The 57,479-nt window shown below is 58.1% G+C and carries 44 protein-coding genes, 3 tRNA genes, 3 rRNA genes and 4 pseudogenes (1 of these 54 running past the window's edge); 31 read left to right on the forward strand and 23 right to left on the reverse strand.

Annotated features, from left to right (window positions below; all coding sequences use genetic code 11):
- Positions 1–68, reverse strand: partial view of a ferredoxin gene (locus tag ACLGGT_RS10270; protein WP_437195962.1) — the 5' portion only. It extends 577 nt beyond the left edge of the window; 68 of the gene's 645 nt are visible here — the first part of the coding sequence; it begins with the start codon at positions 66–68; the stop codon falls past the left edge of the window.
- Positions 69–77: 9 nt separating this feature from the next.
- The gene (gene argB / locus ACLGGT_RS10275; RefSeq protein ID WP_008281692.1) at positions 78–983 is read right to left on the reverse strand and encodes an acetylglutamate kinase; all 906 of its coding nucleotides are present in this window, start codon (positions 981–983) and stop codon (positions 78–80) included.
- A 128-nt stretch (positions 984–1,111) separates the two neighbouring features.
- Here argB and ACLGGT_RS10280 point away from each other — a divergent pair, with 128 nt between their 5' ends.
- Positions 1,112–1,843 carry an SDR family NAD(P)-dependent oxidoreductase gene (locus ACLGGT_RS10280; RefSeq protein ID WP_151978207.1) on the forward strand — a complete coding sequence of 244 codons (732 nt, stop codon included), beginning with the start codon at positions 1,112–1,114 and terminating at the stop codon, positions 1,841–1,843.
- 54 nt (positions 1,844–1,897) lie between these two features.
- Here the strand turns inward: ACLGGT_RS10280 and ACLGGT_RS10285 are convergent, their stop codons facing one another.
- Positions 1,898–2,377 (reverse strand): fasciclin domain-containing protein, encoded by a 480-nt coding sequence (locus tag ACLGGT_RS10285; protein ID WP_437195965.1) that lies wholly within the window; start codon positions 2,375–2,377, stop codon positions 1,898–1,900.
- Positions 2,378–2,759: 382 nt separating this feature from the next.
- Here ACLGGT_RS10285 and ACLGGT_RS10290 point away from each other — a divergent pair, with 382 nt between their 5' ends.
- From ACLGGT_RS10290 to ACLGGT_RS10330, 9 genes are all read left to right on the forward strand, one after another.
- Entirely contained in the window at positions 2,760–4,253 is a 1,494-nt protein-coding gene (locus tag ACLGGT_RS10290) for an FMN-binding glutamate synthase family protein (RefSeq protein ID WP_081508569.1), read from the forward strand.
- A 75-nt stretch (positions 4,254–4,328) separates the two neighbouring features.
- Positions 4,329–5,243, forward strand: coding sequence for a protein-methionine-sulfoxide reductase catalytic subunit MsrP (gene msrP, locus ACLGGT_RS10295; protein ID WP_437195966.1), 915 nt, complete (start codon positions 4,329–4,331; stop codon positions 5,241–5,243).
- Complete coding sequence (gene msrQ, locus ACLGGT_RS10300; protein WP_219436342.1) at positions 5,243–5,845, forward strand: protein-methionine-sulfoxide reductase heme-binding subunit MsrQ; 603 nt, start codon at positions 5,243–5,245, stop codon at positions 5,843–5,845. The genes msrP and msrQ overlap by 1 nt, the downstream gene beginning before the upstream one ends.
- 691 nt (positions 5,846–6,536) lie before the next feature.
- Positions 6,537–8,004 (forward strand): 16S ribosomal RNA (locus tag ACLGGT_RS10305).
- Positions 8,005–8,144: 140 nt separating this feature from the next.
- A tRNA-Ile gene (locus ACLGGT_RS10310) sits at positions 8,145–8,221 on the forward strand.
- Between the two features lie 212 nt (positions 8,222–8,433).
- Positions 8,434–8,509 (forward strand) — tRNA-Ala (locus ACLGGT_RS10315).
- Positions 8,510–8,945: 436 nt separating this feature from the next.
- Positions 8,946–11,775, forward strand: a 23S ribosomal RNA gene (locus ACLGGT_RS10320).
- Between the two features lie 199 nt (positions 11,776–11,974).
- A 5S ribosomal RNA gene (gene rrf, locus ACLGGT_RS10325) occupies positions 11,975–12,089 on the forward strand.
- The 16S, 23S and 5S rRNA genes sit together here with 3 tRNA genes alongside, the layout of an rRNA operon.
- 140 nt (positions 12,090–12,229) lie before the next feature.
- A tRNA-Met gene (locus ACLGGT_RS10330) sits at positions 12,230–12,306 on the forward strand.
- On the opposite strand, the gene ACLGGT_RS10335 is transcribed toward ACLGGT_RS10330, so the two are convergent.
- The 7 genes from ACLGGT_RS10335 to ACLGGT_RS10365 all read right to left on the reverse strand — a co-directional run bounded on the left by ACLGGT_RS10335 (position 12,263) and on the right by ACLGGT_RS10365 (position 20,424).
- Complete coding sequence (locus tag ACLGGT_RS10335; protein WP_437197411.1) at positions 12,263–13,939, reverse strand: recombinase family protein; 1,677 nt, start codon at positions 13,937–13,939, stop codon at positions 12,263–12,265. The two genes, ACLGGT_RS10330 and ACLGGT_RS10335, sit on opposite strands and share 44 nt — an antisense overlap.
- A gap of 831 nt (positions 13,940–14,770) precedes the next feature.
- Positions 14,771–15,592, reverse strand: coding sequence for a metallophosphoesterase (locus ACLGGT_RS10340; RefSeq protein ID WP_437195967.1), 822 nt, complete (start codon positions 15,590–15,592; stop codon positions 14,771–14,773).
- Complete coding sequence (locus ACLGGT_RS10345; RefSeq protein WP_437195968.1) at positions 15,589–15,975, reverse strand: hypothetical protein; 387 nt, start codon at positions 15,973–15,975, stop codon at positions 15,589–15,591. Before ACLGGT_RS10345 ends, ACLGGT_RS10340 begins: the two co-directional genes overlap by 4 nt.
- 152 nt (positions 15,976–16,127) lie before the next feature.
- Positions 16,128–18,269, reverse strand: a complete 2,142-nt coding sequence (locus tag ACLGGT_RS10350) for an AAA family ATPase (RefSeq protein WP_437195969.1) — start codon at positions 18,267–18,269, stop codon at positions 16,128–16,130.
- A 95-nt stretch (positions 18,270–18,364) separates the two neighbouring features.
- The gene (locus ACLGGT_RS10355; RefSeq protein ID WP_437195970.1) at positions 18,365–19,309 is read right to left on the reverse strand and encodes a GIY-YIG nuclease family protein; all 945 of its coding nucleotides are present in this window, start codon (positions 19,307–19,309) and stop codon (positions 18,365–18,367) included.
- Between the two features lie 87 nt (positions 19,310–19,396).
- A complete protein-coding gene (locus ACLGGT_RS10360; RefSeq protein ID WP_437195971.1) occupies positions 19,397–19,939 on the reverse strand; it encodes a hypothetical protein in 543 nt (180 codons plus the stop codon).
- Complete coding sequence (locus tag ACLGGT_RS10365) at positions 19,936–20,424, reverse strand: hypothetical protein (RefSeq protein WP_437195973.1); 489 nt, start codon at positions 20,422–20,424, stop codon at positions 19,936–19,938. The genes ACLGGT_RS10360 and ACLGGT_RS10365 overlap by 4 nt, the downstream gene beginning before the upstream one ends.
- Before the next feature lie 128 nt (positions 20,425–20,552).
- On the opposite strand from ACLGGT_RS10365, the gene ACLGGT_RS10370 reads away from it, so the two are divergent.
- Positions 20,553–20,723: a ribbon-helix-helix protein, CopG family gene (locus tag ACLGGT_RS10370; RefSeq protein ID WP_437195974.1), complete on the forward strand. Its 171-nt coding sequence runs from the start codon at positions 20,553–20,555 to the stop codon at positions 20,721–20,723.
- Positions 20,724–20,876: 153 nt separating this feature from the next.
- On the opposite strand, the pseudogene ACLGGT_RS10375 reads toward ACLGGT_RS10370, so the two are convergent.
- A pseudogene (locus ACLGGT_RS10375) lies at positions 20,877–25,895 on the reverse strand (RecQ family ATP-dependent DNA helicase).
- A gap of 566 nt (positions 25,896–26,461) precedes the next feature.
- Positions 26,462–26,689, reverse strand: coding sequence for a helix-turn-helix domain-containing protein (locus tag ACLGGT_RS10380; protein ID WP_437195975.1), 228 nt, complete (start codon positions 26,687–26,689; stop codon positions 26,462–26,464).
- Between the two features lie 144 nt (positions 26,690–26,833).
- Between ACLGGT_RS10380 and ACLGGT_RS10385 the strand changes: the two genes are divergently transcribed.
- The 3 genes from ACLGGT_RS10385 (at position 26,834) to ACLGGT_RS10395 (ending at position 28,792) form a co-directional block, all read left to right on the forward strand.
- Positions 26,834–27,184 carry a hypothetical protein gene (locus ACLGGT_RS10385; protein ID WP_437195976.1) on the forward strand — a complete coding sequence of 117 codons (351 nt, stop codon included), beginning with the start codon at positions 26,834–26,836 and terminating at the stop codon, positions 27,182–27,184.
- A 119-nt stretch (positions 27,185–27,303) separates the two neighbouring features.
- Complete coding sequence (locus ACLGGT_RS10390) at positions 27,304–27,876, forward strand: hypothetical protein (RefSeq protein WP_437195978.1); 573 nt, start codon at positions 27,304–27,306, stop codon at positions 27,874–27,876.
- Positions 27,877–27,976: 100 nt separating this feature from the next.
- Complete coding sequence (locus ACLGGT_RS10395) at positions 27,977–28,792, forward strand: hypothetical protein (RefSeq protein ID WP_437195980.1); 816 nt, start codon at positions 27,977–27,979, stop codon at positions 28,790–28,792.
- An 890-nt stretch (positions 28,793–29,682) separates the two neighbouring features.
- On the opposite strand, the gene ACLGGT_RS10400 is transcribed toward ACLGGT_RS10395, so the two are convergent.
- Genes ACLGGT_RS10400 through ACLGGT_RS10410 form a run of 3 tightly spaced genes read right to left on the reverse strand, consistent with a single transcriptional unit; the run spans position 29,683 to position 31,920 of the window.
- The gene (locus ACLGGT_RS10400) at positions 29,683–30,411 is read right to left on the reverse strand and encodes a hypothetical protein (RefSeq protein WP_437195981.1); all 729 of its coding nucleotides are present in this window, start codon (positions 30,409–30,411) and stop codon (positions 29,683–29,685) included.
- Positions 30,408–31,040 carry a hypothetical protein gene (locus ACLGGT_RS10405; RefSeq protein WP_437195982.1) on the reverse strand — a complete coding sequence of 211 codons (633 nt, stop codon included), beginning with the start codon at positions 31,038–31,040 and terminating at the stop codon, positions 30,408–30,410. Before ACLGGT_RS10405 ends, ACLGGT_RS10400 begins: the two co-directional genes overlap by 4 nt.
- On the reverse strand, positions 31,033–31,920 hold the full coding sequence (locus tag ACLGGT_RS10410; RefSeq protein WP_437195983.1) for an exonuclease domain-containing protein: 888 nt from the start codon (positions 31,918–31,920) through the stop codon (positions 31,033–31,035). The genes ACLGGT_RS10405 and ACLGGT_RS10410 overlap by 8 nt, the downstream gene beginning before the upstream one ends.
- Before the next feature lie 232 nt (positions 31,921–32,152).
- Between ACLGGT_RS10410 and ACLGGT_RS10415 the strand changes: the two genes are divergently transcribed.
- The 4 genes and pseudogenes from ACLGGT_RS10415 to ACLGGT_RS10430 all read left to right on the forward strand — a co-directional run.
- Positions 32,153–34,585 (forward strand): TerB N-terminal domain-containing protein, encoded by a 2,433-nt coding sequence (locus tag ACLGGT_RS10415; protein WP_437195984.1) that lies wholly within the window; start codon positions 32,153–32,155, stop codon positions 34,583–34,585.
- A 1-nt stretch (position 34,586) separates the two neighbouring features.
- Positions 34,587–35,894, forward strand: a complete 1,308-nt coding sequence (locus tag ACLGGT_RS10420; protein ID WP_437195985.1) for an ATP-binding protein — start codon at positions 34,587–34,589, stop codon at positions 35,892–35,894.
- A 9-nt stretch (positions 35,895–35,903) separates the two neighbouring features.
- A complete protein-coding gene (locus ACLGGT_RS10425; protein WP_437195986.1) occupies positions 35,904–38,087 on the forward strand; it encodes a DEAD/DEAH box helicase in 2,184 nt (727 codons plus the stop codon).
- 202 nt (positions 38,088–38,289) lie between these two features.
- Positions 38,290–38,553: pseudogene (locus ACLGGT_RS10430) on the forward strand (transposase); the annotation flags it as partial.
- A gap of 234 nt (positions 38,554–38,787) precedes the next feature.
- Here ACLGGT_RS10430 and ACLGGT_RS10435 read toward each other — a convergent pair.
- Complete coding sequence (locus tag ACLGGT_RS10435) at positions 38,788–39,837, reverse strand: IS110 family transposase (protein ID WP_437195987.1); 1,050 nt, start codon at positions 39,835–39,837, stop codon at positions 38,788–38,790.
- Positions 39,838–39,911: 74 nt separating this feature from the next.
- Here ACLGGT_RS10435 and ACLGGT_RS10440 point away from each other — a divergent pair.
- Both ACLGGT_RS10440 and ACLGGT_RS10445 read left to right on the forward strand, forming a co-directional pair.
- A pseudogene (locus ACLGGT_RS10440) lies at positions 39,912–40,733 on the forward strand (IS3 family transposase); the annotation flags it as partial.
- A gap of 523 nt (positions 40,734–41,256) precedes the next feature.
- The gene (locus tag ACLGGT_RS10445) at positions 41,257–41,631 is read left to right on the forward strand and encodes an N-6 DNA methylase (protein ID WP_437195988.1); all 375 of its coding nucleotides are present in this window, start codon (positions 41,257–41,259) and stop codon (positions 41,629–41,631) included.
- 12 nt (positions 41,632–41,643) lie between these two features.
- Here the strand turns inward: ACLGGT_RS10445 and ACLGGT_RS10450 are convergent, their stop codons facing one another.
- On the reverse strand, positions 41,644–44,637 hold the full coding sequence (locus ACLGGT_RS10450) for a DUF3427 domain-containing protein (RefSeq protein ID WP_437195989.1): 2,994 nt from the start codon (positions 44,635–44,637) through the stop codon (positions 41,644–41,646).
- A gap of 325 nt (positions 44,638–44,962) precedes the next feature.
- Here ACLGGT_RS10450 and ACLGGT_RS10455 point away from each other — a divergent pair, with 325 nt between their 5' ends.
- From ACLGGT_RS10455 to ACLGGT_RS10470, 4 genes are all read left to right on the forward strand, one after another.
- Positions 44,963–46,207 (forward strand): DNA cytosine methyltransferase, encoded by a 1,245-nt coding sequence (locus ACLGGT_RS10455; RefSeq protein WP_437195990.1) that lies wholly within the window; start codon positions 44,963–44,965, stop codon positions 46,205–46,207.
- Entirely contained in the window at positions 46,204–46,974 is a 771-nt protein-coding gene (locus ACLGGT_RS10460; RefSeq protein ID WP_437195991.1) for a GIY-YIG nuclease family protein, read from the forward strand. The genes ACLGGT_RS10455 and ACLGGT_RS10460 overlap by 4 nt, the downstream gene beginning before the upstream one ends.
- A gap of 133 nt (positions 46,975–47,107) precedes the next feature.
- Complete coding sequence (gene dgt, locus ACLGGT_RS10465) at positions 47,108–48,472, forward strand: dGTP triphosphohydrolase (protein ID WP_437195992.1); 1,365 nt, start codon at positions 47,108–47,110, stop codon at positions 48,470–48,472.
- Between the two features lie 95 nt (positions 48,473–48,567).
- Positions 48,568–48,711 carry a hypothetical protein gene (locus ACLGGT_RS10470; RefSeq protein WP_437195993.1) on the forward strand — a complete coding sequence of 48 codons (144 nt, stop codon included), beginning with the start codon at positions 48,568–48,570 and terminating at the stop codon, positions 48,709–48,711.
- On the opposite strand, the pseudogene ACLGGT_RS10475 reads toward ACLGGT_RS10470, so the two are convergent.
- Positions 48,699–49,637: pseudogene (locus ACLGGT_RS10475) on the reverse strand (IS3 family transposase); the annotation flags it as partial. The gene ACLGGT_RS10470 and the pseudogene ACLGGT_RS10475 sit on opposite strands and share 13 nt — an antisense overlap.
- On the reverse strand, positions 49,622–49,888 hold the full coding sequence (locus tag ACLGGT_RS10480; RefSeq protein WP_437195341.1) for a transposase: 267 nt from the start codon (positions 49,886–49,888) through the stop codon (positions 49,622–49,624). The pseudogene ACLGGT_RS10475 and the gene ACLGGT_RS10480, both read right to left, overlap by 16 nt.
- A gap of 15 nt (positions 49,889–49,903) precedes the next feature.
- Between ACLGGT_RS10480 and ACLGGT_RS10485 the strand changes: the two genes are divergently transcribed.
- Both ACLGGT_RS10485 and ACLGGT_RS10490 read left to right on the forward strand, forming a co-directional pair.
- Complete coding sequence (locus ACLGGT_RS10485) at positions 49,904–50,497, forward strand: hypothetical protein (RefSeq protein WP_437195994.1); 594 nt, start codon at positions 49,904–49,906, stop codon at positions 50,495–50,497.
- A gap of 8 nt (positions 50,498–50,505) precedes the next feature.
- Complete coding sequence (locus ACLGGT_RS10490; protein ID WP_437195995.1) at positions 50,506–51,576, forward strand: helix-turn-helix domain-containing protein; 1,071 nt, start codon at positions 50,506–50,508, stop codon at positions 51,574–51,576.
- Between the two features lie 326 nt (positions 51,577–51,902).
- On the opposite strand, the gene ACLGGT_RS10495 is transcribed toward ACLGGT_RS10490, so the two are convergent.
- From ACLGGT_RS10495 to ACLGGT_RS10510, 4 genes are read right to left on the reverse strand one after another with little or no spacing between them, the layout of a single operon-like run.
- Positions 51,903–52,262 (reverse strand): DUF6527 family protein, encoded by a 360-nt coding sequence (locus tag ACLGGT_RS10495; RefSeq protein WP_437195996.1) that lies wholly within the window; start codon positions 52,260–52,262, stop codon positions 51,903–51,905.
- Positions 52,263–52,267: 5 nt separating this feature from the next.
- Positions 52,268–53,677, reverse strand: coding sequence for a ThiF family adenylyltransferase (locus ACLGGT_RS10500; RefSeq protein ID WP_437195997.1), 1,410 nt, complete (start codon positions 53,675–53,677; stop codon positions 52,268–52,270).
- Positions 53,674–54,054 (reverse strand): E2/UBC family protein, encoded by a 381-nt coding sequence (locus ACLGGT_RS10505; RefSeq protein ID WP_437195999.1) that lies wholly within the window; start codon positions 54,052–54,054, stop codon positions 53,674–53,676. The genes ACLGGT_RS10500 and ACLGGT_RS10505 overlap by 4 nt, the downstream gene beginning before the upstream one ends.
- Complete coding sequence (locus ACLGGT_RS10510; RefSeq protein WP_437196000.1) at positions 54,051–54,590, reverse strand: multiubiquitin domain-containing protein; 540 nt, start codon at positions 54,588–54,590, stop codon at positions 54,051–54,053. Before ACLGGT_RS10510 ends, ACLGGT_RS10505 begins: the two co-directional genes overlap by 4 nt.
- Positions 54,591–54,763: 173 nt before the next feature.
- Here ACLGGT_RS10510 and ACLGGT_RS10515 point away from each other — a divergent pair, with 173 nt between their 5' ends.
- The 5 genes from ACLGGT_RS10515 to tnpB all read left to right on the forward strand — a co-directional run bounded on the left by ACLGGT_RS10515 (position 54,764) and on the right by tnpB (position 57,412).
- Positions 54,764–55,342 (forward strand): hypothetical protein, encoded by a 579-nt coding sequence (locus ACLGGT_RS10515; RefSeq protein WP_437196002.1) that lies wholly within the window; start codon positions 54,764–54,766, stop codon positions 55,340–55,342.
- Complete coding sequence (locus ACLGGT_RS10520; protein WP_437196004.1) at positions 55,329–55,742, forward strand: hypothetical protein; 414 nt, start codon at positions 55,329–55,331, stop codon at positions 55,740–55,742. Before ACLGGT_RS10515 ends, ACLGGT_RS10520 begins: the two co-directional genes overlap by 14 nt.
- The gene (locus tag ACLGGT_RS10525) at positions 55,739–56,527 is read left to right on the forward strand and encodes an ImmA/IrrE family metallo-endopeptidase (protein WP_437196006.1); all 789 of its coding nucleotides are present in this window, start codon (positions 55,739–55,741) and stop codon (positions 56,525–56,527) included. The genes ACLGGT_RS10520 and ACLGGT_RS10525 overlap by 4 nt, the downstream gene beginning before the upstream one ends.
- Positions 56,528–56,687: 160 nt before the next feature.
- Positions 56,688–57,062: a transposase gene (locus ACLGGT_RS10530; protein WP_375553145.1), complete on the forward strand. Its 375-nt coding sequence runs from the start codon at positions 56,688–56,690 to the stop codon at positions 57,060–57,062.
- Positions 57,059–57,412: an IS66 family insertion sequence element accessory protein TnpB gene (tnpB, locus tag ACLGGT_RS10535; protein WP_375553144.1), complete on the forward strand. Its 354-nt coding sequence runs from the start codon at positions 57,059–57,061 to the stop codon at positions 57,410–57,412. Before ACLGGT_RS10530 ends, tnpB begins: the two co-directional genes overlap by 4 nt.
- Positions 57,413–57,479 lie beyond the last annotated feature (67 nt).

Below are 57,479 nucleotides of genomic sequence, written 5' to 3' on the forward strand. Positions count from 1 at the left end.
AGCGCGCCGGACAGGGTTAGGTGATGCGCGGCGGCAAGGTCATAGAGCGCCGGGGGCAGGGGGGACACGCGCCGCGCTCAGGACTGGCCCGGATAGCTTGAGCGTGGCACGCGGGGTGTATTTGTGCCACGGATCAGCGACCCCGCGCCATGTTCGGTGAAAAGCTCGAGCAGCGTCGCGTTCGGCGCGCGACCGTCGAGGATGACCACCGCGCGCACGCCGCCGTCGATGGCGGCAAGGGCGGTTTCGGTCTTGGGGATCATGCCGCCCGCGATGATGCCGTCGCGCGTCATCTGTCGGATCTGCTCGGCGCTGAGTTCGGTCACGACCTGTCCTGAGGCATCACGCACGCCGTCGATATCTGTCAGCAGGAGCAGGCGGTCGGCCTTGAGGGCGGCGGCCACGGCACCAGCGGCGGTATCGCCGTTGATATTATAGGTCTCGCCCGCCTCGCCTGCGCCCAAGGGGGCGATAACGGGGATCATCCCGGCGGCAAAAAGCGTGTGCAGGATGGTGGGATCAATTTCGGAGGGGTCGCCCACAAGGCCCAGATCGGGATGCGAGGGCGTGCAGGTGATGAGCCTTGCATCCTTGCCCGAGAGGCCGACGGCGCGCCCGCCTTGACCGTTGATCGCGGCCACGATGCGTTTGTTGACCTGACCGGAGAGCACCATTTCCACCACGTCCATGGTGGCGGCATCGGTCACGCGCTTGCCATTCACGAAGTCGGATTTGATCGCCAGCTTTTCCAGCATCTGATTGATCATCGGGCCGCCGCCATGGACGATGACCGGATTGACGCCGACCTGTCGCATCAGCACCACGTCGCGGGCGAACGTGTCCATCGCCTCATCGCTGCCCATGGCGTGGCCACCAAGTTTGATCACCACGATGGCGCCGGTGTAGCGTTGCAGATAGGGCAGGGCCTCGGAGAGGGTGCGGGCGGTGGCGATCCAGTCGCGATTCATGTCTCTGGCCTTCATGCTGGTCTCCGACGCGGGGTTGCGTCTCTCATTACAATCTGCGCGGGGTGGTGCCAAGGGCCGTTGCGGGTGAGCCGCAAAGCGCTAGGGTTGGGCCCAAGGAAATCCGCGACCGAAAGAGGTGTAGCATGTCCGAGACCAAGACGCTTTTGTTGACGGGGGCGAGCCGGGGAATCGGGCATGCCACGGTGCGGCGGTTCAATGCGGCGGGCTGGCGGGTGATCACCTGTTCGCGCCAGCCGTTTCCGGCGGAATGCCCCTGGGGCGGGGGCGCGGAGAACCATATTCAGATGGATTTGTCGGACCCGAATGATGTGATTGCCAAGGTCGAGGTGCTGCGCGAGCGGCTGGGTGGACGGCTGGATGCCTTGGTTAATAATGCGGGGATTTCGCCCAAAGGGCCGGAGGGTGAACGCTTGGATACGTTCAGCACGGATCTGCGGACCTGGGGGCAGGTGTTTCACGTCAATTTCTTTGCATCGGTCGTGCTGGCGCGCAGTTTGCGGGATGAATTGGCGGCGGCGCGCGGCGCGGTGGTCAATGTCACCTCGATTGCTGGAAGCCGGGTGCATCCCTTTGCGGGCGCGGCCTATGCCACATCCAAGGCGGCGCTGGTGGCGCTGACGCGCGAGATGGCGCATGATTTCGGACCGCTTGGGGTGCGCGTGAATTCGATTGCGCCGGGCGAGATACGCACCGCCATTCTGTCGCCCGGAACGGATAAGCTGGTCGAAAGCATCCCGATGCGGCGGCTGGGTGAGCCTGACGAGGTGGCCAACACAATCTTTTTCCTGTGTTCCGAAGGGTCGTCCTATATTTCCGGCACCGAGATCGAGATCAACGGCGCGCAGCACGTCTAACGGGTACGGGGCGGCCATTTAGCCGCCCCGCTTTTGCCATCCGTGAGGGGGGGATTATTCCGGCAGGATCACGGTGTCGATCACGTGGATCACGCCGTTGCTGGCCTCGATATCGGCCTGCACGACCTTGGCCCCGGCGACGGTGACACCGTCCGTGGTGCCGATGGTCACATCCGTGCCTTGCACGGTGGTGGCGGTCATCCCGTCCGAGAGATCGCCCGACATCACCTTACCCGGTACCACGTGATAGGTGAGGATCGCAGTCAGTTGATCCTTGTTCTCGGGCTTGAGCAAGTCTTCGACCGTGCCTGCAGGCAGGGCGGCAAAAGCTTCATTGGTTGGGGCAAAGACGGTGAAGGGGCCTTCGCCTTTGAGCGTATCAACAAGGCCTGCGGCCTGAACGGCGGCGACAAGGGTCGAGAAGCTCTCGTTGCCGGCGGCGATGTCGACGATGTCTTTGCCTTTGGTCTCGGCAAAGGCAGGACCGGCCATCAGCACGGCGGCGGTCAGAGCGAGATAGGTTCTGCGAAACATGGTGTGCGTCTCCGTTTAAGTGTCGGTTTCCATGACCCCGTTGTCGGGATCATGCGAGGCTTACGGGGCGCTGCGCGTTTTGGTTCATAGGGGTTTTCCGCCGACGCGGTTTGACCTTTTTGGCGCGTCCGCTAAGCCGGAGCGTGCTGAAATTTCCAGTCACGTTTTTGTGAATTGGCGGCAATTATCCCGCCTGGCGTGGGTGTTTCAGCCGGGTTTCCCGTGGCAATGGCGGGGGGCAGGCAAATGGCCTGATGTTGGCCCTGACAGGATGAAACATTGGGCAAAACTGCCCTTTGTCAGCTTGTTTGACGCGCTGGAATGGCGCAGGTTGCGCGCGAGGCGCGTCGGCTGGGCGCGGGCGGGGTATTGGAGTTTTGAGATGGGTATTCTGACGCAGTTCCTAGAGTTTCTGGCGTTGCTGTTTGTTTTTGCCATTGGGGCGGTCGTGTTGGCGATAGGGGTCTTCTACGTGCTGGATCGCACGCAGCCCGGCGACGCGATCCGGCGCAACTATCCAGTGATTGGCCGGTTCCGAGGATTGTTCACCAAACTGGGCGAGTTTTTCCGGCAGTATTTCTTTGCCATGGACCGCGAAGAGATGCCGTTCAACCGTGCGCAGCGCGATTGGGTGAGCCATGCGACCAAGGGCGCGGGCAACACGATTGCCTTTGGCTCGACCCGGAATTTGGGGGTGCCGGGCACGCCTATCTTTGTGCCTGCGGTGTTTCCGCCGCTGGACGATCAATTCGCCATCACCGCGCCGATGCAGATCGGGCCGACGGCGGCGATACCTTATATGGCCAAGTCAATTTTCAACATTTCGGGCATGAGCTATGGCGCGATTTCGCGCCCGGCGGTTGAGGCGCTGAGCCGGGGGGCGGCCAAGGCGGGTATCTGGCTGAACACCGGTGAGGGCGGGCTCAGCCCGTTTCATTTGGTGGGCAATTGCGATCTGGTCTATCAGATTGGCACGGCGAAATACGGCGTGCGGGATGTTTTGGGTAACCTCAGCGATGCGCGGTTGCGCGAGGTGTCGGACAATCCTTGCATCAAGATGTTTGAGCTGAAGCTGGCGCAGGGGGCCAAGCCCGGCAAGGGCGGCATCCTGCCCGGCGAAAAGGTCAACAAAGAGATTGCCGCCATTCGCGGCATCGAACTGGGCAAGGACAGCATTTCGCCCAACCGTCACGCTGACATCAATGACTATGGCGAGTTGCTGGATGTGATCGGCCATATCCGGCAGGTCACGGGGCGCCCTGTCGGTTTCAAGACAGTGATCGGCTCGTCCGAGGCCTGGGAGCCGCTGTTTGAAATGATCATCGCGCGTGGGCCGGATTGCGCGCCGGATTTCATTGCCATTGACGGTGGAGAGGGCGGCACCGGGGCCGCGCCCATGCCTTTGATGGATCTGGTGGGCATGCCCATTCGCGATGCCTTGCCGCGGATGGTCGATCTGCGGGATCGCTATGGTCTCAAGGATCGTATCCGGATGATTGCGGCGGGCAAGCTGATCAATCCCGGCGATGTGGCCTGGGCGATTTGCGCAGGCGCAGATTTTGTTGCCTCGGCGCGTGGCTTTATGTTCAGCCTTGGCTGCATTCAGGCGCTCAAGTGCAATCGCAATACCTGTCCGACCGGCATTACCACCCATGATCCCCATTTGCAGCGCGGTCTGGTGGTCGAGGACAAATACCTGAAGGTCGCCAATTATGCCAAATCGGTGATCAAAGAGGTTGAGACCATCGCCCATTCGGTCGGTGTGGCCGAACCGCGCCTGATGCGGCGGCGGCATGTACGACTGGTGCAGGCGGATGGCACGTCGATTGCGTTCAACAAGATCCGGCCAAGTTACAATCCGGACGCGGTATTGTGACCGGATGTTGAAACCCTTCGGTGGCGGGAACCGTGTCTGTCTCTATATACTTGGGGAACCCATAGGAGAACTGACATGGCCCATCGCTGGACAAACACGCTGAGTGACACGGATGTGACGCCCGAGGCGGCGTTTCTCAATCGCCGCCAGATGATCGCCGGGGTGGCGGCCGGGGTGGGTCTGAGCCTGACGGCCCGGAGCGCGCAGGCCGAGACAGAAGCCGAGGCTTTGACGCCCAATAGCTGGGACGACATCACCACTTATAACAACTATTATGAGTTCGGCACCGACAAGGGCGATCCGGCACGCAATGCCCGGACGCTGACCGTCAGCCCTTGGAGCGTGACCATTGACGGGCTGGTGGGCCGCCCGGGTGATTATGCCTTTGACGAGATAATGGCCAAGATGACCATTGAAGAGCGGCTTTACCGGTTCCGCTGTGTCGAGGCCTGGTCGATGGTGGTTCCCTGGAATGGATTTGAACTGGCGGATCTCTTGGATCTGGCTGGGGTGCAGAGCGAGGCCAAATACGTCGCCTTCGAGACGGTGCTGCGCCCCGATGAAATGCCGGGTGTCCGCTTTCCGGTGCTGGATTGGCCCTATGTCGAGGGGCTGCGGCTGGACGAGGCGCTGCATCCGCTGACGATCATGGCGACGGGTATCTATGGCCGCGACATTCCCAATCAGAACGGCGCGCCGCTGCGCCTTGTGGTGCCATGGAAATATGGGTTCAAGTCGATCAAATCGGTGGTGCGCATTACCCTGACCGACAAAGAGCCGCCGACAAGCTGGAACAAGGCCAATGCGCGCGAATACGGGTTCTATAGTAATGTGAACCCCGAGGTGGATCACCCGCGCTGGTCGCAGGCCACGGAACGGCAGATCGGCGGCGGGCTGTTTTCGCCGCGCGTGCCCACGCTCATGTTCAACGGCTATGCCGATGAGGTGGCGGGGCTCTATGCCGGGATGGATCTGAAAAAGAACTTTTGATGCTACGGGACCAGATCAACGGTCTGGCCCGGCGGGTGCCGGTCTGGGCGGTGTGGCTGATCGGCCTGATGCCGGGGGTATGGACGTTTTATCTGGGGCTCACCGGCGGGCTGGGGGCGGAGCCGATCAAGGCGTTGGAGCGCGAGCTGGGCGAGGTCGCGTTGCAGCTCTTGATCTTGGGGCTGTGTATCACGCCGTTGCGTAGACATGTCGGAGTGAACCTGATCCGGTTTCGTCGCGCGGTGGGATTGCTGACCTTTTCTTATGTGGCGTGGCATCTTCTGGTCTGGCTGGTGCTTGATGTGCAGATCCTGGCGCAGATCTGGGCGGATATTGTCAAACGGCCCTATGTGACAATTGGATTTGCCGCGTTCCTTTTGATGATCCCGCTCGCGCTAACGTCGAATGACTGGTCGGTGCGGCGGTTGGGGCCGAAATGGCGGGCCCTGCATCGGCTGACCTATGGGGTGGCGGTGCTGGGGGCGGTGCATTTCCTCTGGCTGAGCAAAGGCTTTCAAATCGAACCCTTGGTGTATCTGGCCGTGATTCTGGGGCTGTTGGCGCTGAGATGGCGCCCCATTGGACAGAGTCGCCGGGTTTGAGTCGGGCTGGACGCGCTGATTTTACCCTCTCTTGGGGGTAACTCTGTGGATAACCCAAGATGTAGGAGAGGGGCGTATTAGGGGCGGGCAATATTGTTGCGCGCGGGGCGGTAAATCTTGGCATAATTTCCCCTAACCCTTTAATATTCCGTAAAAATACGGGTTTTTGAAAAAAAGATGACAAAAGCCAAAAAAAGGGGTTGCGGGTCTGAGCCTCTAACCGTAAATACCCCTTCACCGGCGCTGCTGAGGCGGTTGCTGGGACGCGGAACGGACTGGGGCGGATGTCTTGGGAAGGGAAGCGGCTAGAAATTCTGAGGTAGGATTGGCGGGTTGCGCTAGGTAGTTTGGCGCTCTCGGTTGATTTTGTCTCGACGCTCTTTGAAAATTTAGTAACTGAAGAGATATGTGGGCGGTTTGGTTCATTTCGATGGATCAACGTCTGTATATCAACGCTACTAGGGTTTTGGCCCGATGATGTAGTGTCAGCTTCACTGTCTTGTATGGACTTCGGTTTCTTTGGAAACTGATGTGCATCAGACAGATGACTTTCAATGCGGTCGTTTCCTTAGCCGGGTCGACCATGCTGCTGAGTGATTGTGTGTGGATTTATTCGCACTCAAGTAGCGCAGCGGTAGTGCATTGAAGATGTGCAGAGGTTCGAACGTCAAGGATAAGCAGCGATGCTTTTCAACTTGAGAGTTTGATCCTGGCTCAGAACGAACGCTGGCGGCAGGCCTAACACATGCAAGTCGAGCGAACCTTCGGGTTAGCGGCGGACGGGTGAGTAACGCGTGGGAACGTACCCTCTTCTGCGGGATAGCCACTGGAAACGGTGAGTAATACCGCATACGCCCTTTGGGGGAAAGATTTATCGGAGGAGGATCGGCCCGCGTTGGATTAGGTAGTTGGTGGGGTAATGGCCTACCAAGCCTACGATCCATAGCTGGTTTTAGAGGATGATCAGCCACACTGGGACTGAGACACGGCCCAGACTCCTACGGGAGGCAGCAGTGGGGAATCTTAGACAATGGGCGCAAGCCTGATCTAGCCATGCCGCGTGAGTGACGAAGGCCTTAGGGTCGTAAAGCTCTTTCGCCAGAGATGATAATGACAGTATCTGGTAAAGAAACCCCGGCTAACTCCGTGCCAGCAGCCGCGGTAATACGGAGGGGGTTAGCGTTGTTCGGAATTACTGGGCGTAAAGCGCACGTAGGCGGATTGGAAAGTTGGGGGTGAAATCCCAGGGCTCAACCCTGGAACGGCCTCCAAAACTCCCAGTCTAGAGTTCGAGAGAGGTGAGTGGAATTCCGAGTGTAGAGGTGAAATTCGTAGATATTCGGAGGAACACCAGTGGCGAAGGCGGCTCACTGGCTCGATACTGACGCTGAGGTGCGAAAGTGTGGGGAGCAAACAGGATTAGATACCCTGGTAGTCCACACCGTAAACGATGAATGCCAGTCGTCGGCAAGCATGCTTGTCGGTGACACACCTAACGGATTAAGCATTCCGCCTGGGGAGTACGGTCGCAAGATTAAAACTCAAAGGAATTGACGGGGGCCCGCACAAGCGGTGGAGCATGTGGTTTAATTCGAAGCAACGCGCAGAACCTTACCAACCCTTGACATGGATATCGTAGTTACCAGAGATGGTTTCGTCAGTTCGGCTGGATATCACACAGGTGCTGCATGGCTGTCGTCAGCTCGTGTCGTGAGATGTTCGGTTAAGTCCGGCAACGAGCGCAACCCACATCCCTAGTTGCCAGCAGGTTAAGCTGGGCACTCTATGGAAACTGCCCGTGATAAGCGGGAGGAAGGTGTGGATGACGTCAAGTCCTCATGGCCCTTACGGGTTGGGCTACACACGTGCTACAATGGTGGTGACAATGGGTTAATCCCAAAAAGCCATCTCAGTTCGGATTGGGGTCTGCAACTCGACCCCATGAAGTCGGAATCGCTAGTAATCGCGTAACAGCATGACGCGGTGAATACGTTCCCGGGCCTTGTACACACCGCCCGTCACACCATGGGAGTTGGGTCTACCCGACGACGGTGCGCTAACCTCGCAAGAGGAGGCAGCCGGCCACGGTAGGCTCAGCGACTGGGGTGAAGTCGTAACAAGGTAGCCGTAGGGGAACCTGCGGCTGGATCACCTCCTTTCTAAGGATGTTTCTAGTCAGATCAGCGTGCTGATCTCGTGAAACACTTAGCATGATCGGCAAACAAAGCCGGTCAACATACGAACCGGACCGTCCTCATATCTCTTCAGGAACGTAATCACAGACCTACCGGTCTGTCTTGGGTCGGTAGCTCAGGTGGTTAGAGCGCACGCCTGATAAGCGTGAGGTCGGAGGTTCAAGTCCTCCTCGACCCACCACTCCCTTTGGTCGTGTTGGGGCTCGTCGGGAATTTGATTTGTGCGTCCTCGGGTCTTGCGACCCTGCGGGCGACACGGGCCTCGACCCACCATCGCACTTGGCCTCAAGTAGCCGAAAGGCGGTAGGCCGAACATCTGGCCTCAAGTAGCCGAAAGGCGGTAGGCCGAACATCTGGCCTCAAGTAGCCGAAAGGCGGTAGGCCGAACATCATGGGGCCTTAGCTCAGCTGGGAGAGCGCCTGATTTGCATTCAGGAGGTCAGGAGTTCGATCCTCCTAGGCTCCACCATGTGCCAGCCCTTTTGATTAGATCGCTAAGCGCTTTCGAGCGTTTAGCCGTCCAATCGGACGTTTGCCCCCCTGCGGGGCATGACATTGACATCGTATAGAGAGATACATATCAACACTGTTTGGTGTTCGCGCGTAAGCGATACACCTCAGTTTGGTGCTTGAGGCCCTCGGGCCGAGAGCGAGCATATGACGCGATTGCTTCCTCGATCGCCCCTATGTCTGCCAGCTGAAACGAACAGAGTTGTCCAAGTCAAGTACACTAACCCGAACAACGTGGTCTGCCTCCCGCACGGATGGCAGATCGGTTGCGTTGTTCATTGTCTGGTTCCAAGAACCAGGCGGGAAAAGTATGCTTTTGATACCGGAATTATGGCAACAGTTTCTTACCAGCTTCTGTTGTCGCGCAAGGCGCAAGTCTTGCTAGTTCTGGATCAAATCAAGCGCGAGAAGGGCGTTTGGTGGATGCCTTGGCAGTAAGAGGCGATGAAGGACGTGATACTCTGCGATAAGCCATGAGGAGCTGAGAATAAGCTGTGATCCATGGATTTCCGAATGGGGCAACCCACCTGACAGTTTGTTATAATTGCCTTTTGGCAGTTTATAACGGGCTGAAACAGGTACTTTTTGACTGAATACATAGGTCTTAAAGAGCAAACCCGGAGAACTGAAACATCTAAGTACCCGGAGGAAAGGACAGCAATAGCGACTCCCCTAGTAGCGGCGAGCGAACGGGGACCAGCCGAGCCCAATAAGTGACCAGAATGCGTTGGGAAGCGCAGCCATAGCGGGTGACAGCCCCGTATGGGAAGCTTTGAGGGACGTATCAAGTAGGGCGGAACACGTGAAATTCTGTCTGAAGATCGGAGGACCACCTTCGAAGGCTAAGTACTCCTTACTGACCGATAGCGAACCAGTACCGTGAGGGAAAGGTGAAAAGCACCCCGACGAGGGGAGTGAAACAGTACCTGAAACCGAACGCCTACAATCAGTCGGAGGGGCATAAGCCCTGACGGCGTACCTTTTGTATAATGGGTCATCGACTTGGTCTATCTAGCAAGCTTAAGCCGTTAGGTGTAGGCGCAGCGAAAGCGAGTCTTAATAGGGCGTTGAGTTAGATGGATCAGACCCGAAACCGAGTGATCTAGGCATGACCAGGATGAAGGTTGGGTAACACCAACTGGAGGTCCGAACCCACACCTGTTGAAAAAGGTCGGGATGAGTTGTGCCTAGGGGTGAAAGGCCAATCAAACTCGGAGATAGCTGGTTCTCTGCGAAATCTATTTAGGTAGAGCGTCATCCGAATACCCTCGGGGGTAGAGCACTGGATGGGTAATGGGGCCCCACAGGCTTACTGATCCTAACCAAACTCCGAATACCGAGGAGTACTAGATGGCAGACAGACGGCGGATGCTAACGTCCGTCGTCGAGAGGGAAACAACCCTGACCTCCGGCTAAGGCCCCCAATTCATGGCTAAGTGGGAAAGCAGGTGGGACGACCAAAACAACCAGGAGGTTGGCTTAGAAGCAGCCATCCTTTAAAGATAGCGTAACAGCTCACTGGTCTAAATAAGTTGTCCTGCGGCGAAGATGTAACGGGGCTCAAGCCATGAGCCGAAGCCGAGGATGCCGTAAGGCATGGTAGCAGAGCGTAGTGTGACATGGTTTCTATCCTCTTTAGTGTCCTTCGGGACACCATGGAGGAGAAGAAATCTTCGATGAAGCGGGCCTGTGAGGGATCCCGTGGAGAGATCACTAGTGAGAATGATGACATGAGTAGCGATAAAGGGTGTGAGAGACACCCTCGCCGAAAGTCCAAGGGTTCCTGCTTAAAGCTAATCTGAGCAGGGTAAGCCGACCCCTAAGGCGAGGCCGAAAGGCGTAGTCGATGGGAACCAGGTTAATATTCCTGGGCCAGATGGAAGTGACGGATCTCAAAGGTTGTTCGTTCTTATCGGATTGAACGGGCCGCTCAGAGGTTCCTGGAAATAGCTCCATCGCTAGATCGTACCCGAAACCGACACAGGTGGACTGGTAGAGAATACCAAGGCGCTTGAGAGAACTATGTTGAAGGAACTCGGCAAAATACCTCCGTAAGTTCGCGAGAAGGAGGCCCGGTTTCTAGGCAACTAGAGGCTGGGGGCACAAACCAGGGGGTGGCGACTGTTTACTAAAAACACAGGGCTCTGCGAAGTCGCAAGACGACGTATAGGGTCTGACGCCTGCCCGGTGCCTGAAGGTTAAAAGGAGGGGTGAGAGCTCTGAATTGAAGCCCAGGTAAACGGCGGCCGTAACTATAACGGTCCTAAGGTAGCGAAATTCCTTGTCGGGTAAGTTCCGACCTGCACGAATGGCGTAACGACTTCCCCGCTGTCTCCAACATAGACTCAGCGAAATTGAATTGCCTGTCAAGATGCAGGCTTCCCGCGGTTAGACGGAAAGACCCCGTGCACCTTTACTATAGCTTCGCACTGGCATCAGGATTGTGATGTGCAGGATAGGTGGTAGGCTTTGAAGCAGGGACGCTAGTCCCTGTGGAGCCTCCCTTGAGATACCACCCTTCGCACTCTTGATGTCTAACCGCGGCCCGTTATCCGGGTCCGGGACCCTGCGTGGTGGGTAGTTTGACTGGGGCGGTCGCCTCCTAAAGCGTAACGGAGGCGCGCGAAGGTTGGCTCAGAGCGGTCGGAAATCGCTCGTTGAGTGCAATGGCAGAAGCCAGCCTGACTGCGAGACTGACAAGTCGAGCAGAGTCGAAAGACGGCCATAGTGATCCGGTGGTCCCAAGTGGGAGGGCCATCGCTCAACGGATAAAAGGTACGCCGGGGATAACAGGCTGATACTGCCCAAGAGTCCATATCGACGGCAGTGTTTGGCACCTCGATGTCGGCTCATCTCATCCTGGGGCTGGAGCAGGTCCCAAGGGTACGGCTGTTCGCCGTTTAAAGAGGTACGTGAGCTGGGTTTAGAACGTCGTGAGACAGTTCGGTCCCTATCTGCCGTGGGTGTAGGATACTTGAGAGGAGTTGCCCCTAGTACGAGAGGACCGGGGTGAACGAACCACTGGTGGACCTGTTGTGGCGCCAGCCGCAGTGCAGGGTAGCTATGTTCGGACAGGATAACCGCTGAAGGCATCTAAGCGGGAAGCCCCCCTCAAAACAAGGTATCCCTGAGGGCCGTGGTAGACCACCACGTCGATAGGCCGGAGATGTAAGCGCAGCAATGCGTTCAGTTGACCGGTACTAATGGCCCGATAGGCTTGATTTGATCCAGTAATAGCAAGACTGTTACAGAACAAATCAAAAGCATACACAAAACACAGAGTACTGACTTGGAAACCAATCCCCAACCGGAGCAAGACGGTTGGAGATACCCGTCCTCAAGTAGCCGATAGGCGATAGGACAAAAAAACGTCCTCAACTAGCCCTCCGGGCGGTAGGACAAACATAACGAGGCTTTTTCCCGGTTTGGTGGCCATAGCACAAGCGAAACACCCGGTCCCATCCCGAACCCGGCCGTTAAGCGCTGTCGCGCCAATGGTACTGCGTCTCAAGACGTGGGAGAGTAGGTCGCTGCCAAACCTGGTAAAAGCCTCGTAAAACTCATGTATCTCTCAAAAACGATCAAACCCTATTCCCATAAAATAGGCGTCAAAAAACAGCGCACAAACATGCGCCGCAAAATAGTCCGAAAACCAATACCAATCAGGACTATACACCGTCGCGGGATGGAGCAGCCCGGTAGCTCGTCAGGCTCATAACCTGAAGGTCGTAGGTTCAAATCCTACTCCCGCAACCAACACTAATTCGTCAGCAATATCAACGGCTTGAGTTTCTACGCTCAGGCCTTTTTGCGTTTTGGCACCAAAAGCCAGCGCCAGCAGTGCCGCGAGCGCGCCCTGCAGGTGAACTGTCAGCCGACCCGTGTCGGGGTCCGGCTGCAGGATGATCCGCTCGATCAATCCCCGCAGGGCCTCTTTGGCCTCCAGCATGCCATCCGGGGCCTGCAACTGCCGGATCAGCGCGCCGATCTTGATGCGATAGGTCTCGGCCATCGTCGGATGGATGCGGATGGGCGAGGGGGCGGGCTCTTTGGTGAGGTCGGTCTCGAGTTGGGTGCGGCGGGTGTCGAGCGCCTGCATGCGGTCCTTGACCTGATCGGCAGGGATGCCCGCGATGATCGCATCGATCAGCTTGGCGTGGTCGCGCTTGACCGCGATGAGTTCCTTCTCCAGCGCCCCGCGATTGTTGGTGGCTGCAGCCTGAAGCCGGTTCCGTTCCTTGGCGTATTCGTCGCAGAACACCGAGAGCGCCTCTGGGTCCATCAGGTTGTTTTGCAGCGCGTCGAGGATCAGCGCCTCCAGCTCCGTCTGAGAAATCGTGGCCATGTTGGTGCAGACGGCCTTGCCCTTGTTGCGCGCGCGCGAGCAGCCGAATTGTGTCTGGGACACCTTTGCAAAACCGCCCCCACATGATCCGCAGGTCATCAAACCCGAAAACAATGTCCTTGGCCGCCGCCGATCCCAAACCGGAACATCGGTATCTTTGACCTTCATTGCGCTTTGGTGAGCGCGCACCGCATCCCAGAGCGCCTGGTCGATGATCTGCAGCTCTGGCACATCGGTGATCACCCAGTCCGCCTCAGGGTTCAGCCGTGACACCCGTTTGCCAGTATCAGGGTCTTTGACATAGGCCAGCCGGTTCCAGATCTGGCGCCCGATATAGAGCTCGTTGTTCAGAATGCCGGTGCCGCGTTCGCGGTTGCCGTGGAGCGTCGATGTGCCCCAGTCCGAGCCCGCGGGGGCAGGGACTTTCTCGATGTTGAGGGCCTCGGCAATCTTTTTGGGCGACAGCCCCGCCGCATAGTCCCTGAAAATGCGCCGCACCACAGCAGCCTCAACTGGATTGATCTTGCGATCCCCTCTGATCGGCTCTCCACTGGCATCATAATGGATGACATTCTGATAGCCGTAGGCCTTGCCGCCGGCCGATTTGCCCGCCAGCGCCCGGCCCTTGAGGCCGCGATGGGTCTTGATCGCGAGGTCTTTGATGAACAGCGAGTTCATCGTGCCCTTTAGCCCAATATGCATCTCTGAGATGACGCCCTCACTGACGGTCTCAATCATCACATCGCGAAACTGCAGCTTTTGATAGATGGACGCGATATCGGCCTGGTTGCGCGACAGGCGGTCGAGGCCTTCGGACAGAACCACGTCAAACGCATTGCTTTGCGCATCCCGCAGCAGCTTTTGGATGCCACTGCGCATCAGGCTGGCGCCAGAGATCGCTTTGTCGGAGTAGACGTCTACCACCTCAAGACCCTGTCGGGCCGCATGTTCCCGGCACGAGCGGATCTGATCGTCGATCGACGCATCGCGCTGCATATCTGTCGAGAACCGGGCATAGATGACGGCGCGTAGGGCTTGGGTCATGGGGATATCCGAACTGAAAGGTCAGCGGTCGCGCGCATCATCGGCGCGCGCCGCTTCGCGTGCAAGAGCTTTAAGAAAGTCATGAAAGGCTGCGGTATGGTGCGGGTCTGTAGGCAGCGTAGCAGGCTTCGGCGGAGCGCCCGGTAAGGCGCAGGCATCGGCCTGCCCTTTGTGGGCGGCCTCCTTTTGCGCAAATCTTTCCTGGTCCCGCGGCATAGCCCGAGTGCTCCTGCCCGTCCTGACTTTGGGTCAGGCGGGGTATGCTGATGTTGATCTGGCCGGGTGTTGTTCCGGCGGTATGGTGATCAATATAAAGCATGGCGGGCCTCGTGGATGGGTAAACAGAGCTGTTGGCAGGAGGGGATGTGGCTATTCTGTGGATTACGGGGGTGCCGGAACGGGCAGCTGGACCCAATTGAAACGGAGACAACGCAAAGAAATAACCAAAGAAATGTGAACACTGAATAACTGAAAAAACCGACATCTTCCTTTCGTTGAAAAAATCAAAAAAACGAATCACTTCATCTTCCTGTCTTTGAGAAAACGGAAAAAACGCGGCCTGAGGCAAAAACAAAGAAACCGGAAAAAGGCGAAAAAACTGGACGGAAAATCATCGAAGCAGGACAGTTCGCCGCCATAAAAATATTCGACAGTCCATTTACCCCTTATCGCACACCCTATTCCCGAGTTGTGAAAATCATTCTCCGAAACACCGGCCATCGTTGATTCAGGAAGTTCCTCCTCCCCTCGAAAATCCATGACCGCCGCGAATTGGGTTCGGCGCCCAGAACGTGGCCAAAGCTAAAGGGAGGGGACCAAGCAGCACATGGATCATGCCCCGTCCTTCATGCGCTCCAGATCGACAATCCCGCATATGAGGCGCTCCGCCTCATCGCCAGGTGCAACTTGCCCTGGATAGCCAAGCGAGACATTGCGGATCCGGGTTCGGCCTTGGCGTATCTCGGCCGCATGATGCGTGTGCCCAAAGAGCCAGGCATCGGGCTGATAGCGGTCAATCATCGCGCGCAGGTCAGAGCCATAGACCCCGTCGAGATCGCCGGGCGCCTCGCCGATCAGATCGGGGTGGGGGCAATGGTGAGTGACGACAATCGTCTGCCCGTCAAAGGGGATAGACAGCTGGCGCTCGATCCAGGCGCGGTGATCGGCGTGCAGAATCGCGGTATCGTTCGGGCGAATGCGGCCATGTCCGGTCGCCGCCATGCGGATGTAGCGATAATCGTTCATCGCGTCCCGCGCGCGCATCATTGCCCGGCCCGGATCGCCCGCCACCGCGAAATCCGTCCAGAGCGTGCAGCACAAGAAACGGGTATGTCCGATCACAAGCGCGCATTTTTGCACGAAGCGCGCCCCGGCCTCGGCGCAGATACGGCTCAGCCGGTCGTCACCGTCGACCACGTGATCATAATAATCATGGTTGCCGGGAAAGACATGGATGCGGTCAGGCGCGATGTAGCGCGCGACATGCGCCAGCAGTTTTGGCCAGCGGACTTTCGGCTTGTTCGACAGATCGCCCGCGATGATCAGGGCCTCAAGATCGGCCCAAACCTCGGGGTCCAGCGAGGCCAGAGGATCCCGCCCGGTGGCCAGCCACATATCGAGATGCAGATCCGCGATGATGAGGATTTTGCTCATGGCCGATCACCTGCATGGGTGCGGGTGTGGATGATGTCGGGGCTGGCATCATCGCGCGCGGCATATCTTGCGATGGCGGCCTTGAGCCTGTCCGCCTCCTTGATCAACTCCTGTTGGGCCAAGTTGCAGGCTTTGGCAATTTGCGGAAGCGCGGCGCGATCACCCGTGAAGAGGCGCCAGCCGAGCCGAGCGGTCGAGAGCCAGCCGGTGGCTGTCATGCCGATCACCGGATAAAGCTGGTCTTCGACCAAGATATCGGGGAATGCGCCGGGCGGGCGGATGCGGATCACGCTGACCGTGAGGCCGGGGCAGGTGATCGGTGGCGGATCATAAGCCAGGCGCGTTAGCGCGTCGAAATAGCTATCGTCATATTTGGCGGTCATTACGAGCATCCTCATTAATTGGAAAGAAGATCAAGGTGGGCGGAGGTGATCGGAATCTGTATCTTGGTATTCCTTTAGGTGATGGGCGGGGATCGTTCTGAGAAGGATATGAGGGACGTAAGAAAATGCTGGGATCTATTGGAGGAATGGGATCAACGTGACTCTGAGTGCATTATGTCAGCCTGCTCCGGGTCTTGACGGTTGCCCTCGGCCATTGCCGTGGCTGTCACTGCGCAGATATCACGCAGATGTGCCGCGATCTGGTCGCTGTTCAGGCTGCGCTCTTGCAACAAGGCGCGCGCCAAGCTCTCCAGCGTGACGCGGTGCTGCGCCAGGATCACGCCGGCGCGTTTCTCGGCGCGCTCGATCCGTTGGCGCACCCGGCCGCGCAGATGCGCGTTTTGCAGCATCAATGCCTCTGGCGCGTCATGCCAGATCGGGCCTTCGGAGCCCAAGCCGTAAACCGTCTCGATGCTCAGAGCACACTGGGTGGCCTTGGCCAGATCCGAGGTCGCGGGGCCACCTGCGCCCGCCGAAATCGATCCCAAAACCAACCGCTCGGCTGCGCGCCCGGCGAGGCTATAGGCGATCTCGGCCTCGAGATCCGTGAGCAAGCTTTCCGACCGGACGGGGCTGCGCAGGATCTCGCCCCCGGTGGGCGTGATCTTGAGGCTGGTGATCCGACCGAGGCCAAGGGCAGCGCCCACAACGGCATGACCCGCCTCATGCACGGCGACACGCCAGATCAGGGCGGGGGTGTCGTTGGCCATGTCGATGTCGAGCTGCGCGTAGAGCATCGCAACGCTCAGTCCCGTTCCCGCATGTCGCGCATCCGAGCGTGCGCCGCGGATGGCCGCGTCGATCTCGGCCGGGCTGCAGCCGACGGATGCACGGGCCAGGGCTATGAGATCCTCATCAGCGATCTCGTCTCGCAGGTGGCGGCGCAGAAGGGCGAGCAGGCCCGCGGCATCCGGAAGCGGCACCAAGACCCTGAGATCGAAACGACCGGCGCGCAGGACCGCCGGATCGATGCGGTCGATAAAATTGCACGCACCCACCACGATCACGCCTTCTTGCAGCGCGATGGCGTTCATCTCACCCAGGAAAGCATTGATCACTTGGGTGCGATAGTTGGAATTGTGGGTGTCACGGCTGGCTCGTGATCCGACGGCATCGATCTCATCTATGAAAAGAAGGCAGGGCGCGCGGCTCCGCGCCTCCGCAAAGGTCTTGCGCATCTCGCGCAGCATATCGCCCAAGTGGCCCGCCGCCTGCCATTCCGCGAAGCTGCCGGTGACGCAAGCGAGGACCGCGCTGGCGCTCATTGCGCGGGCCAGCCACGTCTTGCCGGTTCCGGGTGGGCCGTAAAACAGGGTGGAGCGCGAGAGGTCGGACCATGCGACCTGACCGGCTTTCCATAGGAGAAGATCTGCGACGAGACGCCGCGCCGCCAAAAGGGCAGGGCTGTCGCCGGTCATCTCTTCGAGTCGGGGCACATCTTTGCGGTCGGTCAGCGTCATCGCTGTGAGCCGTGCGCTCACGTCTGGCAAGGTGGGACCGCGCAGGGCGGTGCAGACATGGGCGGTGCTGAGCTTGGCCAGCCGTGCGTCATCCGGCAGGGCCTGCTGGAAGGCCGCTTCATCCGTCAGCGCGACGCCAAGATCGCCCGCCCGCAGCTGTGCCACCAATATCTCGCGCGTCACCGGCGGTAGCCGCAAGCGTGGCATGTCAGCCTGTCGGATATGCTCTGGCAGCGGCGCACCCAGCGGGCAGAGGATCAGGACCGGCGAAAAGAGGTCCATCGCCGCCTCTATGAGGACTGCAAATCGTTGGCCCTGCGATGCGCTGACCGCGCCCTCCGTGACGGGCGGTGCAACCACCGCCCACCCTGCATTGGGCACGCAGCATTTGAGCACTTGCGCGACAAGCTCCAGATCGCCGATGGTGAAATCACAGAGGATCGTTACCGCGCGCGCGTCCTGTGCGCCACGCAGTGCGTCCTCGGACCCGAACGCCACCGCCAGCCGCAAGGCGATCAGGACCTGACGCGCCGGGACTGGGGCCCAAGGCGCATTGATCGGCTGCTCCGGATCGGGCTGGCCACTATTGAAGCGCTCGAAAAGCTCACCAAGGGCTTCCTCGGCCTCGCGCTCACCGTCTTGGTCGTCCGATTGGGTGTTGCAGATAAGGTGGCCCCGGCCTGCGTGATGCAGCCGCAGGCGGTCGATCAGGATATGTGCGAAGGGCAGCCAGAGGGGCTCTTTGGATGAATTGATCATATTTGGCTGGGTCATGGCGCAGCTCCCTTTTTATATGCGATGGCAAAGCCCTTTTGTCTCCGGACGCGTGACCCGGAGCCAGATGGGCGTGTTGAAACGAAAGGCCCGGCTCAGGCGGCGGTTGCACTGGCCTCAAGATCATCGAGCAGGCCGAGGATCACGGGCGTCAAGGACCCGTCATAGATCTCGGTCTTGACCCGGATCTGCCCCTGCCACGCCGCGGGATCGACGGCTGCATCGGGATGTGCCCGTTTCAATTCCTTATGCATGGCCTTCTCGGCGCAGAGCGCGGCATGGCCGGTGGCCATCGGCACGACCCGCAGGATCTGGCAAGGCATCTCGCTGTCGCGCCGAAGCTGATAGGTCAGGCGGCTCTCGGGATCGCGAGAGAAGCCGAGCTTCACGACCTCCCGGCCAGACGCGAGCGTGAACGCCATGGCGTAGACATAGCTGGCCGCACCGGGCCAGTCCTTGCCGCAGCCGCCGCAGGAAAACCGCCCGCTTTGCATGTTCGCCCGCGCGATCCGCTGCTCGTGGCCACATTCGGTATGCGTATAGGTGCGATAGTTCGGATTGCCATTGGGATCCGCCGACGTCAGGCACCAGCCACGCAGCTCGGCTTCCTTTTGCTCTATCGTCGCGTGACATGTCTCGCACCGAAATCCGGTCACACCTGCGCCGATGCGTCTGACCAGTTCGAACTGGCGGCGCACCTCATGGCCACAGGGCGAGAGATAAAACGCATAGTGACGGTGTGTGGGATCGCGCCGCAAAAATGTGAGGCCAGAGGCGGCCGCGTTCTTGCGCCAGTCTGCCAGAAGACACGACTGACAGAGCGGTTGCGCCGACATCAGCGTGAAGAGCCGCACCTTCTGTGTGGCCCCGCAACGGCGGCAACGCAGCGCCAGATGCAGGCGGTCGATGATGCGCCCGACGATGTCGAAGCCCTTGGCCTCTGCTGCTGCCGCCCATTTGGGCAGAATGGCACCGGGGAAAATGGGATGCGGGATAGCGTCGATGATCAGCGTGGCCGGGGAAATGATTTGCGTGTTCATGAGAACGTCCTTCATTGGGGAAGAGGCGTGCCGACACATCCCGGCCCAGAGGCCGGGTGCGTCTTTGCTGATGGATGCGGGGGCTGCCTAGAAAAAGGCGGGCGACAGATCGTCTGCGGGTGCCGAGACGTCCGGCATGATTGCGCAGTCCGGGCTGTAATCGAACAGCGGCAACCGGATCATGGCGTCGATCAGATGGCGGGCCTGAATCAACAAGGCGTTGCGGGAATGTGCCGTGGGGCCGAAGCCCTGAACCTGAAACTGCCGGAAAAACACCAACCGCATCTGCCGATGCAAATACTGCGGGCGTTCCGGGGCACCGTCTTTCAGCATGGCGTCCGCAAGCAATGCCATCCGGCGCAACGGCTGATCCTCGGGACGCTCGACGCGCAACCCGTGAACGTGCCGAAGCGTGCTCTCCAGCCGCCCCCGCGCTTGCTGCGCATCGCGGTGCCAGACCCCATAGGCGGGGTCGTAGCTGTGACAGATGTCATCAAGATCCCGCTCCGCCTCGATGAAGTCCGCGAGGCAGGGCAAAACGGCCGCGAAGGCGATGGAATACGCTGTGTCATGCGACGGTTCCAAGCGGTCTGCGTTTGTCGCGGCGGTCAAAGGAGTGAAAATGGTCATGCCAGGCCTCCTTCGCGCAGACGGGTGGCATGAGCCCGTGTTGCGATCCGCCCGAAGGTCGACAGGAAACCGACTTCGATGCCCGAACGAGGACGGTGCATCGTCATCATGTCGAAGACGGCCCATTGCAGGATCTGCGGAGCCTTAGCGGTTGCCATGTAATCGAGGGCAAGGGCGGCATAGTGGGCACCGGTGGCACAATCTGCACCGTAGTCGCCGGTCGGGGCAACCTGCCAGAAACAGCGCGGAGAAGCTCCCGATGCCTGCTCATGCGCGGCGAGGTCACGCACGAAAGGGAGCGAGAGGATCGGGTGATCGAAATGGTCGGCGCCCGGCGTGACAATCGTGTCATCGGTCAAGGCTGCCGCGAACACCGGCATCGGGCCAGTGATGCCAGCGGTGAAAAATGAAAACCCCCCGAGCAGCGTGCGGCGGGTAAGGTCTTTCTGCCCCTCAGGCAGCATGTTAGAAACGGCATCAGCCATGTGCGATCTCCTCAATAGATCGGGCTTCGGTTAGAGCTTGAGGCAAGGGGGCCAAATCCCTTGCCTTAGCTCGCCTAATCTGGCACTATGCCATTATGATGTCAACATCAAAATGCAAGAAAGTTATAATGGCCCCTCCAAAGAAAGATACCGAAGCTTTGACGCTTCGTTTGCCCCGATCTCTCATTGACGCAATCGATGATAGACGTCGTGTCGAGGCTGACCTTCCCACACGACCTGAAATGATCCGCCGTGCCCTTGTTGAATGGTTGGAGATGACGAACGCCAAGAATGCCTGATTGAACAGCTCCTCCGGTGTTGCGATAAGGACGACCGTCCGCCGCTAGAAGACTTCCGCTACGAGGCCAAGTATGCACCGGCGCGACACAACCGGCCATTCGCGCAATAAAGATTACAAGCTCACATTTCGCCTCTCGAGGAGTTTGATGCTTTCAGGGCCCGTTGCTTCTGCGGAACACGAACTCCGGCAGAATGGTCTCCCACTCACTACGCTTTATGTAGGTCTGAAAAGCTTCCTCGTTATCCGCCTTGCGCCAGCGGACGATGGCCCCGACCTTACCAGAGACGAGGTATGTTCCGTCAGGCGGCGCCCAGTTTGCCGCCATGCGACCGAGGACGCGTCGATGCGTGTCGAGGAACATCCATTTGCCCTCGCGCCGCTCCAGGGTCACCTCATCATCGATCGTGGCCTCGGAAATGGCGGCAAGCGTTTGGCTCGTCTCGGCGAGGCGTCCCGCATAAGAGAGATCGACTGAACTCATGTCTGGCAATTGATATTGGTCGGGCTCGGGCAGGTCGGAAGGGCGAGGCATCTCGACTTTGCGTAAAAGCTCGCTGTTGCTGTCAGCAAGGACGAACGCATGCGCCCCACGAGTCACCACAGCAAGGCTCCGGCGAGCGCGCGTCATTGCGACGTAGAAAAGGCGTCGGGGTGCCTCGCCGTCCTCGCCTTGCGAGATCGCTTGCCAGCCGCCGTTGAGGATCACCACATGATCAAATTCCAGGCCCTTGGAGCGGTGAGCCGTGAGCAGCAGAAGCCCGCGCTGCGTTCCTCTGACTTCCTGCGCCCATTCGGCCAGCCATTCGAGCGCGTCGGGAACCGGGATCGTTTTGGTGCCGAGTTCGCGGGCGAGGTCCGCTATGCCTTCGGCAATCAAATCAACCCAGCGCGTTTGTCGCTGCTGATTCAGGACGTCGAGGATGTCCTGAATGGCGAGCATCGCCGCAGGCCGCTGCCGCAGGCCAGCCACCAGGTTTTGCATCTCGCGGAGGCGCCAGACACTTGGTAGCTTCTCATTGGCCATCTCCACCTTAAGACCTAGTTTTTCGGCGTAAGCCCGCACTGGCCCAAGCCGTCGCCAGTCACGCGAAATGATAGCCGTGCGCGACCAAGAAAAATCCGGATCCAAACGGGAGAGCCGGACGAGTTCGTCCACCGCTGCTACCCCTTGAGCAACATCATCTCCCGGCACATCAAGGAATTGCGCACGTCCTCGTCCCACCGGGTCGTAGGTCGCCATCACTCCGCCACCCGGATGGAGACTGCGCAGCTTGTCAACTGTGATCGGGTGGCCGGCCTTCATGCGCCCCCGAGCAGGCTCAATCACCTGATTTGCTGCATCGATGATGAAGCGAGTCGAGCGATAATTCTCGGTGAGGAACTTCGGCTTGGCGCGGTAATCCTCTTCAAAGCGACGAATGAACGAGACCGACGCTCCAGTGAAGGCATAAATATTCTGGTCGTCGTCCCCAACCGCAAAGAGGCTGAGACGCTGGTCAGGATCATCAAGCGAGCGCCCGGCCACGGCGGCAATCAGAGCATATTCTTCAGGACCGATGTCCTGATATTCGTCGACGAGAATCCACCTGTAGCCTTCAATCAGGGCTTCGCGCTGCGCCTCGGCCTCGGCGCGGCTGAGCCCTTCACCTGAGATCATACGCACGGCTTCACGCAGAATGGCGTCAAAGTCGCGGGTCTCGCTGGACCCGCCGGCAAAGCTTGCCCCTACCAGTCGCATGGCGAGCGCGTGACAGGTCGAAATGGTGACCCGAGCGGCATCCTCGCCTACAAGGTGGCGCAGGCGCGCACGGACCTCGGCCGCGGCATGGCGGTTGTATGTTAGAACGAGGATACGCTTCGGGTCCTCGCGCCGGACACGCAGAAGATACGCGATCCGGTGGACTAGCACTCTTGTTTTACCTGATCCGGGACCAGCCAGCACAAGGACGTTGGTTTCCTCTCGATCATCGGCCACGATGTCTTGCTGGGTAGGGTTGCCGAGGTCTTCGACAATCTGCTTCCAGGCCCGTCCCGTGGTTTGACGGCGTATCTCGACACTGCGGCCCGGCATCCAGCGGCGCAGGAAGCGATCCTGGTCTAGCGTAAAATAGTCCTTTGTGAGACTTTGTGCCTGATCGATCCGCTCCAGCCCCTTTTCGGCGTAGGCGGCCATGACATGGGTTTGCAGCGTCTGCTCGCGGTAGTGCTCTTGCAGCGGCAGGAAATCCTTGGCTGAGAAAGACGCTCGATCAGGATTCAGATGAATTGTCATTGCCGAGCGGAAGACGGTCAGCCCCTTGCCGAGCGTCAGCACCTGCTGTTCATGCAGCCAAAGGAGTGCGCGCTCCATCAGCTTGGTCATGTCTTTTACGCCCGAAGTCTTGATGATCGCATCACCGTTCAGCTGGGCCAAAAGGTCCCCAAGTGTCGTCTCGACTTGGATGTCCTTGCCCTTGGTCCCTGTTGGCACCTTGGCAATCAAAAATTCGAGAAGTTTCTCGGCGGCTGTCCAGCGCAAGGACGCTGTCTGGTCCAGTGTCCGCCACGAGCGCTGCAGGACGATCTCGAGAGTTTTGGAAGAGAGCTTTCTCAGTCGAATGTTGCCTTGTCTGCCATCCTCGTCGCGCCCGTCCCTCTCGATACTGCGCAAAAGGCGTTCGAGAATATGAGGGCCTGCACCGGAATGGCCCATCTCTCACATTCTCTGGCTGGCAACTGTGAGATCAAGCTGGCCACCGCCACCCGTGTCGGATTCGGGGGCCATCTCTCGCATAGTGCCAATGAGCGCGCCCTCCAGAGACCGCGCCCCCGCGAACCGTTGGCGGGAACCGTTCTCAATCGCGACATGTATTTGGACTGTGATGGCAATATCATTCTTGGCGAGGCCCAGAGTCTCAAGATCTGCCATAGCCTTTGCAAGCTCGCGATGAGTGAGGCCTGCGAGCCCAGTCAATTCGTCGGTCGAGATTCCCTGATCGGCGGGCGTGTTCATCATGTAGCGCACGATGTCCAGAAGCTGCTTGCGCCGTGCGTTGGTGATCTGCCTCTGTTCGAGCCGCGCAGCGGCCTCTTCCAGCGTGCGCACCATCAGCGAAGAAGGAAAAACCTGCACGCGGTTCTCTTCGCGCGAGACGAGGGTCGCCTCTTCCAGCCAAGAAACAGCCGTCTTGACCCGCGTGTCATCTGTGGCGCTGTCGCGGAGAAAGTCGCGGTCTTTCTCTTCGCGCACAATTTCTCCGGTGGTCGCGACCACCTTGCCACCATTCCGGCCCTGCTCGTCGATCCGACGCAGCGCCTTGAGGATCGCCCCAATCTCGTGACGCTCGAGGCGTGAACGGGCGGTGAGGGTGAACTGCCGCTCGACGTCATCAGTGTGATACAATAGCACGCAATCGGCAGGCATCCTGTCGCGTCCTGCCCGGCCCGCCTCTTGCAGGTAATTCTCCAGCGACCCCGGTATATCGGCATGGACAACCACTCGGATATCGGGCTTGTCAATCCCCATACCAAAAGCATTTGTGGCCGCAATCACCCGCAAGTCGCCCACGCGGAAGGCTTCCTGCACAAACCGTTTATCATCGACCGTCAGCCCTGCGTGAAAATGGGCTGCGGCCAAGCCCTGGCCCTTTAGGAACGCCGCAACCCGCTCGGTCTCTTTCCGTGTGGCGCAATAGACGACTGCGCCGGAGCGGCCCTCTGGAAGGTGATCCTGTATGGCCGTAAGAATATCTCCGAGTTTACTCTCTTTTCGCGTCGCCAGCACCGAAAACGACAAGTTTGTCCGCGACGAGCCACCGTCGAAGAGGCCCAGTTCGATTCCGAGTTTCTGTTGAAAATGGTCGATTATGTCGCGCACGACCTCGGGCTTGGCCGTGGCTGTCAGACAGAGGACCGGGGCCGACGGCGCGTCCCCCGAGAACTCGCGGATAAATCGGCTGATGTAGCGATAATCGGGCCGGAAATCGTGCCCCCACTTCGAGACGCAATGCGCCTCGTCCAGCACCCAGAGCCCCACCTCACGCTGCTGCAGGACTGAACGCACCGAAACCGAGCGCAATTGCTCGGGCGATATCAACAGGATTGCCGCCTGACCAAGTCTGACGCGGTCCAGCGCGTCTTGCCGCTCGGGCATCGATAGCATGCCGTTGATTGTCACCGCTGAGGAAATTCCTGTGCGCTCCATGCCTTGGACCTGATCGGCCATCAGGGCAACAAGAGGCGAGATAACCACCGTGAGCGCGCCAGTCTTGTCGTAAAGGCTTAATGCGGGGACTTGGTAGCAGACAGATTTTCCTGTGCCAGTGGGCAAGATGCCAAGGACGTGGGAATGTGCCATCGACTTTGCGACAATGACTTCTTGCAGTGGGCGTCCTGCGGCATCTGTGGGTTCAGGACGGTAAGCGGAGAACCCGAACCACTTCCGCAACGCTCCTTTGGGGTCGTTCATTGTGGCGCACCAGGTGCAAGAGGGATTGCCACAGTTCGTGTCACGCAACTGTCGAACGATCAGCGCTGCCTGCGGAAACGAGGCCCTGACCCAAGGAGGCATGACAGATTCCCCGCCTGAGACAGAGATCCATGCCAAAACATAGGCCATCGGCCAAGCCATCCGGGGATCCTTGAGCGCATCCAGCGCAGAACCAACCTGTGCGCCGCAAGCCCGAGCCTCCAATAGCTTACGGATCGCGTCAAAAGCTGTGTCCGGGTCCGGCGCGTTCGCATTGCGGATGTATTGAAAGACCGCATCGAAGCCATCAGGGCGATCTGTTCGCGTGACAAGGTGGTGCCAGGCGAGCAGTAGATCGGGCGATTGCCCTTTTAAAGCCTCGATCTGGTTACTCAAAACCTCGAATACCAGACGGGCATCAAGCTCGGGGTCGTTCACATGTCCCGTATGCAAGCGCCCGTCTTTGTAATGCTTGACCAAGTGATGGTAGGGGTTGCGCGGAAACGCCAAGGGGTTCAGCCAAAGCGTGTCTATGGGCGCCATCATTTTGTCGCGAAGCCTGGGTCGCGACGCCACTAAGTGCTCAATGTCATGACGCAGAATGTTGTGGCCGATGATGTAGCTGGTCGTCCTCAGGGCCGCTTCCAGCCTGTCGAGCGATTGCTGGAGCCTTCCTGCACCTGCCACGATCGCGGGGCCTGAGCCGTGGCGAACAGCGGCCAATTCGAAGATCTCTGCTTTCTTGGGATCAACCTCCAGGTCAACTGACAGGCACCGCTCCAGAAAGGGCGGCTGCTCGACGGCCTTTAGACCCAAGAAGCTACGAAAAGGCATATAATCCAGTCACATAATCCGCAGATTGTTCCAGTGTTAAGGCACCTCTTAACGCCCGGCAATACAATTGCCTCCTCCGGAGCTTGCGATGCAACAGCCACCGGACCTTTGAACAGTGTCTGCGTCGTCGATGACGCGCGTAGAATAAAAACTGCCCCGGCCAAAGGCGCAGATGAGCTCCGCCTCGGATCTCGCTATATTATTGCTGAAAGCACTCAGCGATCGTGACCAGATGCCCCAATGCGATAAGTTTATTTGCCGAGGATAAAGTCAGCCTCCCGCCTTTTATTCCCGATTCCGCACCCTGCGGCTTTCTCAAAAACTATCCGCCAGAGAGCATCACCCTGTGCTGATGGCCCTTCAGCCAAGCAACCAACCCGCGCGTCTGGTTTGCGATCTTCTGCGGCTCTCCGACGTCACCTTCGCCGATGTCATACATATAGCCTTCGTCCCATCTACACCTCGTCCTTACCCGTCGTTCTTTGAAGAAGTGTCGCAGGCTCGACGTCCAGTGCTTCGGCCAGGCGTCCAACTACATCAATGGTCGGGTTATAAACGTTCCGCTCTAGAGCGCTGATGTAGGTTCGGTCGAGCTCGGCGCGATGCGCAAGCTCTTCTTGTGACAGCCCCTTGTCACGGCGGACTGCCCGCAGGTTTTGCGCGAATATCTCTCGAATGTTCATCCGACAGAACTTTGCGGGTTGTAGAGCATACAGCCACGGAGTATACTCTACAAAATGGTAAGTTGCCTTAGGGGCGTTGCCGGGGCCGTAGCCCTATGCGCAGCCTGTCATGAGGATGACGTGCTGAGTGAGGGTCGTGGTGAAATGGTGAGAATCGTTAATCTTGTGCTGATCGTTGCTGGCTTGGCCGTCCCCTTGGGGGCGGCCACCCATGCACGTCCGGCGAAATGCCTGCTTGAGGTGAATGGGACGAGTTATGTCGACGGAGCCTGTGATTTTCGCCCGCTGAGCGATGGAACCGGCAGTTTTCAGATTACCGGCCCGAAGGGCACCTACTTCGCTTATCTTCTTGTGGACGGTGTAGATCGCGCCACTGCGCATTGGAACGAGGAGCCCGGCGCGTCGCATGCGCATACGCCGCTTGGCGCCCTGACCCGGGATGGGCCCTGCTGGATCAATGAGACGACAAAGCTTTGCGCCATGTCGGAGCCGTAGCCTCAAAATCCGCACCGATCCGCAGATCGCAACCCTGACCACCAGCTGAGACCAACGGGCCGATGGCCCTGAATTCCGCGCCTTCGCGCGCACGAACCTGTTTTTCTACGAGGTATTGCATGAACACCAAAGCGCGTTTCGATCAAGGATATGATGTGCAGCATGACGGTGACCGGCAGATTGTCACCTGGCGGGGCGATGGCCTGTCCTGGGTGGCCTATGTGATCCTGCCCCTAGGCCTGCTTGGCCTGTTGCCGCTGTTCTTGACCGCGTTCTGGTTTGTCCCTGTTATCTTGATCGGCGGGCTGTCTTTTCTCGCCTATCTGTCGTTCCAATCGCAGAGCTTTGTGCTGACGCCAAGCGCCATCATCAAGGGCGATCAGGGATATGAACTGGCGAAAATCTCCGAGTTTCTGATCGACAATCCCATGGACACGGAGGTCTCGGTTGTCGCCCCGCCGGGGATGATTATCGGCGGAACCGGTATTGCTGGTGCGTCACTGGCCGCGACCGGTCTGATGGCGAATGCTGCCAGTTCCGCCGTTCTTGCCGGGAGTATGGCGATCTCGCGCGCAGCCGCGAAACGGCGGTTCCGGGTTCGGATGCGCTATGGCGCACGGGTGGTCACGCTGGCGCGCAACCTCAAACAGGACCGCGCCATTGCGTTGTTCGATCTGTTGACCCGCACATAGCCATCAGTGCGGTTGTGGCAAGGATGCTGCCCTCCAAGTCCTTGCCGCCACCCCGCGCCGATTACTTGACTGAATTCCCTCTATTGAAAGGACCACGCCCATGACCGCAGTAATCTCCCCATCCAAGAGGACATGCAAAACGCGTCTCCTGCCGCTGGCGGTCTTGTCGGCAATGGTTGCAACGCCAGCATTGGCTTTTGACCTCACGCCCACCATTGATCCGCAAGAGGTGAGCGTCGACCACCCGTATCAGATCATCGGTCTGGCACCCGGAGCCAGCTATGCCGAGATCGCCGCGGCAGCCAGTGAGCGGGGCATTCCGCTCTATGAACAGCGTGGTGTCATGACCATCAACCATCCGGATGCCAAGATTGGCCTCGATGTGGCCTATGGCTTTCAGACGACCGGTTACGATAACCCCTATCTTTACCAGAACGAGACCGAATATGAATTCATGCAGGGCTTCTTGTCTACGGATGCCACGGGCAATGCTGCCGTGTCTGTGTCGCGCAGTCTGGGGATCCCCTTGCCGAAGGCACCTAGTCTGGAAGCAGTGCGCAAACAGGTGATCGACCAGTTTGGGGAGCCCACGCTTGTTGACAAGGATTTGGGCTTTGATCGGGCCATCTGGATTCACGATGTCGACGGGGCGAAGATCGCGCCGGGCACTATAGATGCAATGCCCGAGAATTGTGGCGGCCCTGCGCAATTCACACTGGTGGATCCTGAGGCGGTCGAAACCGGATGCTCGGTCACCTACGAAGTCGCGTTCAAGCAGATGCAGTCCCATACCCTGATCCGGTTCACCATTGTCGACTACCTCCTGCGCGACACCGACCGTGTCGAGGCCGCGAGACAGATCAATGCGGAGATCGCGGGGATTGGCGATGATGAGGCGTCAGATCTCGACCTCTGATGGGGGGGGCTGGGCGTCTCTTTGAACCGCGATCGGGGATCTGGCCGAGGCTGTTCGCACAGAAGGACCATGAGCGCGACTGAGGCGACGACTACCCCGGACCTTTAATGGCGTGAGATCTGCCGACTGTGGGGCGTTCAGATCGGGCTGAATATGGATCGGATACTGTGAAGTTTTCCACCATCCTCGGCTCTTCTTTTGGCCCATCCGTCGGTAAAACTCGTCTGGAATCGAGCTTGGATTTCGAAACTTTTCTTGACTTTCCGCCGTTTATTTCCGCGAGAATCACAGGTTTAAGGGCTACGTCAGTTCGAAAAGTTCGGCGAATTTTGAATATTTCGGAGCGATCTACGGCTCTGTAACTCCCCGCCAGACTCGGCAGAGAAAAACCGCTCAGGCCACCATTTTGAGCTTTCTTGTGTGGTTTTCAGTGGCATCCATTTCTGCTTGGTTCGGTAATCTTTCTCTTGTCTGCCCGTTTCGCCCTGAGCTTTTTGATTAACCCTATATTGTCGAACATCAAATTTTATAAACTCTGTTTTACGGATAGTTGGGGAAGCCTGCAGAATCCAGATTCACTATAGATAAATGCCGGAAACCGGCAATTGTCGCCAATCTATGCCGCCAAACGTTCCAAAATCGAAATTCGGCCGCTGGATGTCACCAGGAAGCTGCTCACGTTGAACAAAGGGACAATCCGGATCTTCTCATGGGAATAACGGCATCAGACGTGTTGTCTTCAATCCCAAAAAGCGCTGATCGACGCTAATCGGAGCCGGAAGCGTTTACCATAGGCGACAGGCCGTGCGGTGGGCGGGCCATCACCAGAGGCATTTTCAAGTTCTATTCGTGAGCTGATACAGTCGTCATGGCATCGCCATTCGGGCGCATCACAGCATGCTGATCAAGGCGTCGACAGTGACCGCCGTCCCGACGCCGATACCCGCCAGTTCCAGATGTGACCGCATCTGCGCGGGGGACATAGTCCGCCCACCCAAAAATGCGCGGGCCTGCAGGGCGCCGCTGATCAGCGCGGAGGTCACCAGACCGTCCTGAACGAACTCCCCCAGATCGGGGCCGATGATTTCCTCAAAAGTGTCCCGCGTGATCTGCGTGAGGTCCTCGTTCCGGAAGGTCGAGTCCTGCAACCGCTCTCCGAACATTCCTGACAGCAGATCCGTCACCTCGCTGGTCGCCAGCACGTCAATGTCGGGATACCGGGAAAAGTGGTCGATGATCGCGGCAGGATCCTGAACCGCCTTCACCTGCACATTGCCGATGATCTCGCCGCCGATGAAATACTCAAGGTCCGCGCCCGGGTGATTGGTGAGCTCGATGAGCGCGGCGGTCTTTTCATCGCCGTCGAGGTTCTCGGCGCGCGCCACCAGATACTCGTGAAAGATGCCCTTCACGTTCGAGGTGACCCCGTGCATCTGCTCGGGCGTGAGGCCCGTCAGGTAATCCGCCAGTTCCTGATCGGTCGCATCATTGAGGCGGGTCGTTGAGCGGCGTAACGCGTCCAGCACCAGTTCCTGATCGTCCGTCCAGCCAGACCGCTGCCCCGCGACCAACTGACCGAGGGTAATGGCGATGGAGACGATGGCGCTTCGGCGGATCATTTGGGGTCCAGTTTTGTTAGGAGAGTTTGCAGATTGATCAGATGGCCCCGGAGGCGCGCACGATTGTAGATCTTCATCCCGGCAAGTTGACCGCTATCCAAGACATGTTGAACTTCTTCAATCAAAGGCGTCACGCCGATACGGGTAAAAAGGATCAGCTCCTTGTCAGCGACGGTCGCCCCATTGTCGATTGTCTCGCGGATGGACTGGGTCAGCGCATGAATCGCCAGAACGATGGCCTGCTCCCGCTCGGAAAGATTGTCTTGGCGGGATCTGCCCAGAATGGCCCGGCGCAGTTTCACCGATCCATAGATGCCAGCACCCAGTGCCCCCGCGCCGAGCACGACACCACCTGCCGCAACACCACCGCCGACTAGCCCGCCGATCCAGTAGAGCGTGGCGCTGGTTTTGGCCGCGCCGGTGAGGCCTGCGATTGCGGCAGTTGTTGATGCAGTCCCATAGGCACCGACCGCCCCCATAACAGATGTCGCAACCGCAGAGCCGACCGCGGTGCTTGTGGCCGCGCCGACGGCAACGCTGGCCTTGCGGTCCGACACTTGCAGGATGCGTCCGGCGATGGCCGTCAGGAAAGTTTCGATGTCTTTCAGGTGGCGCTGGTTGTCAGTCATCCGAACTGACGAGGTCCAGAAATTCCGTCTCGCCGAGAATCCGGATCGAATGACCGGCGGCGCGCATCTGTTCGGCCTTGCGATGCTTGCTGCTGGTCTTGTGACCGGCCAGAACGGCCAGATCCTGATCGCCGACAACCAGATGGGTCGTGGCCTTGGTGACCGTTCCCCCAACCTCCATACCGTGGCGGGCGGCGAGATCGGCCGCGTCATGGCGCGACAGGCTCAGGCTGCCGGTGAAGACGACAACCGCGCCCATCAAGGGCCCGTCGGGATGCGCGGTGCGCGTCTCGGGTCGGGACCGGCCAAGGGGTGTTCTCCGACCAGATGGGGCGATCAGATCATGGAACGACAGGCCAAGGCGGGCCTCGGCCAGCAACACGACCATCGCGGCGGCGCGGGCGTCTTCGCCTGCGTCGTGGTGATGGAAATCCAGCCGCAAGACCTTTTTCAGATTGCCCAGGCCATGCCCGCCGTTGCCCTTGAGTTCTGGCCATGCGCGCCGAGCGATCTGGACGCTGTCGGACCAGCGGAAATCGGGCGGTTCAAGGCCGCAGGACTGGCAGGACGCGGCAACGGCGCGTTTGTCAAAGCTGCTGTGTTGCACCAGATGATGCCGCGACAGCAGCGGGAACAGATCGCCCAAGGCCTGCCCGAAACGCGGGGCGCCTGCGACATGCTCGGGGCCGATGCCGTGAAGCTGGGTGTTGAAGGCGTCGAACCTTGTGCCGGGGTTCACCAGCGTCGAGAAACTGTAGATGCTGTTGTCGGACGCAACGCAGGCCAGCCCGATCTGGCAAATACTGCAGGCATCGCTACAGGCGGTTTCTACATCCAGCGCGATGAAACGAAAATCGCCATCGGGGATCATGGGGTGCATAGCTGGGTCATTAAATCTCACTAGGGCACCCAAAAGTTCTTCAATATCAGGGGCAAGCGTAGCCTCTTCTAAACACTGATAGCAAGGTGCCAGTTCTTGCCGACCGTGGGGATTTGCATCCACGGTTTTGCTGACGAACGAATGTGCTCGCCATGTCGCTCAACTAAAGGTTGGAAACCAAAAGGGCCAACTGTAGCGTGATCTAAATGGCGTTGTTTAAGAGGGAATCGCATTGAAATTTATTAGGATTGTCTTTTCCCACACGCTGTTTTTCGTTCTTGTTCTGATCATTTCAGCATTCTTCATAGATCATATCAGCGATGGGTCTCTGGTTTTGATTATGTTCGTCGCGCCTGCGGTGTTGGTCTGGCTCTATGAAAAGCGTCGCACCCGGCGGTTGGCTGCGGCACAGCCACTGATCTCAGCAGTTGACGTTGCTAAAGTGACTCCAGCAGCCATCAACGACACATCAGCGGTCACGCGGGCATCCGCAGCGGCGGAATGGCCCAAGATTTCTGCGCCGCCACTTCCGCCAGTGAACAACGCTCCACCGCCCCCAGTTGCGCCAGTTCGAGCTGTGCCACCACCGACCGTCAAAAGTAGTAGGATCCAAGGCTGGGTTGCGAAAGGGCAAACCGTGTCTGTGCGCGGTCGTGAGATCGGGGGCATGGTCTATGTTGGAACCGCGCCCTCGATTGACCGCTACGGCTATGGCGAAAAATGTCGTGCCTATATTGATCCGGGTCTCACAGTCGCCCGCGAAGGGAATGACATCGAGGGTGCGGGAATGCCTTATTGGCCCGGGTATTCCACTATCCCGCCGCAATGCCGGGCGACCTATCTGGATTGGCTCGAAGGTGGCGCTTCGGATGGGTCTTACAATCCCGGTTACATGTTCCTCTATTTTTATGGACTGGAGCGACGGTTCTTCGTCGACAATCCTTCGGTAGAGGAAAAGCGTGATCTGCTGGCGGAGGTGCGGCGCCTTTCGCAGGTCTTTGAAGGCAACCGGTCTGCACAGAGGTATCTCGGCGAGTTCATTCAGCTGGCTGTTGTTTCGACAACCGAGATTGGAGACATTGCACCGGTGTTCGACAATCACGGTTGGGATGTGCCTTTCTCTGTGAAGCTGGCCATCGGCACACAGCTCCTGAGAGGCGAGGCGCTGAATGCCGATTGGGTGCTCAGCTGGTTCTTGTGCCATCCAGAGAAATCCTTGCGGACGTCTGCGAAACGCTGCGCAGAGGAGTTCAGGCTCCTGTTCAAGCTGCGTTTCGGCGAACGCTTCCCCGAAGGCCTCAAGGTTACCAAGCCGCGTAAGATGCTGGAGACACGCTATCAGGCGGCATCGCGTGAATTTGAATGGTTGGGGAAACTGTTGGTAGATGACAAACCGATCCCGGACATATCGGGCCTGCGCAAACCCATCGAGATCGCACAGGAAATCGCAGATGAAGTGATGGAGGATCTGGAGAAGTTCAGCCGATATCTGGGCCGCACACCTGAAGGACGCGGCAGCGTCGAAGCGCATGCCCTTTTACCTGCGGAGCTTCGGGAAATGTTCCCGTCCGAGGAGCTTGAAAAAATCAAGACTTGGGCTGGTGCAATTCTTGGCGCAGGCGGTTTGGTCCCTGTTGGGGATGTCCTGGAACAGCTCGAGGGCACGCGTCCCGAAAAACCGAGTAAGCGACAGCTCACGGGGGTGGCGGACGCCTTGGCGCGGCTCGGGTTTGGTCTTGCTCCGGATCCGCGTTTCGCCTTGAGGTCGCCCAAGGTCGATGAACCTGTCGTCATCTTCGAGCTTGGTGGACCTGTAGAGCAGCTTGAAGACGTCTCAAACGCCTACAAAGCAGCGCTTATGGAACTCGCCCTTGGGTCATTCGTGGCCCATGCAGATGGCACTATTTCGGAAAGCGAAAGAGCGGCACTTCAAGGCCAGGCTGAAAATGTCGAAGGTCTGAGCGACCATGAACAAAGACGGCTTCACGCAAACCTCAAATGGTTTCTTGCCGTTCCCCCCGACATCACGCTTTTGCGCCGCAAGTTGAAAGATTGCGGAGCGGACCAGCAATCTGCGATCCGTGCCGCACTTGTTGGGGCCGCGCTGGCGGACGGCATTGTTCAGCCCGAGGAGGTTGCCGAGATCGAGAAAGTGTATCGCGCGCTAGGTCTCGATCCGAACCTCGTTTACTCCGACCTGCACGCAGGTGAGGTGCCGGATAGTCCGGTGCGCGTACGCGTGGCTCAACCCGGAGCAACCGGTGAAGCGATCCCACCCGAGCCCGCACCGCAGGCGCAAAAGCTCGACACAGCTCGTATTGCGAGCATCAGGCAAGACACTGACCGTGTATCGGCCGTTCTGGCGAATATTTTTACGGGCGAGGAAGAGGCTGAGCCGGAAACAGAGGCACCTTCGCCCCTTGCTGGACTGGACGAGAAGCACACCGCTCTCATTCGCGATGTTGTCACCCGTCCACATTGGTCAGAAGAAGAATTTGCAGAGCTGGCGTCGCGGCATGGATTGATGGTCGCCGGAGCGCTGGAAACATTGAACGAATGGTCCTTTGGCGTTTACGACGAAGCGTTGCTGGATGAGTATGAAGGGTATGACTTGTCTCCCGACGTCGCGGACGCGGTGGCAAACGCATTGGGACAGGAGAATTGATATGTCGAGATTAAAGCCACGGGAACGGGACGCAATTGTTCAGGCGTTGCGCGCTGGTGTCGTGCCGAAACTTGGGCTCCGACACATCCAGGTCGGACGTGTGCGTGAGATCGAAGAATTGGTGAAGGATATGGACCGGATTGCTGATGGCGGGTCAGCGATCCGCTTTGTCATCGGGGAATACGGGTCCGGCAAGACGTTTTTTATGAACCTCATTCGCCTCATCGCTCTTGAAAAGGGCATGGTCGTGATGTTTGCGGATCTGGCACCTGACAGGCGCATCCATGCGACCGGCGGGCAGGCCCGTGGGCTCTATGCTGAAATGGCCCGCAATCTCTCCACCCGCACGAAACCTGATGGTGGCGCATTGGCAAGCGTGGTCGAGCGGTTTGTCTCGCAAGCGCATCGTGACGCCGAGGCGGCTGGAAAGCCCACGGGCACCATGATCCGTGAAAGGCTTAGCCATTTCGAAGAACTGACAGGAGGCTTTGAATTCTCCGAGGTGATCCGCCGGTATTGGGAAGGCCATGAGACGGGCAATGATGAGCTGACCTCGGCCGCCCTGCGCTGGCTTCGAGGCGAATTTGCAACCCGGACCGATGCACGAAAGGCGCTTGGGGTGCGGACCATCATTGATGACGCCAATGTTTATGACCACCTCAAGCTGATGTCGGTCTTCGTGCGCGAGGCGGGATATAAAGGCCTTCTCGTGGGTCTTGACGAGATGGTGAACCTTTACAAGCTATCGTCCTCTCAGGCCCGCAATGCGAATTACGAGCAAATTCTGCGCATCCTGAACGATGTTCTTCAGGGCAGCGCCGAGCATCTGGGGTTCCTGATGGGAGGCACGCCGGAATTCCTAATGAACACGCGCCGCGGGCTCTACAGCTATGAAGCCCTTCAGACGCGGCTGGCCGAGAATAGTTTTGCCCGCGATGGTCTTGTTGATCTCTCGGGGCCTGTGGTCAAACTGGCCAGTCTGACGCCTGAAGATCTGTTTGTGCTTTTGTCCAACATCCGCAGCATCATGCAGGAAGAAGAAAACGCACTGCCTGATGAAGCGCTTGAGGCGTTCATGACCCATTGCTCCGAGCGTATAGGTGAGGCGTATTTTCGAACGCCGCGCAATACGGTCACAGCATTCGTAAACCTGTTGGCGGTTCTGGATCAAAACGCCGGTGTCGCATGGCATGATTTGATTGAGAGGATTGAGGTTGCAGCGGATCAGGGCGATGACATGTCCGATCTCGACGAGGCTGCCGGAGTGCGCCCGGATGGTGAAGATGAACTGACAAGCTTTCGGCTTTGAGTTGATCCTGTGACGCAGGCTTTTGAGAAACTGGCACGCCCGATCCAGAAGTGGATCAGGGCGCAAGGCTGGCAGGAACTCCGCCACATCCAGTCGCAAGCCGTTCATGCGATTGTCGGCGGTGATGCAGATCTGATCATTGCCGCGACAACAGCGGGTGGCAAGACGGAGGCCGCGTTCTTGCCACTGATCTCGCAGGTCCTCGATGCTCCGACACAGCTGGGCGGGTTTGATCTGCTGTATATCGGCCCACTCAAGGCCTTGATCACCGATCAGGCGGGTCGTCTGGAAGACATCTGTCGCGAGGTAGAGCTACCCGTGACGCCTTGGCATGGCGATGTTTCTGCTTCGGTAAAAACTCGTGCATTGAAATCCCCGCGCGGCATTCTTCTGATCACGCCTGAATCCCTTGAGGCACTGTTTATCCGCCGTGGACTGGAAATACCCCGCCTCTTTGGTGCGACAAGGACCATCATCATTGATGAGTTGCACACCGTTTTGGATAGCGAACGCGGGGTGCAGATGCGTTCGCTACTGACGCGTATGGAGCTTGCTGTAGGGCACCCGATACGGCGCATTGGTCTGTCCGCGACCCTGGGTGACATGAAACTGGCCCGCGCCTATCTGCGCCCCGACGATCCAGCGGCTGTGGAACTGCTGGAGGCTGAGGGGGGCGAAGCTGAACTTTTGCTTCAGTTGCGGGGGTATATCTCTGGCGACCAGGATACAGAAACCGAGTCAGCGACCCGCCAGATAGCCAGCCATCTTTTCAAACACCTGCGCGGTAGCGACAATCTGGTTTTTGCGGGGTCTCGCCAATCCGTCGAGATTTACGCCGATCAACTGCGCAACCTGTGCGAAGATGAGCGGCTGCCTCAGGAGTTTTATCCCCATCACGCCAGCCTGTCGCGCGACCATCGTGATTTTGTAGAGCGCCGTTTGAAAGACGGATCAAAACCGACCACGGCGATTTGCACTTCAACGCTGGAACTGGGGATCGACATCGGGGATGTGGCCTGTGTTGCCCAGATTGGTGCCCCGTTCAGTGTGGCATCTCTACGGCAGCGTCTGGGCCGCTCGGGCCGGCGCGCGGGGCAGCCCGCCGTTCTGCGCCAATATGCAGTCGAGACGCGATTGACCCCTGAAAGCAACTATATTGATCGGCTTCGTCTCGGGTTGATCCGCGCTGTTGCGATGATTGATCTCCTACTTGAGGGCTGGTGTGAACCGCCCAAAGCTCAAGCCCTTCATTTGTCGACGCTTGTTCATCAGATACTTTCGGTGATCGCCGAACGCGGGGGCGCGTCAGCGGGAAGACTCTACCGTGTTTTGTGCCAGGAAGGCCCATTCAAGGCTGTTGAGACGCCAGTGTTCATGGACGTTCTAAGGGCCATTGGTGATCCCGAAACCGGCTTGATTGAACAGAGCGGTGACGGGCTGCTGCTGTTGGGTCGGGTTGGCGAAAAGCTGGTCGAACATTACAGCTTCTACGCAGTTTTCCAGACGCCCGAAGAATACCGACTGATCTCTGGTGGCAAAGAACTGGGAACGCTTCCCATCGTGAACGTCATGGCACCCGGCATGATGATCATATTTTCCGGTCGGCGATGGGTCATTCAGGAAGTTGACGACCGCGACAAGGTGATCATGGTGACCCCGTCCAAAGGTGGCACGCCCCCGATCTTTGGCGGCGATCCCGGTGATATCCATGACGTGGTGATCCAGAGGATGTTCAAGGTGCTGGAAGGCGACGATGCACCAACATACATGGACCAAGCGGCCCGTGATCTCTTGGATGAAGCCCGGCGGCACTACGCCGAGCTGGGTTTTGCGACATCGTCCATATCGGCCTTGAGTGAACGCAGCTATGCGATCGCCACCCGTGTAGGAACTGTAAAGACAAACACGCTTGCTCTAGCATTCAGAGGCTTGGGCTTTGCAGTTGAAACCCACGATGGCTTTGTGTCGGTTGTTGCACAGGATGAAACGACTGATTTGAGAAGCGTCTTGCACGGAATAGCGACTGGCGGCGAGATCGAGTTATTCAGTGATCAGACCAATTTGATATTTGAGAAGTTTCACCCATACCTGACGCGCGATCTGCTCCAAGCAGATGCGCTGTCTGCGAGGGTAGACCAAAGTTCATTGGGAAAAGTATGCAGCGGAATCATCCAGAATCTGCTCGTCGAATAAATTAGAGTATTGCCTCAGATGTGGCGTGTTTTCGCGCCCTCAACAGAGCATTTTCGGAAGGCCTTAGCTATCGGTGAACCCAACAATCGTCGCAAGCGGGTCGGAATACGGCCTCTCATCACGCCGCCCAGCGGTAATCCCCCCGCATTTAAGGGGCTGCAAAAGTAGAATTTTCTCGGCAAGATGAACGAGGAGATTTCGAATGAAGACAAGCAGATACACTGAGGCGCAGATCATCGCGATCCTGCGGCGAGCCGAAGGCGGTGTGCCGGTGGCAGAACTGTGCCGCGAGCATGGAATGAGCGACGCGTCGTTTTACAAGTGGCGGGCCAAGTATGGCGGCATGGACGCGTCAATGGTCAGCCAGATGAAGGCGATGGAAGAAGAGAACCGGCGGCTGAAGCGGATGTATGCGGACCTGAGCATGCAGAACGACTTGCTGAAGGAAGCCCTAGGAAAAAATGTATGGTCCGCCCCGCTATTGCAAGGTTTTTTGGGTGACGCACCGGCTTGCGTAAATGTATCCGGCCTCTGATCAGTCAGCCGCTTTTGGCGACAAGGCCTTGATGAGATCCGCTCCTCGGGTTCCAGATTAGTGGCACGGGATCGTGTCCCGTTTTTTTGCGCGTGGCTTACCCGTGGTCGATCAACCGTTTGGTCATCACTTCCCTTGCAATAGGTGTTGCGGTGAAGGGTCAGCTCAGGCAGCTGCGCCTTTTGACCGCAAATAGACGGTGCCGGGTTGTGTCAGGATCGCCCAGACGATGCGCGTCAGCTTGTTGGCCAGGGCAACGACTGCCTTGTTGCGATGGGTTCGGGCCTCCAGTGCATTCAGCCAACGTCCCAAGGCATGACTTGCGCGGTTGAGGTGCAGAAAGCAGGATCGCGCCCCGTGGATGATCAGACGGCGCACATATCCGTTTCCGCGCTTGCTGATCCCGAGCAGGGTCTGCTTTCCTCCCGTCGAATGTTCTGCTGGCACGAGGCCAAGCCACGCCGCCATGTCTCGCGCTTTGCGGAATTGCTTACCGTCCCCTGCTGCCGCCACAAGCGCTGTTGCGCCCAAGGCTCCGATGCCCGGAATGGTCAGCAACCTGCGGATCGTCTTGTCCTGATTGGCAATGGCTTCGATCCGGGCGCTCAAGGCTTTGACCCGGTTCTCAATATAGGCGAGGTCATCCAGTAGGTCGTTCAGCAAATCTCGCATGGTCTTGGTCAGATCATTCGTCAGGTTGCCAAGGTGACGGCGGATGTCGGCGTAGAAGCCGCCAGCCCCGACGCGCATGGCCAGCCCATATTCGATGCAGAAGGCCCGCGCCTGATTCATCAGCCCGGTGCGCTCACTGACAAGCCGGTCCCGGATACGGTGGAGCGCCTGAAGGTCAACTTGCTCCGCGGTTCGTGCTTCGACAAATCGCATCGTCGGCCTGGTCACGGCCTCGGCAATCGCCGCGGCATCGACCGTGTCGGTCTTGTTCGACTTCACATAGGGTTTTACGAACCGGGCCGGGATGATGCGGGCATCATGCCCCGTTTGGATGAGCTTTCGCGCCAACCATTGCGATCTCGGACAAGCTTCCATGCCGATCAAGGCCTTGGGTGCCAGATCAAAGAAGGACTGCAGGGTGTCACGCGCAAACTTGGCACGTTGGATCACAGCACCCTCGCGGTTTACGGCCACAACGTGGAAAACGCTTTTACCGATGTCGATCCCATAGGCGAAGGCTTCAGGCAGGGGTTTGGTTCGCATCCTTTCTCTCCTTTTGGTTTGCGATGCAGCAATACTGACGCTGGGGTGCGGGGCGGACCATCCCATTAGTAGATCGGCCATCTCAGCGCCGCGAGATGGCCGAAACGGCGGTGGAACGGCGGGGGGTAAGCATCGCGTTGGCGTGCCGGGCCTTTGGGGTCAGCGAGACCTGCTATCGTTACAGCCCAAAGCTGAAGGCCGAGAACGAGGTGATCGCCGATCTGCTGACGGGGCTGACGGATGCGCGCAAGACTTGGGGGTTTGGCCTATGTTTCCTGCATCTGCGCAACGTCAAGGGTCACCCTTGGAACCACAAACGCGTCTATCGGATCTACTGTGAGCTGGACCTGAACCTGCGGATCAAGCCCCGAAAGCGGCTGAAACGGGAGAAGCCCGATGTGCTGGCGGTGCCGGACGCGCCGAATGTGACCTGGTCGATGGATTTCATGGCTGACAGGTTGGGTGACGGTCGCGCGTTCCGACTGCTGAACGTGCTTGATGACTTCAATCGTGAAGGACTGGGGATCGAGGTCGATTTCTCGCTGCCCGCCGAACGGGTCATCCGTAGCCTGGACAGGATCATCGAATGGCGGGGAAAACCGGGCACAATCAGGGTCGACAATGGCCCCGAATACATAAGCGAAACGCTGAGAAAATGGGCTGAAAAACATGCTGTTACGATCCAGCACATCCAACCCGGACAGCCCCAGCAGAACGCCTATGTAGAGCGCTACAACCGGACGGTTCGGCATGAGTGGCTGGATCAATACATCATCGAAAGCATAGAGGAGGCACAGGACCAGGCCACACAATGGCTCTGGACTTACAACAACGACCGCCCGAACATGGGCATTGGCGGTATCACCCCCGCCATGAAACTGAAAATGGCCGCGTGAATTCTACGGAGGCACCCCGTTAAAAAGGGGGAGATTACCGTCGGACAGCCAGACTTTGAGATTATGTTTTACGGATAGTTGAGAGAGGTCAACAGTTTTAAGTCATCGTCGATCCTGAGGCCTCGTGGCCTTCGAAAAAAGCCCCTCACGCATCGCCGGACGCATGGCCCATTGTTCAGGGCAGTCGGCAGTTTTATCTACAGCGTTTCGTGTTAAAGGCCCCACCGCAGACTGTGGATCGGCCGTCGCTGAATTTCTGTTTTACCACACTCTTGGCCCCCCTACTGAGTCCTTCAGTAACCCCTCCAAGTTGGGGAACGACCGTAGATAAATTCCGGAAATCGGCATTTATCTACGGCCGTTCTGGAAAATTGGGGAAATTCCTGTCAGGTAGGACAGAGTTTTACCCACAGTCGTTCACACGCCGGTCCGCCTGACGGATGGTTGGTCCATCTGTTTTATAACTACAGTGATTCACAAAGTTGCCCTTGGCCGTGCTGGCCGCTTCTGCGATGATCCGCGCATGAACTTGATCAAGTCCAAACAACGTGTTGTCGACCATGGCGAGGTGTTCACCCCGGTCTGGATGGTGGATGCCATGCTGGACCTCGTCGGCGGCGAGGCCGACCGCATCGACTCGCGGTTTCTGGAGCCCGCTTGCGGCAGCGGCAACTTTCTGGTGCGTGTGCTGCGGCGCAAGCTGGCTGCTGTCGAGGTGAAGTTCGGAAAATCGGATTTTGAGAGGCGGCATTACGCCCTGCTTGGGTTGATGTGCATCTATGGGATCGAACTGCTTTCCGACAATATTTCCGAAGCCCGTGACAATCTTTTGGCGATCTTTTGGAAGTATTTGAGCTTTGACCCGGTGGAAAACGTGAACTGCCAGGTAGCGCGATAACGTTGGCCCAAGCTACGGCACCCGGAGCATCTTGCGGAAATGCTCTGGCACCGGTTCCGGCAGATCCCAATCAATGGTGATCGGTTTCTCACCCTGCCACCCCACAAAGCGTGGCACCCCCAGATAGAGGAAAGGCGCGGCGGTCTTGCCGCGTAGCTTTTCACTGCGCACGAAAAGATGGACGCGGTGCTCTGGCATCTGGCCGGACAGGATCTGGCCATGCCGACCTTCCTGCCGGGTTTGACTTTGGCTTTGCCACTGCATGCGCGTGGGCGACAGAAAACGATCTTCATAATGGTTGCCGACGGACATGCTTCCCTTTTGCAACGTGGTAAGCAGCACCGTATCTTTGCCTGTCGTTACGATGCCGGAATTCCAGTTCCCCGGGTTGAAGACCGTGCCGAAGAGCGGCGGGATGTCTTCGCGCATATATTCATGCCAGAGCTTTGGTCCGGTCAGAAATGCGCGCCCGGCCTCATCAATCTCATTTCGAGCAAGCGGGGCCCCACTCACATCGGCAAGCTTCCAGTCGATCAGTTCCGACAGGAGATCGGTGAGCCCTGTCGCCTCAGGCCGACGTATCGCAAGCTTTCCACCTTCAGTCCGGTATTCTGGGCTCATCGCCCAGTGCCGCCAAGCAGCTTCCAGCTGGTTCGGGCTGAGGGTCATGTTGCGTCGCATCGCTGCAAGTGTGGATTTCTGGATCAAACGGTCTTGCACTTCGCCGTCGGCAAGATCTGGCAGCAGCGCCAAAAGAAGGACCAAAGGCGCGGCGTCTGGGAAAGTGGAGCGTTCAACTCCTTGCAACAGCGCTTTGTGTATCTGCGCCGCATCGGGGACGGCATCCCCCATATCGCGCACGAAATCGAACCAACTGCCGTGACCCGTGCGCGCTGGGTGAAACCCTGCCTGGGCAAACTCTGTGGGGGTCGGGCGTTCGCCCAACCGGATGCGGAAATCCTGATACCAGGCCTCACCCTCATTTCCGCCGTTCTGGAGTCTCAGCATGGCGCGCAGAAAATCCAGGGCCTCAAGATCATAGGTGACCTCACATCCTGGTGGCAGATCGAGTGTGCCCGAAGTCGCAGCGTCAAGTTTTTGGAACAGAGACCGATCCCCGTCGCTTGCGGCCAGAAGGGCCCGCGCTTTGGTCAAGAAAACCCGGTGATTGCCGATGTAGTCGATCACCCGCAGCACTTTGTCACCATGGCGGCGCAGACCGCGGCCAAGTTGCTGTAAGAAAAGGATCGTGCTTTCAGTTGGGCGCAGCATCAAAACGGTGCCGATGTTTGGCACATCAACGCCCTCGTTGAACATGTCGACGGCGAAGAGAATGTCGAGATTGCCCTTGCCCAAGGCCTCAAGCGAGGTGGTGCGCGGGGCAGAATTCGGTCCGGAATGCACGGCAACGGCGCGGAGCCCTGCGGCTGTGAAATACTCTGCCATGAAATCCGCGTGGCGCTGGGACACACAAAAGCCAATCGCCGGGCCATGCCCATCTTGGCGCAGGTGTTGCAACGCATTTTCAGCGCGGGCTTTGGTCGCAACGGCCTCGGTCAGGGCAGCCTCATCGAACCGGGTGGATCGCCATGGAATTTGGGCATAGTCCACGGCATCCGGCACCCCGAAATAGTGGAACGGCGCCAATAGTCCTTGCGTGATCCCCTGATAGAGGTCGCATCTGAACACAAGATTTTCACCGCAAAGCGACAGCAGATCTCCTCCATCCGTGCGCTCGGGCGTGGCGGTCAGGCCAAGCAAGAAGCGTGGTGTGAAATGGTCCAGAAGCCCGCGATAGCTGGCGGCGGATGCGTGGTGAAATTCATCGACAACGATGTAGTCAAAGTCATCGGGGGCAAAGCGACGCAAGTGATCGACTCGACCGAGGGTTTGAATGGAGGCAAAAATGATCTCGCCGTCTTCCTTGGCTGTGCCGGAATAGCGGCCAAATCGGGCCTCGGGGCGGATCTGGCGATAGGTCGCCATGGCCTGCGCCAGAATTTCCTCGCGATGGGCAACAAACAGCACGCGCTCAAAACTGCGACTGTCAAAAGCGGAAAGCCAGGTCTTGCCAAGGCCGGTGGCCAACACGACGAGACCTGCCTGATGACCATTCTTGCGGGTAGCCTGCAGTGCGTTCAAGGCATTGATCTGAATGCCGTGTGGCTCGGGCACCGACCTGGGCGGTTCAGCATCAGTCATTTTTGTGGCGAACGCTGGCAAAGGCCGCGCCTTTCGCCGGGCTGCATAGTCGTCGATCCACCCATCCGTCAGGGGCACGACACGCCTGTCTGACAACAGCGCGTTGAATGCCGCCTCCACAACCTGCACATCGCCAGCTGCAGCGCTGTGCAGGTTCCATTCCACCCCGTTGGTCAGCGCTGAGCGGCTGAGGTTAGAGCTGCCAACAATCGTTGCACCGCCCGTTTCGGTCGCGCGAAAAAGCCAAGCCTTGGGGTGAAAACTGGTGCCGCGTGTCTCGAACACATGGGCATTTAGCTTGCCAGACAGGCCTTCCTTGTCGAGGTCGCGCAGTTTACGCAGGGCAGAGGGTTCGGTGACATCCAGATAGTCGCCAACCACAAGGCGCAGGTGCCCACCGCGTGTCAGCAGATCCTCAAGCCATGGGAAGATCAGATTAACCCCACTGTCGAGGGCGAAGGCCACGGCGAGGTCAACCGCGTCCGCGCCATCAATATGATGGATCAGATGGGCAAGCAGCGGGTCATCGCCACCTGTGATGAGCCTGCCGAGGTCACTTTCCTGAGGTCCATCCTGCAAATCCAGAACGAAATGACCATTGATAACGTTGGGCCGCAAAACCTGAGCGTTATCCTGCAAGGCGGCAGAAATCAGAGACAACATCGCCAGTTGTTCGGTTCCAGTCAGATGACTCCATTCTGCAACATGACGACCGGGTGCAATGACCTCTCCAAGCGGCCCTGCGCAGCGCAGGGCGGGCAAGCTCAAGGCGCGGGCGCAGATTGGGCAGTCAGGATCGAGCATAGGTGCGGATGTTCCCTTTATCCGGTCACGCTACCAGGCAGGGCGGCCATGTCCAGGCGGGAACAGCGCAGGGGTGGAGTGGGTGCGATTTTTCGGCTTGTAAGGCTGCCGGGGCAAAAGGGCGTCCTGCCTCAAGACTGAGTTGTGCAGCGCCGTTAATCACATGCATGCGCTCGCCAGATTTCTTCTATAACGAGAACATTGTAGGCAGTGCATGACTTGATACTGCACACCAGATTCTTTCATCTAAGCAAGCACTTGTGTCACCTTTGCAGCCAGAAACCCAAGGTCCAGAGCAATGTCATATTGAGTTTTGATGTGCTGCATGGTTTATCTTGGAGAAAGCGAGGGGAAGCCTGTGAGGACTGCCAAAGGAGTGACGCCAACTGCAAGGATGTCTGTCGAGCTTTTCGCGGGGGCAGGTGGGCTGGGTATTGGGCTTGCTCAGGCAGGCTTTGAACCCCTGGTCGTTGTTGAGCACAACAAGTGGTGCTGTGACACCTTGCGGGACAACCACCGAGTTTTGACCGACACCAAAACGTCCGAGGCAAGCGGCGACCGTCCATGGCAGGTGTTAGAAGCTGACGTGAGGAAGGTCGATTTCCGCCAGCACGAAGGAAGGCTGGATCTTGTTTCCGGTGGCCCCCCGTGCCAGCCTTTCTCGCTTGGTGGCCAACACCGCGCTTTTGATGATGCAAGAGACATGTTTCCGCAGGCCGTCCGAGCAGTGCGTGAAGCAAAGCCAAAAGCCTTCGTTTTTGAGAACGTAAAAGGCCTTATGCGGGCATCCTTTCAAAACTATTTTGAATATATTCAGCTACAAATGGAACATCCGGAACTGACCGCGCATAAGTCAGAAGATTGGCAAAGCCATCTCGCTCGCTTGGAGCAGCACCATACCTCAACACGTCGTGGCGGGCTACATTACCGGGTCGTCACGCGCCTTCTGAACTCGGCAAACTACGGCGTCCCGCAGCGCAGAGAACGTGTTCTTTTTGTTGGTTTTCGAGATGACGTTGATGCATGTTGGACCTTCGGAGCAGGTGACTATACCCAAGAAGCATTGGTTTGGGATCAAGTATTCGGCACTTATTGGGATCGCCATAGGGTTGCACTAAGAGATAGACAGCTTGAGGGAAGGGCGTTGCAAATGTCTTTGCGTCTATCGAAGGAAGAGAAGCCGGAAAGTTTGGCGTGGCGCACAACGCGTGATGCAATCGCCGATTTGCCAGAGCCCCAACACGTGAATAAGTCTACCTCAATCATGAATCACGGCTTTCAGGACGGAGCAAAAGCATATCCTGGTCACACCGGATCCTATCTCGATGAACCGTCAAAAACACTTAAGGCGGGCGTTCACGGAGTCCCTGGCGGAGAAAATATGCTCCGCCGTGCGGATGGCTCCGTCCGTTATTTCAGCACGCGTGAAGCCGCCCGGATTCAGACTTTCCCGGACTCATATAAGTTTCACGGTGCGTGGTCCGAATGCATGCGGCAATTGGGCAATGCCGTTCCTGTCGAACTTGCTCGGGTGGTCGGCGAAAGCGTAGCTGAAAAGCTTGATGTATGATGCTGGGATACGATGACCTCGAATTTGATCTGCCGACCGCACTACTTCATGCAATTCTCGGCAAACTTGATACGATAGAGCCGGGTGCTTTGACTGAAGATGCGATTGCTTATCTCCCCGAGGAGCAGGGTATCTATGCGCTCTACCTTAAAGACCCGTTGCGTTTGGTCTATGTTGGCAAAACCGACGGTGAAGCGGGCTTGAGACATCGATTGTTAAGGCATGCGCGAAAACTAGTAGGGCGACAAAATATTGCACCAGGGGACGTCTTGTTTCGTGCCGTTCGGGTTTTTGTTTTTACGGCGATGGACATCGAGAGTGCATTGATTAGCCACCATGGTGGTGTGGCAGCAGTGCCGTGGAACGGATCTGGGTTCGGTTCAAACGATCCTGGGAAAGAACGCGATACCACTACCTACAAGGCGGATCATTGGGATACAAATTATCCCATCATGCTAGATGAGTGCTTTGTTGATTTTGAACCTCGAAGCTATCTTGTCTCCGAAGTAATGCGCCGACTTAAGGCAGGTCTACCTTTTCTGCTCAGGTATGAGCGGCCGGGGAAAGGGAGAAGCTCTTTTCACCCTGATTTTGAGAGTTCGCACATTATTGTCTCCAAGAAAGCGATGACAACCCGCGAAACGCTTGAGGCAGTTATGCTGTCGCTTCCGAAAGGGTGGCACGCAACAGCGGTGCCTAGCCATATAATTGTCTACAAGAATGATCGACGCGCATTTCCAAGCGGCCAGTTGATAGCTCATTCGTGAGTAATCAACCACCGAAACCCTCCTCGCCCGCATCCGCGAAGTGCGGGCCACCGCGCCCAAGGGTAAATGGCGACGGGCAGCGACAACTGGCTAAAGGGCCGCTAACGATTTGATTGACCAAAGGAGTAGTGTGATGGAATGGACCAACCTGCTGTCGAACGAACGGCTTCACGACCCCAAGTATTCGCAGCAACCGAACAGGTCCATTTTCACGCAGGACTATGACCGGATCGTGTTTTCGGAACCGTTCCGGCGCTTGGCTAACAAGACACAGGTGCAGCCGCTCTATGAGCATGACCATGTTCACCACCGCCTGATCCATTCCATCGAAGTCGGCAGCGTCGGGCGATCACTGGCTATGGCGATCGGTCAATGGCTGGTTGAGAAAAATATCATCGAGAAGGGGGAAGAGAACAGCCTCGCCAACATCGTTCAGGCTGCGTGTGCCGCGCATGACATCGGTAACCCGCCCTTCGGCCACTCTGGCGAAAACGCAATTGGTGCCTGGTTTTCGGCAAGGTTTGCAAAGCCAGAGGGCATCTTCAAAGACCTCGACGCGAACTTGAGGGAAGAGTTTTGCGCGTTCGAAGGGAATGCGCAGGGGTTCCGCATCATCGCCAGAACCGAAATGTATCGCAACGATGGCGGTATGCGTCTTTCGAAGGCGGTTCTTGGTGCCTTCATGAAGTATCCCCTCAGCGCTGCGACCAAGAAAGGCCTCGCCGGGGATAGCCGTAAAGATGATGGATACAAGGAAGAAGGATACTTCGGCAAAAGGAAGTTCGGGATATTCAATTCGGAACTGCCGCTGTTTGAAGAAGTCGCTGATACCCTCAAACTGATTAAAGTAGAGGTTGGACCCTACAAATGGTGGAGGCGTCACCCATTGGTTTTCGTGGTCGAGGCGGCAGATGACATCTGCTACAACATCGTCGATCTTGAAGATGCCTTCACAACTGGCGAACTTCAATTCGACGTGGTTCGCGGCGCACTTTTCGAGCTTGCGGATAAGCCCAATAGAGACACCACGGAAATGAGTGAGGCGGAGCAGATCGCCTATCTGCGTGCTGTCAGCATCGGAAAGGGCATCGACAGTTGCCTTGAGGCGTTCAAAGAAAATTACGCTGCCATCATGGCTGGCACCTTTTCCAAGTCCTTGGTTGAAGCCGGCAAATTGAGTGGACAGTTCGCGACGATCAAGAAGCTTGCCGGTGCAAGAATTTTCACTGCCCGGCGAAAGACCGAACTGGAGGTCTCAGGCCACCGTATCATCGGAAACGTCTTGTCGGGCATCCTGCCGGTGTATGAACAGCTTGCAGGTAAGGGTTGGAACAGGGACGGTCTGGACGATCACGCGAAACAGGTTGCACGTGCGCTCGTGCTTGATCTTCGCGGCATTTCTAGCCCAGAGCAGGCTCTGCATGGTATGTCAGACTTCATTTCAGGGATGACGGATAGATACGCCTTGCGGATTTCTCGGATGCTTTCCGGTACCTGAGGGCCGCTGCGGAGATGAGGCCACGAAACAGGGCTTGACTGTGCCGATTTTTTCTACCAACTTGTAGGTCAGAAAAAACGACAAGGGGCAGTTTGATGGCTGGTTACACCGAGACGATCCTGCTAAAAGCACCTTGGGATGTGGATCGCAGGCTTTCAGAGCTTGGCATGACGCGAGAGGGGCTGATCCGCGCGGTTCAGGTTGCCCGTGACGTTGCCCCCAACTTTTATCCAGCGTGAGCGAGACTCCGGGTTTGAGTTTTGCCGTTTTCGGCGGATTGGGCAACGGGGTCTGGCGCGGAGCTTTGCGTATTGCGCAGCGTCAGGCCCCGTTGCGGGGTGAAGGTCTGTGCGAACTCGGCGGGCGTTTGCCAGCCGAGGCGGGAATGGGGGCGTTCGGTGTTGTAGTCCTTGCGCCAGGCGGCCAGCGTGACGCGAGCATGGTTCAGGGACGGAAACAGGGTCTCGTTCAACAGCTCATCGCGTAGTCGACCGTTGAAGCTTTCGATGAAGGCATTCTGGGTCGGCTTGCCTGGCGCGATGTAATGCCAGTCGATCTTGCGGTCATCGGCGAACGTCAGGATCGCGTTCGAGGTGAACTCGGTCCCATTGTCGCTGACCACTGTTCCGGGCTTTCCACGGGCCTCGAACAGCGTCGCCAGTTCACGCGCCACTCTGGCCCCGGACAGCGAAGTGTCGGCGATGAGCGCGAGGCATTCGCGGGTGCAGTCATCGACCACGGTTAGGATTCTGAACCGGCGGCCATCCGTCAGTTGATCGGATACGAAGTCCAACGACCAGCGCTGGTTCGGCATCAACGGCAACACCATCGGGGCCCGTGTTCCCATGGCACGTTTGCGCCCACCGCGACGGCGCACATGCAGCCGCTCTTCGCGGTAGATGCGGAACAGCCGCTTGTGATTGACCTCATGGCCCTCACGCCGCAAAAACACATGCAGACGCCGATAGCCGAACCTGCGGCGAACTCGTGCCAGTTCCTTCAGCCTCTCCCGCAGCGCGGGATCATCCTGCCGGATCGCCTCATAGCGCATCGTCATCCTGCAGCAGCCGATGACCCGACACGCCCGCCGTTCGCTCATCCCGTGGCCTTCCACAAGATGTGCGACCGCTTGCCGCTTCGCGGCGGGCGTCACCATTTTTTTCCGAGCAAGTCTTTCAGAGCCGAGTTGTCCAACATGGCGTCGGCGAGCAGCTTCTTCAGCTTCCCGTTCTCATCCTCAAGCGCCTTCAGACGCTTCGCCTCACTGACATCCATGCCGCCATACTTGGCTTTCCATTTATAGACAGTTGCATCGCTGACACCGTGCTTGCGGCACAGATCGGCCACGGAAATACCCGCCTCATGCTCTTTCAGGATGCCAATGATCTGATCTTCGGTAAATCTGCTGCGCTTCATCTCTGGTCCTTTCGGTTGGGCCAGAGTCTATCTCAAACTGGATTAGATGCAGGGGGCAACGTCACCCGCGCCGAGCGCAACAACGCTACTGATTTGCATCCGGCGAATGCGGCAGGCACGTTTTCCTATCACCATGGCGTGGCTGCGATCCGCCGCGAGTATCTTGGCGGGGTTCATGACAGGCGCAAGGAACCGGATTGGGTGCTTGATCGGCAAGACGGTATTGAGGCGATCCGCAACGATGCGCTTGAGGTCAAGGTGTCTTTTTGCAACGTTGATGTCGCCTGCGGCAAAGAACACCCCAAGCCGCGCTCGGACAAGGGCGCCGGTGCTGAGCGGGCGAGTGGCGCGACATTATTCGAGCACGCCGGGGCCGATGACCTCAAGCCGATGGTTCGCCTGCCGGTCGGTGGTTTTGCACTGTTCTACTTGATGGTAGACCAGCAGGGACGGGCGGAACTGACCCGCCCTGTGATCGCTCGTCGCACGTTTGTTGCGGCAGTTGAGCGGATTTTTCTGATCGAGGATGGCGAAGACGAGGCGACGGTCCTGCCGATCGAAACAGACGGCATCGCGGATGAGTTCGAGCCGCAGATCGTTCGCAAGTAGAGCGACCGATGTTCAACGCTGGGAGGCTATCACTTGCTCGTGCAAGACGCGGGCTGACGGCAAAAGCCCTGGCCGAAAAGGCCGGGGTTGGCGTCGATACGATCACGCGACTGGAAAAGGGGCGAAATACGCCTGAGGCAGATACCGTTGAAAGGCTGGCAAAGGCCTTGGGCTATCCGACCTCGTTCTTTGCGGGCGACGATGTCGAAGGGGTCGATATCGAAGCCGTCAGCTTTCGTTCGTTCTCGAAGATGACGGCGCGGGAACGTGATGCTGCTATTGCGGCTGGTTCGCTTGGATTACTGCTGAATGAGTGGGTCGAGGCACGCTTTGGATTGCCGAATCCTGACCTGTTGGACTTGTCGCATGAAAGCGATCCAGAGGTGGCAGCCGTCCAACTTCGGCAGCATTGGGGGCTGGGTCAGCAACCAATTGGCAACTTGCTCGCCCTTCTTGAAACGAAGGGCATCCGGCTATTTTCGTTGTCAGAAAACACGGCTTCTGTGAATGCGTTCTCGTTTTGGCGGGGAGGTAAGCCGTTTATATTCCTGAACAACTTTAAGAGCGCCGAAAGCAGCCGTTTCGATGCCGCGCATGAACTTGGGCATTTGGTCATGCACAAGCATGGAGATCCAAAAGGTGATCGTTCCCTAGAGCGGGAGGCGAACTATTTCGCTTCCGCGTTTCTTATGCCCTTTGACGATGTTCTTGCACGGGTTCCGCGTTTTGTCTCGACAGATGTGGTGCTCAAGTCAAAGGTGAGATACCGCGTTTCGGCGATGGGTTTGGCTTATCGCCTTCACCAACTGAACCGGCTTTCGGACTGGCAATACAAGTCCATGTGTATTGACCTTTCACGCCGCGGATATCGGTCTGGAGAACCAGACGGCATCGAACGGGAGACGTCAGTTGTGTGGCGAAAACTGCTCACGCTGCTTTGGCAAGAAAAGGTGACCCGTGAGGATATCGCTAAAGAGCTTGGTATCCCGATTGATGAACTTGAAGGATTGATCTGGAGCCTGACAGCAAGTTTTGAAAGGACTGTGCCAGTGCCCGGCAATGCACTGCGCATTGTCTGAAGAACATGCGACGTTTGCCGAAGCGCGGTAGTGATCTGTTGGCTAGTGCCCATACTGGCTCACTCGTAGCCTGGCTGAACGTTTGGGCTGTTCTTTGCGTAAACAGCACGATCGGACAGATACCGCTGCAAATTGCGGTAGTAGGTCATGCGAAATAGAAACCGGTCTGTCACCGAATGATGTCCAAAGTCAAGCTTTCCCAAATGGATAGCATTACTGGAGAATAGCTGTCCACAGCAGCTTGCTATGTATGTGGCGAAAGGTGGAGGGCATACAAAAAATGGAAGGCCAACCGACAAGTCGGTGTCGGCTGGCCACGAAGGCGCTCATCTCGACCGGTGACCACTATCCTTGCACCAGTCAACCTGCCCTTGCCTGATCCAGAAGTGGCAGCGGCAGTCGTTCAGCTGTCGGACAGACGGAGAGACCGTTGGTCGCTTCAGCCAGTCTGGCACGGCCGTCCACTTCGGCCTCTTGTTCTTGCTCAGGGACAACTTGATGGTTTCGCCGCAGCCACCCGGGCAGCGGAAGCAAGCCCATTTATCGACGCCATCGCGCACAACCGTCATCTCGCCTGGCACGATCTGATCCGGTGCGGGGTGCGCCGAGGTTATCCTGACAACCAGGTCGCTTCGCGGGATAATGCGGGTGATCTCCAGGCATTTCCGCAGGAATTTTATCATCATGCCACTCACCCGATGCGATCCAGAAAGGGGTCAACGTCGCCGAGACCCCAGTATTCCTCACTGCCGCAGACTGGGCAGTCGGGCTGGGGCTGCGCCCCCTGTGAACGCTCGAAGCCCTTGTCCAACTTGCGATAGCGTTGCCACGTCCATCCTCCTGTGCCACGGAAGTCGACGAGACCGGCAAGGAGCTCGTTGACGGCCATGGTGGCTGCCTCAGAGGTGAAGGTCACCACGGCTGGTGCCGGATTTCCTGCGCCGCGGACGTAAGCTTCAGTCTTTTGTCGCTCGTATTCCTCGGGGTCCGATCGCTGGAGGTCTTCCTCGCGGGCCCGGACGCGATCGACCGTGCCGCGGCAGCCGTGGCAAGCCGAAGTGGGAAACAGCACGCTGACTCTCGCGGCCATCTCGAGGAGGCCGGGCTCACCATCGTTACGGGGCATCAGGACCAGCCCGACATCTATGACCGGGATCAGGTAGAAGTGCGCGACCCGGTTCAGGTAGAGGCGACCGGCATGATCGTCCGTGCATCCGAAGATGACGTCGCAAGATTTCAGCGCGTCTCGGATGCGCGGGGCATCCACCCAGCCGTTCATCGATCTGATCTCGACATCAAGGCCCATCTTCGCCACCTCGCGCGCCATGACATCAACCTTGAGCACCGCGTCATCGGCATCATTTCGGGTCGCGCCGTGCAGCCGGTTCAGGTTGGAATGCTCGACCACGTCCTCGTCGATGACAACGATCCGCCCCACGCCAAGGCGGGCGAGGAGCTGCACCACCGGGCTACCGGTGCCGCCGCACCCGACCACGGCGATGGAGAGCTGCTTGAGGAGGCTGTTGACCTCGGGTCCGAAGGCTAGTGCCTGCCGGGACAGGGCTTCCGAAGGCGTAGGCACGTCGGTCGAATGGATTTCGATCTGGGCGCCGATGACTGTCACGCGGTGACAGGGTAGGGGAGCAACGTCGTCTTCCCAGACACGCGCCCTGTAGAGGCTCTCGCCGACTTGCACGATGCTCACAAGACGCGTCCCGGCGCCGTTCCTGTTCCTGGCCATAACGAAGAGATCGCGTTCGTTACGATCATCCTGAACCGAGAAGCCGTCGAAGCCTCCCGGATGGCTGTGAAGGATCGCCGGCACCAGGTCCTCTTCCGCCGCCCGGCGGCAGAGCTGGGCGAAGGAGTTGGTATTCCAGGTGACATGCTTGTCGCTGGCATCGATACGGTCTTCGCGCGGGATCGCGATGACTTCGTAGGAGGTGTAGCGTGTCCGCGGATCGAGGTCCCACGGATCCTGCGCGATCTCACTTTTGCCGAGCAACATGTAGGCGGCGCCTTCGTGTCCCCGGGGGTGAGCCAGAAGCGCCTGCAGCTTGTCGCGGTGACGGGCGTGGAGGGTGATGTCGCGGCGCTTCATGCTGCCACCTCAAGGGCCCGTTCGACCCGCTTTACCATGGTCCAGATGCCGTCGATGCCTGGCCGCCACTCGTTGTTGTGGCGAGACCAGCGTTGCCATACTTGATCAACGTGAGTTTCACGCGCTTCAGTGCAGCGAGGCTCACATTGACCAGCAACGAGCCTGAGATGTGGCACGGCGTAGAACATGTCGGGCGCCACCTCGGGATACGATGGCGGTAGAAGGATCAGGATATCCGCCAGCGGGACCTGATACTTACCTTCCGGAAGCGGGATCCCGGTGAGGATCACGCCCTTTTTCACACCGTCGACGACTTCGCGAACGGTGATGCCGCGCTCATCGAGGTAGCGGCGATCTGGGCGGGGAAGGAGGCTCATGCCTCACCCCCTTCCGTGGTCTGGGGCACGCCGGTGAAGAAGTGCTCCAGGCCTGCATTCGCGAGGCAAATGAGATCGGTGTCGCCAACCAGGATGTCATCTTTGCCCGGGATCACCTGCCAGACGGCAAACTTGGCGGGATCGACTCCGGCCAGCTTCTTGAGCACGCGCCCGCTGATGACCTTGTGGCCCCATTCGAGGCGCTTGCCGTCGATGTCGAAGCGGAAAGATTCCGCGCTCGGGAAGATCAGGAAGCGCTCGACCTGGCCGGGGCGCAGATCCGTGGTTTCTTCAAGCCGAAGTTCTTCAAGTTCGCCGTTGCGCAGCACCTGGAACACCAAGTGCTCTTCAGCTTTGCGGAAGCCAGCCCCCTCAATGATCTGCCGGCCGGTGGGTGTCGGATCGTCGATGATGGCGTCGGTGAAATTCAGGTCATGGTCGCCGACCTTCACCTTGTAAGGCCCGTGATCGCGGGGTTTGCGGCCAGCATTCAGGGCGGCCAGGAGGTCTTCTATATCGATCGTTTCGGTAGACATGGCAGCAAATCCTTTTCTTATCTGCTTGACGCCCGCAGCAGGCGCCTCAAGGTTGTATGCGCGGCACAAGAAGGTTCGCGTTCGCAGCGTTCAGGATTTTTTGAATTTTCTTGACGGCGACATGTCGCTGCGTGCGCATATACATTTGAAGAGTAGCGGAAACGGCGATTGGCATGGCGAAAGACACACCCGAGGCGTTCTATTCCCTTAAGGAATTCAATGATGAGCTGGATCGCCTCTTCCGCGATGATGTTGCGCTCAGGAAGCTCCTTCAGAAGTCACGTAACTGGTGCATTCGGAACAACCGGGCTGGCGACGAAGAAGACATCCTCCAAGAGGCCGTCATGAGGGTGATAAAGAGCGAAATCACCGGAACGCGCAAATGGCCGAAAGGTGTCGTGTTTGTCGACTTCCTGTCCGGTGTGATGCGGAGCATTTCATCGGAGCGCCCCAAGATCGGATTTCGCAAGAACACCGACAAAGACTTGGACGCGGCGAAGGACATCGCCTCGTCTTGCAGCCAGGAAGGTCAACTCTTTGAGAAAGAGTTCATGGCCCATTTCATGGCGCTCTTCGAGGGCGATGACGATGCACAGCTATACCTTCTTGCGCTGGAGGAAGGCCAATCGAAGCCCGATATCATGATGGGCTTCGATTGGAATGAAACGGAATACAACACGGTGGTTCAGCGGGTCAAAAGGACACGCAACGCCCACCCGGAAATGAAAGAGATGCTCGATGGCGAAGGATAAGAAAACCTTTCAAGATCGCCTGGCAGAGGAAATCGACGAAGCTATCAGCAACATGTCAGACGAGGAAATTCGGAAAGAGGCTGAAGAGGCAGGTGACGATATCGCTGCTTTCGGTAATCGCATGAGAGCTTGGCTGGAGACCGCCAAAGATGAGGTTGCCGAGATTGCAATCAAAGAAGCCAAGGCCTCGGCCGAAAAGGGTCGGGCTGTGCGAAACCAAAATGTCGTCACCATGGCTCCGAGTAAGCCAAGGACCAGACCTGACATCTTCATGCCTGATACCGTTGCAGCCCGCCATGGCAAGAAACTGTCCGCGAGAGATCGAAAGGGGATCGAAAAGGACTTGGAAGACTTGTTTGATGATGACGCCTGGCCGGACAAGAAGGACGGCGATGAATGACCCATTCTCCGCGTCGTGCCGAGGAAATCCTCCAGGCGCTTCGTCTAAAACGACCGGAAGACATAGACCTTGAAGCCATTGCTTGGCTTCAAGGTGCCAAGGTTGACTACCGGGAAATGGATGGATGCGAGGCCTGCATCCATGGCCGTGCAGATATCGGCCGAGCGATCATCGCCGTGAATGATGCTCACGGAAACCTGCGGCGCCAAAGATTCTCCCTCGCGCACGAACTAGGGCACTGGGAGTGGCACAGGGGAGAACACCTGTTTTGTGCCAAGGAAGATATCGGGGGTAGTAAGGGACAGGAACGGGGGCTGTCCCGGGAAAAAGGCGCAAACCGGTTCGCCTCAGAGCTATTGATGCCGGAGTTCATGCTCAAGAACACCTTGAGCGACTTCAAAAAATTCGACATGCGCACCGTCCGTCAACTTTCGGACGCTTTTTCTGTCAGCAAGACGGCTATGGCGTATCGCTTGGTGGATCTGGATTTCGAACCGAGCTTGCTGGCCTCCTACAGCCGCAATGGCCTCAACTGGTTCAAGCGATCAAAGAGCGTTGGTGAGCGGTGGTTCCTGCGGCGAACACTCGACCCACAGAGCAACGCCTACGACATCCTGCACAAAGGAGCCCGGGATGACATTTCGCTGTCCCTTATGGACGCGGATACCTGGTTCGATACCGAGGGTGCCGATAGGTATGAGCTTGCAGAACAATCGTTCCGTGTGGGCGACGACGAGGTCATGACCTTGCTGGTCCTGAAGAGTGGATACATGATGGCGCGATGAAGGTCGCACTCAAGCCCAAAGCTCGATGCCCATATGCCCTGGAATTACAGTAACCGCTGTTCTGACCCCACCTTCCCGTTGAATCCGTAAGCTGCGATGCGGGGCGAAATTGTGGTGATTTGCACGGGAGGTGTCATTGGGAGTCCATCGGGAGCGCGGTATGGAGGCTGTTGGGTTTGTGGAGCTTCTGGCGGCTCCGGCGGCCAAGCGGCGATGGTCTGACGAGGCGAAGGGTCGGATGGTGGCCGAGACGCTGGTTCCTGGCGTCACCGTGAACGAGGTGGCACATCGGCATGGATTGAAGGCCAACCACCTGTCGTCCTGGCGGACGCTGGCACGGAAGGGCAAACTTGTTGTGCCCGAGGTTGCGGGAGCTGAGTTCGCAGCACCTTTGTCGACGGCGCAGGCAGTGGACACGCCGGTTGCAACTGCGACGATTGATCTGTTGATCGGCCCTGTGACTGTGCGTCTGGATGCAGCCACGCCCGCAGCCCGGATCGCGGAACTGGCCATGGCCTTGCAGGCCCGCACGTGATCTTCCCGTCGAACCGGGTGCGGATCATGGTGGCGACGAAGCCCATAGACTTCCGCAAAGGTCATGACAGCCTGGCCGCGATGGTGAAGAACGAGCTGCGCAAGGACCCGTTCACCGGGACGGTCTTCGTGTTCCGCGCGAAGAAAGCCGATCGGCTGAAGCTGCTCTACTGGGACGGCACCGGGCTGGTGATGGCCTACAAGAGGCTGGAAGAGCATACGTTTACCTGGCCCGCCGTGAAGGACGGGTTGATGCTGATGAACCACGCGCAGTTCGAGGCGCTGTTTGCTGGTCTGGATTGGCGGCGGGTTCGGGCCATTAAAGTGAAGGCTCCCGAAGCGGTGGAATGACCGGTTCAGCCCTGCGGCAGGATGACTCGGTTGGTGCTTTCGACGGGCATCCTCTGTGCCGGTTTGG

This window comes from Roseovarius sp. MS2, assembly GCF_051447875.1.
GTDB lineage: Bacteria > Pseudomonadota > Alphaproteobacteria > Rhodobacterales > Rhodobacteraceae > Roseovarius > Roseovarius mucosus_A.

Bases quoted from the DNA above. Each gene is read 5' to 3' on its own strand.
- argB (WP_008281692.1), bottom strand. From the start codon at position 983: ATGAAGGCCAGAGACATGAATCGCGACTGGATCGCCACCGCCCGCACC.
- ACLGGT_RS10280 (WP_151978207.1), top strand. From the start codon at position 1,112: ATGTCCGAGACCAAGACGCTTTTGTTGACGGGGGCGAGCCGGGGAATC.
- ACLGGT_RS10285 (WP_437195965.1), bottom strand. From the start codon at position 2,377: ATGTTTCGCAGAACCTATCTCGCTCTGACCGCCGCCGTGCTGATGGCC.
- ACLGGT_RS10290 (WP_081508569.1), top strand. From the start codon at position 2,760: ATGGGTATTCTGACGCAGTTCCTAGAGTTTCTGGCGTTGCTGTTTGTT.
- msrP (WP_437195966.1), top strand. From the start codon at position 4,329: ATGGCCCATCGCTGGACAAACACGCTGAGTGACACGGATGTGACGCCC.
- msrQ (WP_219436342.1), top strand. From the start codon at position 5,243: ATGCTACGGGACCAGATCAACGGTCTGGCCCGGCGGGTGCCGGTCTGG.
- ACLGGT_RS10335 (WP_437197411.1), bottom strand. From the start codon at position 13,939: ATGACCCAAGCCCTACGCGCCGTCATCTATGCCCGGTTCTCGACAGAT.
- ACLGGT_RS10340 (WP_437195967.1), bottom strand. From the start codon at position 15,592: ATGAGCAAAATCCTCATCATCGCGGATCTGCATCTCGATATGTGGCTG.
- ACLGGT_RS10345 (WP_437195968.1), bottom strand. From the start codon at position 15,975: ATGACCGCCAAATATGACGATAGCTATTTCGACGCGCTAACGCGCCTG.
- ACLGGT_RS10350 (WP_437195969.1), bottom strand. From the start codon at position 18,269: ATGACCCAGCCAAATATGATCAATTCATCCAAAGAGCCCCTCTGGCTG.
- ACLGGT_RS10355 (WP_437195970.1), bottom strand. From the start codon at position 19,309: ATGAACACGCAAATCATTTCCCCGGCCACGCTGATCATCGACGCTATC.
- ACLGGT_RS10360 (WP_437195971.1), bottom strand. From the start codon at position 19,939: ATGACCATTTTCACTCCTTTGACCGCCGCGACAAACGCAGACCGCTTG.
- ACLGGT_RS10365 (WP_437195973.1), bottom strand. From the start codon at position 20,424: ATGGCTGATGCCGTTTCTAACATGCTGCCTGAGGGGCAGAAAGACCTT.
- ACLGGT_RS10370 (WP_437195974.1), top strand. From the start codon at position 20,553: ATGGCCCCTCCAAAGAAAGATACCGAAGCTTTGACGCTTCGTTTGCCC.
- ACLGGT_RS10380 (WP_437195975.1), bottom strand. From the start codon at position 26,689: ATGAACATTCGAGAGATATTCGCGCAAAACCTGCGGGCAGTCCGCCGT.
- ACLGGT_RS10385 (WP_437195976.1), top strand. From the start codon at position 26,834: ATGGTGAGAATCGTTAATCTTGTGCTGATCGTTGCTGGCTTGGCCGTC.
- ACLGGT_RS10390 (WP_437195978.1), top strand. From the start codon at position 27,304: ATGAACACCAAAGCGCGTTTCGATCAAGGATATGATGTGCAGCATGAC.
- ACLGGT_RS10395 (WP_437195980.1), top strand. From the start codon at position 27,977: ATGACCGCAGTAATCTCCCCATCCAAGAGGACATGCAAAACGCGTCTC.
- ACLGGT_RS10400 (WP_437195981.1), bottom strand. From the start codon at position 30,411: ATGATCCGCCGAAGCGCCATCGTCTCCATCGCCATTACCCTCGGTCAG.
- ACLGGT_RS10405 (WP_437195982.1), bottom strand. From the start codon at position 31,040: ATGACTGACAACCAGCGCCACCTGAAAGACATCGAAACTTTCCTGACG.
- ACLGGT_RS10410 (WP_437195983.1), bottom strand. From the start codon at position 31,920: ATGCACCCCATGATCCCCGATGGCGATTTTCGTTTCATCGCGCTGGAT.
- ACLGGT_RS10420 (WP_437195985.1), top strand. From the start codon at position 34,587: ATGTCGAGATTAAAGCCACGGGAACGGGACGCAATTGTTCAGGCGTTG.
- ACLGGT_RS10435 (WP_437195987.1), bottom strand. From the start codon at position 39,837: ATGCGAACCAAACCCCTGCCTGAAGCCTTCGCCTATGGGATCGACATC.
- ACLGGT_RS10445 (WP_437195988.1), top strand. From the start codon at position 41,257: ATGAACTTGATCAAGTCCAAACAACGTGTTGTCGACCATGGCGAGGTG.
- ACLGGT_RS10450 (WP_437195989.1), bottom strand. From the start codon at position 44,637: ATGCTCGATCCTGACTGCCCAATCTGCGCCCGCGCCTTGAGCTTGCCC.
- ACLGGT_RS10455 (WP_437195990.1), top strand. From the start codon at position 44,963: ATGGTTTATCTTGGAGAAAGCGAGGGGAAGCCTGTGAGGACTGCCAAA.
- ACLGGT_RS10460 (WP_437195991.1), top strand. From the start codon at position 46,204: ATGATGCTGGGATACGATGACCTCGAATTTGATCTGCCGACCGCACTA.
- dgt (WP_437195992.1), top strand. From the start codon at position 47,108: ATGGAATGGACCAACCTGCTGTCGAACGAACGGCTTCACGACCCCAAG.
- ACLGGT_RS10470 (WP_437195993.1), top strand. From the start codon at position 48,568: ATGGCTGGTTACACCGAGACGATCCTGCTAAAAGCACCTTGGGATGTG.
- ACLGGT_RS10480 (WP_437195341.1), bottom strand. From the start codon at position 49,888: ATGAAGCGCAGCAGATTTACCGAAGATCAGATCATTGGCATCCTGAAA.
- ACLGGT_RS10490 (WP_437195995.1), top strand. From the start codon at position 50,506: ATGTTCAACGCTGGGAGGCTATCACTTGCTCGTGCAAGACGCGGGCTG.
- ACLGGT_RS10495 (WP_437195996.1), bottom strand. From the start codon at position 52,262: ATGATGATAAAATTCCTGCGGAAATGCCTGGAGATCACCCGCATTATC.
- ACLGGT_RS10500 (WP_437195997.1), bottom strand. From the start codon at position 53,677: ATGAAGCGCCGCGACATCACCCTCCACGCCCGTCACCGCGACAAGCTG.
- ACLGGT_RS10505 (WP_437195999.1), bottom strand. From the start codon at position 54,054: ATGAGCCTCCTTCCCCGCCCAGATCGCCGCTACCTCGATGAGCGCGGC.
- ACLGGT_RS10510 (WP_437196000.1), bottom strand. From the start codon at position 54,590: ATGTCTACCGAAACGATCGATATAGAAGACCTCCTGGCCGCCCTGAAT.
- ACLGGT_RS10515 (WP_437196002.1), top strand. From the start codon at position 54,764: ATGGCGAAAGACACACCCGAGGCGTTCTATTCCCTTAAGGAATTCAAT.
- ACLGGT_RS10520 (WP_437196004.1), top strand. From the start codon at position 55,329: ATGGCGAAGGATAAGAAAACCTTTCAAGATCGCCTGGCAGAGGAAATC.
- ACLGGT_RS10525 (WP_437196006.1), top strand. From the start codon at position 55,739: ATGACCCATTCTCCGCGTCGTGCCGAGGAAATCCTCCAGGCGCTTCGT.
- ACLGGT_RS10530 (WP_375553145.1), top strand. From the start codon at position 56,688: ATGGAGGCTGTTGGGTTTGTGGAGCTTCTGGCGGCTCCGGCGGCCAAG.